General features: G+C 57.6%; 42 protein-coding genes (2 of these 42 only partly in view). 18 read left to right on the top strand and 24 right to left on the bottom strand.

Going from position 1 to position 57,671, the window contains the following annotated elements; all coding sequences use genetic code 11:
* On the bottom strand, window positions 1–1,177 hold the 5' end (the start) of the coding sequence (locus NLU14_RS03165) for an HzsA-related protein (protein WP_338040778.1). 1,418 nt of this gene lie to the left of the window's left edge; the window shows 1,177 of its 2,595 coding nt (coding positions 1–1,177); the start codon lies at window positions 1,175–1,177; its stop codon lies beyond the left edge, outside the window.
* 340 nt (window positions 1,178–1,517) lie between these two features.
* Here NLU14_RS03165 and NLU14_RS03160 point away from each other — a divergent pair, with 340 nt between their 5' ends.
* From NLU14_RS03160 to NLU14_RS03150, 3 genes are read left to right on the top strand one after another with little or no spacing between them, the layout of a single operon-like run.
* A complete protein-coding gene (locus tag NLU14_RS03160; RefSeq protein ID WP_275704702.1) occupies window positions 1,518–2,702 on the top strand; it encodes a hypothetical protein in 1,185 nt (394 codons plus the stop codon).
* Between the two features lie 6 nt (window positions 2,703–2,708).
* A complete protein-coding gene (locus NLU14_RS03155) occupies window positions 2,709–5,243 on the top strand; it encodes a LamG domain-containing protein (protein ID WP_275704701.1) in 2,535 nt (844 codons plus the stop codon).
* A gap of 12 nt (window positions 5,244–5,255) precedes the next feature.
* Window positions 5,256–6,809 carry a general secretion pathway protein GspF gene (locus NLU14_RS03150; RefSeq protein WP_275704700.1) on the top strand — a complete coding sequence of 518 codons (1,554 nt, stop codon included), beginning with the start codon at window positions 5,256–5,258 and terminating at the stop codon, window positions 6,807–6,809.
* Between the two features lie 63 nt (window positions 6,810–6,872).
* On the opposite strand, the gene NLU14_RS03145 is transcribed toward NLU14_RS03150, so the two are convergent.
* Entirely contained in the window at window positions 6,873–7,820 is a 948-nt protein-coding gene (locus tag NLU14_RS03145) for an FAD:protein FMN transferase (RefSeq protein WP_275704699.1), read from the bottom strand.
* Window positions 7,821–8,095: 275 nt separating this feature from the next.
* Between NLU14_RS03145 and NLU14_RS03140 the strand changes: the two genes are divergently transcribed.
* Both NLU14_RS03140 and malK read left to right on the top strand, forming a co-directional pair.
* Window positions 8,096–9,709, top strand: a complete 1,614-nt coding sequence (locus NLU14_RS03140) for an alpha-amylase family glycosyl hydrolase (protein ID WP_275704698.1) — start codon at window positions 8,096–8,098, stop codon at window positions 9,707–9,709.
* Window positions 9,710–9,745: 36 nt separating this feature from the next.
* A complete protein-coding gene (malK, locus tag NLU14_RS03135) occupies window positions 9,746–10,861 on the top strand; it encodes a maltose/maltodextrin ABC transporter ATP-binding protein MalK (RefSeq protein WP_275704697.1) in 1,116 nt (371 codons plus the stop codon).
* 395 nt (window positions 10,862–11,256) lie between these two features.
* Here malK and malG read toward each other — a convergent pair whose 3' ends face one another.
* The 3 genes from malG to malE form a co-directional block, all read right to left on the bottom strand.
* On the bottom strand, window positions 11,257–12,147 hold the full coding sequence (gene malG, locus NLU14_RS03130) for a maltose ABC transporter permease MalG (protein WP_275704696.1): 891 nt from the start codon (window positions 12,145–12,147) through the stop codon (window positions 11,257–11,259).
* Between the two features lie 10 nt (window positions 12,148–12,157).
* Complete coding sequence (gene malF, locus NLU14_RS03125; RefSeq protein WP_275704695.1) at window positions 12,158–13,651, bottom strand: maltose ABC transporter permease MalF; 1,494 nt, start codon at window positions 13,649–13,651, stop codon at window positions 12,158–12,160.
* 110 nt (window positions 13,652–13,761) lie between these two features.
* A complete protein-coding gene (gene malE, locus NLU14_RS03120) occupies window positions 13,762–14,961 on the bottom strand; it encodes a maltose/maltodextrin ABC transporter substrate-binding protein MalE (protein ID WP_275704694.1) in 1,200 nt (399 codons plus the stop codon).
* A 262-nt stretch (window positions 14,962–15,223) separates the two neighbouring features.
* On the opposite strand from malE, the gene NLU14_RS03115 reads away from it, so the two are divergent.
* From NLU14_RS03115 to NLU14_RS03105, 3 genes are all read left to right on the top strand, one after another.
* A complete protein-coding gene (locus tag NLU14_RS03115) occupies window positions 15,224–17,047 on the top strand; it encodes an alpha-amylase (RefSeq protein ID WP_275704693.1) in 1,824 nt (607 codons plus the stop codon).
* 2 nt (window positions 17,048–17,049) lie between these two features.
* Entirely contained in the window at window positions 17,050–17,937 is an 888-nt protein-coding gene (locus NLU14_RS03110) for an aldo/keto reductase (RefSeq protein ID WP_275704692.1), read from the top strand.
* Between the two features lie 166 nt (window positions 17,938–18,103).
* Window positions 18,104–19,354: an ABC transporter substrate-binding protein gene (locus NLU14_RS03105; protein ID WP_275704691.1), complete on the top strand. Its 1,251-nt coding sequence runs from the start codon at window positions 18,104–18,106 to the stop codon at window positions 19,352–19,354.
* A gap of 26 nt (window positions 19,355–19,380) precedes the next feature.
* Here the strand turns inward: NLU14_RS03105 and NLU14_RS03100 are convergent, their stop codons facing one another.
* The 10 genes from NLU14_RS03100 to NLU14_RS03055 form a co-directional block, all read right to left on the bottom strand.
* Complete coding sequence (locus tag NLU14_RS03100; RefSeq protein ID WP_275704690.1) at window positions 19,381–19,518, bottom strand: hypothetical protein; 138 nt, start codon at window positions 19,516–19,518, stop codon at window positions 19,381–19,383.
* A 21-nt stretch (window positions 19,519–19,539) separates the two neighbouring features.
* Window positions 19,540–20,337, bottom strand: a complete 798-nt coding sequence (gene tpiA / locus NLU14_RS03095) for a triose-phosphate isomerase (protein WP_275704689.1) — start codon at window positions 20,335–20,337, stop codon at window positions 19,540–19,542.
* Window positions 20,338–20,370: 33 nt separating this feature from the next.
* Window positions 20,371–21,672: a phosphopyruvate hydratase gene (gene eno / locus NLU14_RS03090; RefSeq protein WP_275704688.1), complete on the bottom strand. Its 1,302-nt coding sequence runs from the start codon at window positions 21,670–21,672 to the stop codon at window positions 20,371–20,373.
* Window positions 21,673–21,845: 173 nt separating this feature from the next.
* Window positions 21,846–23,852, bottom strand: coding sequence for a methyl-accepting chemotaxis protein (locus NLU14_RS03085; RefSeq protein WP_275704687.1), 2,007 nt, complete (start codon window positions 23,850–23,852; stop codon window positions 21,846–21,848).
* A 257-nt stretch (window positions 23,853–24,109) separates the two neighbouring features.
* Window positions 24,110–25,858 carry an ABC transporter substrate-binding protein gene (locus tag NLU14_RS03080; RefSeq protein WP_275704686.1) on the bottom strand — a complete coding sequence of 583 codons (1,749 nt, stop codon included), beginning with the start codon at window positions 25,856–25,858 and terminating at the stop codon, window positions 24,110–24,112.
* A 239-nt stretch (window positions 25,859–26,097) separates the two neighbouring features.
* The gene (locus tag NLU14_RS03075; RefSeq protein WP_275704684.1) at window positions 26,098–26,373 is read right to left on the bottom strand and encodes a DUF2160 domain-containing protein; all 276 of its coding nucleotides are present in this window, start codon (window positions 26,371–26,373) and stop codon (window positions 26,098–26,100) included.
* A gap of 11 nt (window positions 26,374–26,384) precedes the next feature.
* Window positions 26,385–27,191, bottom strand: coding sequence for a carbohydrate ABC transporter permease (locus tag NLU14_RS03070; protein WP_275704683.1), 807 nt, complete (start codon window positions 27,189–27,191; stop codon window positions 26,385–26,387).
* 10 nt (window positions 27,192–27,201) lie between these two features.
* Window positions 27,202–28,068 (bottom strand): carbohydrate ABC transporter permease, encoded by an 867-nt coding sequence (locus NLU14_RS03065; protein ID WP_275704682.1) that lies wholly within the window; start codon window positions 28,066–28,068, stop codon window positions 27,202–27,204.
* On the bottom strand, window positions 28,065–29,168 hold the full coding sequence (locus tag NLU14_RS03060) for an ABC transporter ATP-binding protein (protein WP_275704681.1): 1,104 nt from the start codon (window positions 29,166–29,168) through the stop codon (window positions 28,065–28,067). The genes NLU14_RS03065 and NLU14_RS03060 overlap by 4 nt, the downstream gene beginning before the upstream one ends.
* The gene (locus NLU14_RS03055; protein ID WP_275704680.1) at window positions 29,168–30,262 is read right to left on the bottom strand and encodes an ABC transporter ATP-binding protein; all 1,095 of its coding nucleotides are present in this window, start codon (window positions 30,260–30,262) and stop codon (window positions 29,168–29,170) included. Before NLU14_RS03055 ends, NLU14_RS03060 begins: the two co-directional genes overlap by 1 nt.
* A 339-nt stretch (window positions 30,263–30,601) precedes the next feature.
* On the opposite strand from NLU14_RS03055, the gene NLU14_RS03050 reads away from it, so the two are divergent.
* The gene (locus tag NLU14_RS03050) at window positions 30,602–32,500 is read left to right on the top strand and encodes a sigma-54-dependent Fis family transcriptional regulator (RefSeq protein ID WP_275704679.1); all 1,899 of its coding nucleotides are present in this window, start codon (window positions 30,602–30,604) and stop codon (window positions 32,498–32,500) included.
* Here NLU14_RS03050 and glpK read toward each other — a convergent pair whose 3' ends face one another.
* Window positions 32,501–33,973 carry a glycerol kinase GlpK gene (gene glpK / locus NLU14_RS03045; protein WP_275704678.1) on the bottom strand — a complete coding sequence of 491 codons (1,473 nt, stop codon included), beginning with the start codon at window positions 33,971–33,973 and terminating at the stop codon, window positions 32,501–32,503.
* Between the two features lie 205 nt (window positions 33,974–34,178).
* On the opposite strand from glpK, the gene NLU14_RS03040 reads away from it, so the two are divergent.
* On the top strand, window positions 34,179–34,937 hold the full coding sequence (locus tag NLU14_RS03040; protein WP_275704677.1) for a DeoR/GlpR family transcriptional regulator: 759 nt from the start codon (window positions 34,179–34,181) through the stop codon (window positions 34,935–34,937).
* Window positions 34,938–35,139: 202 nt separating this feature from the next.
* The gene (gene glpD, locus NLU14_RS03035; RefSeq protein WP_275704676.1) at window positions 35,140–36,669 is read left to right on the top strand and encodes a glycerol-3-phosphate dehydrogenase; all 1,530 of its coding nucleotides are present in this window, start codon (window positions 35,140–35,142) and stop codon (window positions 36,667–36,669) included.
* Window positions 36,670–36,848: 179 nt separating this feature from the next.
* Here glpD and NLU14_RS03030 read toward each other — a convergent pair whose 3' ends face one another.
* The gene (locus NLU14_RS03030) at window positions 36,849–37,967 is read right to left on the bottom strand and encodes a porin (protein ID WP_275704675.1); all 1,119 of its coding nucleotides are present in this window, start codon (window positions 37,965–37,967) and stop codon (window positions 36,849–36,851) included.
* 387 nt (window positions 37,968–38,354) lie between these two features.
* On the opposite strand from NLU14_RS03030, the gene NLU14_RS03025 reads away from it, so the two are divergent.
* A complete protein-coding gene (locus NLU14_RS03025; RefSeq protein WP_420845018.1) occupies window positions 38,355–40,109 on the top strand; it encodes an ABC transporter substrate-binding protein in 1,755 nt (584 codons plus the stop codon).
* On the opposite strand, the gene NLU14_RS03020 is transcribed toward NLU14_RS03025, so the two are convergent.
* Genes NLU14_RS03020 through edd form a run of 3 tightly spaced genes read right to left on the bottom strand, consistent with a single transcriptional unit; the run spans window position 40,084 to window position 43,487 of the window.
* Complete coding sequence (locus NLU14_RS03020; RefSeq protein WP_275704674.1) at window positions 40,084–40,695, bottom strand: uracil-DNA glycosylase family protein; 612 nt, start codon at window positions 40,693–40,695, stop codon at window positions 40,084–40,086. The two genes, NLU14_RS03025 and NLU14_RS03020, sit on opposite strands and share 26 nt — an antisense overlap.
* A 9-nt stretch (window positions 40,696–40,704) precedes the next feature.
* Entirely contained in the window at window positions 40,705–41,670 is a 966-nt protein-coding gene (locus tag NLU14_RS03015) for a glucokinase (RefSeq protein ID WP_275704673.1), read from the bottom strand.
* The gene (edd, locus tag NLU14_RS03010) at window positions 41,667–43,487 is read right to left on the bottom strand and encodes a phosphogluconate dehydratase (protein ID WP_275704672.1); all 1,821 of its coding nucleotides are present in this window, start codon (window positions 43,485–43,487) and stop codon (window positions 41,667–41,669) included. The genes NLU14_RS03015 and edd overlap by 4 nt, the downstream gene beginning before the upstream one ends.
* Before the next feature lie 170 nt (window positions 43,488–43,657).
* On the opposite strand from edd, the gene gap reads away from it, so the two are divergent.
* A complete protein-coding gene (gap, locus tag NLU14_RS03005) occupies window positions 43,658–44,665 on the top strand; it encodes a type I glyceraldehyde-3-phosphate dehydrogenase (RefSeq protein ID WP_275704671.1) in 1,008 nt (335 codons plus the stop codon).
* A 73-nt stretch (window positions 44,666–44,738) separates the two neighbouring features.
* The gene (gene pyk / locus NLU14_RS03000) at window positions 44,739–46,187 is read left to right on the top strand and encodes a pyruvate kinase (RefSeq protein WP_275704670.1); all 1,449 of its coding nucleotides are present in this window, start codon (window positions 44,739–44,741) and stop codon (window positions 46,185–46,187) included.
* A gap of 562 nt (window positions 46,188–46,749) precedes the next feature.
* On the opposite strand, the gene NLU14_RS02995 is transcribed toward pyk, so the two are convergent.
* From NLU14_RS02995 to zwf, 3 genes are read right to left on the bottom strand one after another with little or no spacing between them, the layout of a single operon-like run.
* Window positions 46,750–47,397 carry a bifunctional 4-hydroxy-2-oxoglutarate aldolase/2-dehydro-3-deoxy-phosphogluconate aldolase gene (locus tag NLU14_RS02995; protein WP_275704669.1) on the bottom strand — a complete coding sequence of 216 codons (648 nt, stop codon included), beginning with the start codon at window positions 47,395–47,397 and terminating at the stop codon, window positions 46,750–46,752.
* Window positions 47,398–47,434: 37 nt separating this feature from the next.
* Window positions 47,435–48,154 (bottom strand): 6-phosphogluconolactonase, encoded by a 720-nt coding sequence (gene pgl, locus NLU14_RS02990; protein ID WP_338040777.1) that lies wholly within the window; start codon window positions 48,152–48,154, stop codon window positions 47,435–47,437.
* Complete coding sequence (gene zwf, locus NLU14_RS02985; RefSeq protein WP_275704668.1) at window positions 48,141–49,616, bottom strand: glucose-6-phosphate dehydrogenase; 1,476 nt, start codon at window positions 49,614–49,616, stop codon at window positions 48,141–48,143. The genes pgl and zwf overlap by 14 nt, the downstream gene beginning before the upstream one ends.
* Before the next feature lie 215 nt (window positions 49,617–49,831).
* Here zwf and NLU14_RS02980 point away from each other — a divergent pair, with 215 nt between their 5' ends.
* The 4 genes from NLU14_RS02980 (at window position 49,832) to NLU14_RS02965 (ending at window position 56,244) form a co-directional block, all read left to right on the top strand.
* A complete protein-coding gene (locus tag NLU14_RS02980; protein ID WP_275704667.1) occupies window positions 49,832–50,701 on the top strand; it encodes a MurR/RpiR family transcriptional regulator in 870 nt (289 codons plus the stop codon).
* Between the two features lie 302 nt (window positions 50,702–51,003).
* On the top strand, window positions 51,004–52,332 hold the full coding sequence (locus NLU14_RS02975) for a carbohydrate porin (protein WP_275704666.1): 1,329 nt from the start codon (window positions 51,004–51,006) through the stop codon (window positions 52,330–52,332).
* A gap of 250 nt (window positions 52,333–52,582) precedes the next feature.
* The gene (gene pulA / locus NLU14_RS02970) at window positions 52,583–55,738 is read left to right on the top strand and encodes a pullulanase-type alpha-1,6-glucosidase (RefSeq protein WP_275704665.1); all 3,156 of its coding nucleotides are present in this window, start codon (window positions 52,583–52,585) and stop codon (window positions 55,736–55,738) included.
* 77 nt (window positions 55,739–55,815) lie between these two features.
* Window positions 55,816–56,244, top strand: coding sequence for an early set domain-containing protein (locus NLU14_RS02965; protein WP_275704664.1), 429 nt, complete (start codon window positions 55,816–55,818; stop codon window positions 56,242–56,244).
* Window positions 56,245–56,313: 69 nt separating this feature from the next.
* Here the strand turns inward: NLU14_RS02965 and NLU14_RS02960 are convergent, their stop codons facing one another.
* Window positions 56,314–57,671 carry the 3' portion of a SurA N-terminal domain-containing protein gene (locus NLU14_RS02960; RefSeq protein ID WP_275704663.1) on the bottom strand. Its footprint extends 496 nt past the window's final position, so the window shows 1,358 of its 1,854 coding nt (coding positions 497–1,854); its start codon lies beyond the right edge, outside the window; the stop codon is at window positions 56,314–56,316.

Below are 57,671 nucleotides of genomic sequence, written 5' to 3'. Positions count from 1 at the left end.
CGGCCCGGTAGGCACCCGACGCAACCCTCTCTTCGGTGCAGTTGAGGATGTCGCCACCGCCGCTCTCCAACCGCAAACGGCAGGGACTCCAGCTGACCAGATAGCGTCGGGTGCCATCCAGGAACGGCGACACCGAACTGTAGTTCCCTCGCAGGGAAATCTCGTTGTCCAGGGACAACCCATTGACCAGGGGCGTCTGTGCCGATCCGGGACTGCCATCAACGCGAATGTCTGCCTCCACATAGCCCTCAACATCGATCTCAACCGGAATCGAACCGAAATTGTCGGTCTCGGCGGGCCGCAGCTGCGCTAGTAGCCGACCGGAATCCGTGGCTTGCGGGCGCAGATACTCAATATTCACGTCATCGCTGACAGAGCCATGGGAGTGGCGGCCATAGAGGTAGCCAAGCCCTGTCCCGTCCGGATTGACCTTATACAGGTTGAAGCCGTTGCCCTGAGTCTGGCCGGCGTTGTCCCAGCGGCTGAATACGATGGTGCCTTCATCCGTTACCAGTGGGTCCAGGTCGTGGCTCTGGTTGAACGTGATCTGCTCAATATTGTCGCCCTCGGCACTCATCACATGCAGGACGAAAGCAGGCACCTCACGCTCTTCATCAAGCGCGGGATACTGGGGCTTACCCTCATCCAGCAGGATGGCCCGGGAGATCCGTTGCCGGGTTGAGGAAAACACAATGCGCCCGTCCGGAAGGTAGGCAGGCGCAATATCCTGACCGGCCTCAGCGGTGACTTCCGACTCAATAATACGCCTCAGACCACCGCCTGCGGTGTCGTACTCCCAGATGTTCCAGGTGGGCTGCTCATCCTCATCGGCATCCTCAATCTCTGGCGCCCTCATGGCAAAAAGCAGCCGGGTGCCATCGAAGGACACGGTGAGATCCTTGACGTCGTAGCCAAGCGATCCAGCGAAAGCCGAGGAAGTAATGTCGCGGGATGGCGCATCAGGAGAGGCGCGATCCTTGAGGAAAAGGCGGGCACCAGGACGGAATTCCGCCGGTTCCGCCAGGTTGTCCCCAACCAGAGCGCCATTGTCTTCATCAAAAAGCAGTGGGCGTTTTACAAAAACAACGGGATTCTCTACGACAACAGGATCACGGGACTGGCTATCGCCCCCCTGAAGGCAACCGGCGACAAGAAAAACAGAAAGGAGTGCAGACACCCGCGCAAAAACGGCCAAACTAAACCGTAACACACTGACGTGCATACACATTTTATTTTCGTAATGTTTGATCACCACCAACAAACCCTGTTTGGCCTGAAAATCCATTTACATAAGCTAAGCCGCGGAGCCGCCTGCGCTCCAAGCCTTTTACGTAACGCAATGTAATAACGTGGAGCAGCCCTCAAAACCGCCGTTAATAGCTCGCCTAGACTTTTATCAATTGTAAAATGGAACTAATGTGCGAATGCTAACGAAATCGAGGGAGTCGATCATGACAGTCTTTTGTACGGCCCGGCAACTTATAATAAGGACATTTTTCGTAACGGTCCTGCTGGCTTTGGTCGGAACGCACGCCATTACTGCAACTGCCGGACCCCGGGATCAGGCGAAGCGCATCCATGAGCGCATTGCAGGTGTTCCGCCCTCGCCGGAGGTGCTGGATACCATGGCCGAGGCTATTACTCTCAACGAACAGGCTGGCGCCGTTGACGCGGCGTACACAGCCATGCAGGACCCGGCGTTTTACGATGTCACCCTCAAGAATTTCGTAGCACCATGGACAAACGAGGCAATGTCGCCGTTCGTGCCGCTGAATGATTACACGGCAACCGTGATTGGCATGGTTCGGGACAACCACGATTTCAGACGCATCCTCTATGGCGACATTCTTTACGTTGGCAATGACAACCTGAACGGTATCTCCGCGTACTCACCATCGAACAACGACAACTACGAGGATCTTGAGCGTTCCGGTTATACCCTGAGCGACGAGAACGTTCTGGTAGAGTCCACGCAGTCCACTCTTAACCCTGAACTGCCCACCGGCGCCACAGCCGGCGTTATCACAACCCGGGCGGCTGCACGGGCGTTCTTCAGCGCAGGCACCAACCGCGCCATGTTTCGCTTCACCCTGCTCAACCACATGTGCAACGACCTGGAACAGGTAGCGGATGTATCCCTACCCCCGGACCGCATCCGCCAGGACGTGTCACGAAGCCCGGGTGGCGACAGCCGGGTATTCCTCAGCAACTGCGTTGGCTGTCATACCGGCATGGACCCCATGACCCAGGCCTTTGCCTACTACGACTACCAGTACAACGCGGACACGGACCCTGACGGCGAACTGGGCAGGCTGATCTACAACTCTGTTAGCGACGTGGACCCGGAAACGGGTACCCGCGTTGTCGCCAAATACCACATCAACTCCACCACCTTCGAACAGGGCTACGTGACGCCGGACGATGGCTGGGACAACTACTGGCGCTCCGGCGCCAATCGTCGCCTGGGCTGGGGCGATGGGCCCGGCTCCGGTAACGGCGCCAAAAGCCTGGGAATGGAGTTTGCCAATTCCAACGCCTTTGCCCAATGCCAGGTGAAAAAGGTATTCCGCAATGTCTGCTTGCGTGAGCCGTCGAACGATAACGATCGCTCAAAAATCGCCGACATCGTCACGAAGTTCCGCAGCGGGTACAACCTAAAAACCGCCTTTGCGGAATCCGCCGCGTATTGCCGGGGGGAGTAGAACATTATGACAACTATAATCAGGCAAGGAATCCGAACCCCCGTTGCACTGCTCTCCGTTTTTGCGGCCCTGCTCTTCCTTGCAGGCTGTAACAGTGGCGAATCCACCGAAGCCCTTCCGAACACTGGCGGCGGCTCCAATACCGTGAACTACAGTGGCCCGCCACCCGCCACCGACGATGTACTGAATTTCAAGCGCAGCGTCTGGGATGAACTTTCGGGCCAGAACAAGTGTGGCGCCTGCCACAACGCCGGCGGCCAGGCACCCCAGTTTGTGCACGAGGGTGACATCAATATTGCCTATGCCCAGGCCAACACCATCGTTGACCTGTCCGACCCTTCCCAGTCGGAGATGGTGACCAAGGTGGCCGGTGGCCACAACTGCTGGACGACGTCCATCACCGCGTGTACCGACCTGCTTACCGTGTATATTTCCAACTGGGCCGGTGGCTCCGGCGGATCGGTAAAGACCGTGGAATTGCGGGCTCCCGAGATCAACGAGGTCAACAACACGCTGAAGTTCCCTGACGACCCCGATCATTTTTCCAACACTGTCTATCCTGTACTGGCCCAGTTTTGCAGCGAGTGTCATACCAGCAATGGTCAGACACCTTACATTGCAAGCAGTGACGTTGACGTTGCTTACGATCAGGCGAAAAGCCGGATCGACCTGAATGACGGCATTGATCCGCAAACGGGTGAATGGGTGCTTCCTGATGAGGCCTCCTCACGCCTGGTTGAGCGACTGAGGGACGACAGTCATAACTGCTGGACCGACGATTGCCTGGATTCCGCCATCAACATGCTGGCCGCAATACAGAACTTTATTGGAGGCCTCGATGCACCCCAACCCCTCCCCGACAACGTTGTAACCAGTAAAGCACTGAACCTTGTCGAGGACGGCTTACTGGCCAACGCCGGTGGTCGTTACGAGGACAACGTCATCGCGCTTTACGAATTCAAGGCAGGCGATGGCCCAACGGCCTTTGACACCAGCGGCGTATCCCCGCCCCTGAACCTGACTCTCAGCGGCAACGTCGGCTGGGTTGGTGGCTGGGGCGTTGAGTTTGGCCCCGCCTTCCAGACCGAAGAAGGCGACATGATCCGTGCCGGCAAGGCCCAGGGCTCCACCGCCGACAGTCGCAAACTGCACACTCTGCTGACAGCCTCTGGCGAATACTCCATTGAGGCCTGGGTTGTGCCCGGCAATATCACTCAGGAAGACTCCCGCATCGTGACCTATTCCGGTTCGTCCACAGCGCGGAACTTCACGCTGGGCCAGGACATGCAGAGCTACGAGTTCCTGCACCGGAGCACCACCACTGACCAGAACGCCCCCATGTTAACCGAAGCCAACCCCATGCTGCTGCAGGCGACCCTGCAACACGTGGTGGTGAACTTCACACCGGACGGTGGCCGTGAGATTTTCGTGAACGGCGAACCCTCCGGCGATGTCGACCCGGACTCCGCCGGCCTGCTGACGGACTGGGACAACAGCTTCGCGCTGGTACTGGGCAATGAGACCGACGGTGAATCCCCCTGGGAAGGCGCCGTGAGGATGCTTGCCATCCATAACCGCGCTCTCACCGCAGAGCAGGTCGCCGCCAACTACGAAGTGGGCGTCGGCCAGAAATTCTTCCTGCTGTTCAGCGTGTCCCACCTGGTGGATATGCCGGAAAGCTTCATCGTGTTTGAGGTCAGCCAGTTCGACAACTACGGCTACCTGTTCTCGAACCCGTTCTTCATTAGCCTCGACGAATCCCAGTCACCTTCGGGCATACCGCTGAAGGGCATGAGAATAGGCATCAATGGCCGTGAAGTGGTGGTGGGCCAATCGTTCGCCAACCTGGATGCCACGCTGAATTCCAGTGACTACGTGGCTGGCTCCGGCCAGCCGCTGTCACGCCTCGGAACGGTTCTCGCGCTGGAGGAAGGCCCGGAAATTGATCAGTTCTTCCTGACCTTTGAACAACTCGGTAACAACACAGACGTTCGCGTGGAAGGCCCTCCGCCCACACAGCCACCCGAAACGGGTAGCACGGAGTTCTCCGCTATCGGTCTGAAGACGTTTGATGAGGTCAATGCGTCCATGTCGAAGGTAACGGGTATTCCGACCACCCAGCCAGCCGTCGCCGAGACATTTACCACGGTCAAGCAACAGCTGCCGACGGTGGAGGACATTGAGGGATTCCTGTCGTCCCATCAAATGGCGGTTACCCAGATGGCGATCCAGTATTGTGATGCCCTGGTATCTGATACCACGCGACGCACCGCCTTCTTCCCGGGCTTTGACTTCGGAGAGAATGCCAGCACGGCGTTTGATGACACTGGGCGAAATCTCATCAAAACGCCGTTGATGGAAAGCTTCGTCGGCACAAGTCTGACCACCCAGCCAAGTGATGCAGACATTGAAACCGAGCTGGATGCCCTGATGGGACGCCTCACCACCTGCGGTGGTAGTTGCGAGGCCGGCCGTACCGAAACCGTTGTCAAAGCAAGCTGCGCCGCCGTACTGGGCAGCGCCGTGACACTGATCCAGTAGAGGACGTTGACCATGCATAACAAACCTTCTTGCAAACGTGCGCTGGCGACGGATCAACCTCTCCTGCACAGCGACCATGCACGGCCGAAAACCCGGCGTGAGTTCATCGCCCAGGGTTTTATGACGGGCGCGGCCACCCTCTGCGGTGCATCGGTGTTCAGTCTGTTCGCCAACCCACGGCAGGCGGCTGCGGCGTTGTCCCCAGATCTTGAAGACTGGAAACAGTCCTGCGGCATCGCCTCCGCCGGCGCGGGCAAGATTCCCTTTATCTGCTTCGACCTGGCCGGCGGCGCCAACATTGCCGGTTCGAACGTTCTGCTGGGCAAATCCGGTGGCCAGTTCGACTTCCTGAGCACCGCTGGCTACAACAAGCTGGGCTTGCCGGGCACCATGCTGCCCAATGACCCTGCCTTCGTGAACCAGGAGTTCGGCCTGGCATTCCATTCCGACAGCGGTTTCCTGCGAGGGATGCAGGACAGCACGTCGGTTGCCGCCCGTGGCTTCATCAATGGAGCCATTATCGCAGCCCGCTCCGAGAACGACACGGGCAACAACCCCCACAACCCGATGTACGGCATCAGCAAGGCGGGCGCTGACGGCGAACTGCTGACCCTGGTCGGCTCCCAGAGTTCGGAGAGCGGTGGTAACTCGATGGCACCGATGAGCCTGATCAATCCCCAGGTTCGCCCCACCAAGATTGACCGCCCCAGCGACGTCTCCGGCCTGGTGGATGTTGGTGACCTGACCGCCATCCTGGACCAGTCCGACGCCGTCGCGGTCATGGAGTCCATACAACGCATCAGCCGGAAAAAGCTGGACAATGTCGACACCAAAATGACTATCACCAGAGACGATGTTGTAAAAGACCTCGTTAACTGCGGCTACGTCAAAAGCGCCGACCTCACCGACCGTTTTGCCGATCCGTCGTCTATTGACCCATCCCAGGATCCGGATATCGTGGGCGGCATCTTCACCGAGGCGCAATTCAATGAAAACTCACGTCTGGGCCGGGAAATCCGCAAGACCGCTGCGGTTATGAAACTGGTGCAGAACGGCTATGCCGGCGCGGGCACCGTCACCCTGGGTGGCTACGACTACCACACTGGCGAGCGTGGCACCGGAGAGAATCGGGATTACCTGGCGGGCCGCTGCATGGGCGCCTGCCTTGAGTACGCGCACCGCACACAAACCCCGCTGATGCTCTACGTGTTCAGTGACGGCTCTGTGTCGAGCAATGGCCGGCTGGACGAGTCCATGGCCGGACGAGGTAAAGGCGAGTGGACTGGCGACAACCAGCAAACCGCCGCTTCTTTCTTCCTGGTTTACAGCCCGGCCGGCCAACCCACAGCCATCACCAACCAGATTGGTTTCATGCGTGCTGACGGCTCGGTTGAAACGGCCTCCAGCCCCGCTGCCAATAACGTCAATCAGTTGGTGCAAACGGTACTGCTTAACTATATGGCGCTGCACGGGGAACAGGGAATGTTTGAGAATTCGGACAGGTTTCCCAACCATGGCCTCGGCGCCAATCGCGACAGACTCATCGCGATCGAGCCTATCGTCTGATCACCTCTCACAACACTGAGGATCCACGACAACCGGGCCATTGGGCCCGGTTGTCGTTTGGTATCACGACTCTTCCGGCGCCATAAGCCCTTCCGAATAATGCACCTGTCTCTGCTCATCAATGATGATCGCGTCAATACCTTCCAAACGATTGACCATTTCCAACCCCTTGGCCGCCCCAAGCACGAAGACGGCCGTCGATAACCCATCGGTTGTCATGGCATCGTCGCCAAGGATGGTAACGCTTTGCACGCCCTTCGCGGGCCTGCCAGTCGCCGGTGAAAGAATATGGTGGATGCGCTCGTTGTTATCGTCGAAGAAAAAGCGCTCATAGTCACCTGAGGTGGATACCGCCACATCGGTCAGTGGCAATACCATCGCATTACGCGTTTCAGATCGGGGGTCCCGGATACCGACTATCCATGGTTTGCCCCGCTTGTCTCCCAATAGCCGCAGATCCCCGCCCGCACTTAACCGCGCATGACGAATGCCGAACGACTTCAGGATGTCGATGCCACGGTCAACGGCGTACCCCTTGGCAATTCCCCCGAGATCCAGCCGTACCCCGTCATCAAGGAATCTGACGGTGTTGGCGTCAGGGTCCAACACCACGGATTTGTAGTTCACTCTGGCCAGGCCGGCCGCAAGCTCATCGTCGGAAGGCTGACGTTTTGCACGATAATCATAAAGGTAACCCACGGACCCGAAACTGATGTCAAAAGCTCCGCTGCTCAGCTCGGAAATACGAAGCGACTGCTGGAGAACGGTAAACAGACTGTCGCTCACTTCGACCGGCCCGCTGGCAGCCTCGCGATTCACCCGGGAAAGTTCGGAATCCTCCCGGTAACGGCTCATCTGGCGATCGATTCTATCGAACAACGCCAGAACCGCATCTCCGGCCTCGCTCGCCGCCACGGGGTCCTTTGCCCAGAACTCCATCTCAATGGCGGTGGTCATCGCCGTGCCGCTCACGCGCACCCACTCGGCCTGCGCAGAGGGCGTTGCGAGCATCAATGTTAAAGCCAACCATACCAAAGCTGGCCCTAGACCATTTCTCAACACTTCCTTTGTCAAAGCGTATCCCCATCTGTGTTGCTGTACATTGGTAACTACCCGACTCATCCCCTCTACGCCCCCCTCATCCCCCCGACTACGCCAACAAAAAGTCCGACAGGAGGATGAACGGCACTGTCCATAGCCGCACTATGCATGAAAGCTATTACTGCGGATATCGTCCGTTCCCGACAATAACAATCTTTCACCGCCAGGGTGTTAAGCGAGGCAAGATGATGAAAAACCCGGACTGGTGGCGTGGAGCCGTCATTTACCAAGTTTATCCACGCAGCTTCTACGATTCCAATGGTGACGGCATCGGCGATCTGCCCGGGGTGACCGCCAAGCTCGATTACATTGCCAGCCTGAACGTGGATGCCATCTGGCTGTCGCCTTTCTTTACCTCACCGATGAAGGATTTCGGCTACGACGTCTCTGACTATCGCGGAGTGGACCCGATTTTCGGCACCATTGAGGATTTTGATGAACTGATCGCCGAAGCCCACAAACGCGACCTGAAGATCATGATCGATCAGGTGCTGAGCCATTCTTCCGACCAGCATCGCTGGTTTATCGAGAGCCGTGCCAGCCGTGACAATCCAAAAGCCGACTGGTACGTCTGGGCAGACGCAAAAGCCGACGGTACACCACCCAACAACTGGCTGTCGGTGTTTGGCGGCTCGGCGTGGGCCTGGGACAGCCGCCGCAAGCAGTACTACCTGCACAACTTCCTCACCAGCCAGCCGGATCTGAATTTCCACTGCCCGGAGGTGGTTGAACAGGTACTGTCAGACGTAAAATTCTGGCTGGACCGGGGTGTTGACGGCTTCCGCCTGGACGCCATCAACTTCTGTTTCCACGATCCCGAACTGCGGGACAACCCGCCCAGCAACGCCGTTGCCGAGGGCTCCATCGGTGTGCGTAAGGAAAACCCCTACGCCTACCAGTTCCACAAATACGACAAGACCCGCCCGGAAAACCTGGCCTTCCTGCAGCGCCTGCGCGCCCTGCTCGACCAGTACCCGGGAACCACCACCGTTGGCGAGATCGGGGATGACAACTCCCTACAGACCATGGCGGAATACACCGGCGGTGGCGACAAGCTGCACATGGCCTATTCCTTTGACCTGTTGACGGAACAGCACGGCGCCGACTTCTTCCACAAGACGGTCGACTCCATCGAGAAGAAACTGACCGACGGCTGGCCCTGCTGGGCCATTGGTAACCACGATGTATCCCGTGTTGCGACCCGTTGGCAGGCTCGCTCTCCCCAGCAGTTAAAAGCCTTCATGGCGATGTTGCTGACACTCCGTGGCAGCGTCTGTATCTACCAGGGCGAAGAACTCGGCCTGACTGAAGCGGAACTGGAGTACAAGGACCTGGTTGACCCCTACGGCATCAACTTCTGGCCTGAATACAAGGGCCGGGACGGCTGCCGCACGCCCATGGTGTGGCATAACCGGGAAGCTAACGGCGGGTTCTCCGATGCGCGCCCCTGGCTGCCAGTTTATGATGAACACTACAGCGCAGCCGTTGCCGTCCAGCAGGAACAGGAAAATTCCATCTTGCAGGCATACCGTACATTCCTCGGGTGGCGCGCACAGCAGCCTGTTCTGCTCAAGGGTGATATCGAGTTCCTCGACAGCCCTGAGAACACACTGGTTTACACCCGCAGCTACGGGGGCAAAACCCTGCTGGTGACCCTGAACCTCTCAGACGAGCCGGTCCAGATCTCAGCGCCGGTTGCCGGTGAGCCGGCTGAAGGAGCCCCTGATTTCGTTGGGGGTGCCTGGAGCGGAAGGGAACTTGAATTGCAGCCTTGGGGTGTGGAGATAGCATCACTCTGACCCCGCTTTCTCAGATCAAACAAGAAGACATACGTTATGGCCAGCGTCACATTACGAAACATCTGCAAGAGCTTTGACGAAACCCAGGTCACCCGCAACGTGAACCTGGATATCGACGACGGCGAGTTTGTGGTGTTTGTCGGCCCGTCGGGGTGCGGCAAGTCCACCCTGCTGCGAATGATCGCGGGTCTGGAGGACATCACCTCCGGCGAGCTTTACATTGGCAACGACAAGGTCAACAACCTGCCCCCGAAGGAACGCGAAGTGGGCATGGTGTTCCAGTCTTATGCACTCTATCCCCACATGAATGTGGCAGAGAACATGGCCTTCGGGCTCAAACTCGCAAAAACCGACAAGGCCGAGATCGACCGGCGCGTTAACGACGCCGCCACACTATTGCAACTGGACAAACTGCTGGAACGCAAACCCAAGGACCTCTCCGGTGGCCAGCGCCAGCGCGTGGCCATTGGCCGTACCATCGTTCGCGAACCCACGGTGTTCCTGTTCGACGAGCCCCTGTCCAACCTTGACGCCTCCCTGCGGGTACAGATGCGCATCGAGATCTCCCGGCTGCACAAGCGCCTGGACGCCACCATGGTGTACGTCACCCACGACCAGGTGGAAGCCATGACCATGGCCGACAAGATCGTCGCCCTGGACAACGGCACCATCGCCCAGGTGGGCAAACCCATGGAACTCTACCACTACCCTGCTACGCGTTTTGTCGCGGGGTTCATCGGCTCCCCAAAGATGAACTTCATCGACTGCACCGTGGAGTCCGCCAGCAGCCAGTCCGTGACTGTTACGCTGCCCGGAAAACACTCTATGGAACTGCCCATCAACGGCCACGAACTGTCGGCCGGTGACACCGTAAGCCTGGGTGTTCGCCCCGAGCATCTGACCACCGGCGACGAAGCCGATACTTATATGGACGGTGAAGTCACCGTGGTTGAGCGGCTGGGCTACCAGACCCTGGTGCATATGGACGTGAACGGCGTGGACGGCGTCATCACCATGCGCACCGACGGCAGCGACCCGATCCAGGAAGGTGCCAGGGTCACACTGGGCTTCAACGCCATCAAATGCCACCTGTTCCGCCAGGACGGCAATGCCTGTCCCCGGCTTTACCGGGAACCCTGCATTGATTTCTGATCTGCTCTGAAAGTTTTCAGGGGCCGGTTCCGTCACGTACCGGCCCTTTTTTTGCCTTATTGATTCGTCCGCAATCCCTCCGAAATCGGACCGCTAAACAGGCTGGCAGGTGTCTCCCGAAACACGCTGTGAATACGTCCCTGTACGCTCGGCTCCGCCATCCATGGCTCCGCACGGTTTCGGGAGACACCTGCCAGCCTGTTCAGCTACCAAGGTGGTGCCTTGAACGCGGAGGGTATTCACAGCGTGTTTCGGGAGGGCCTCCGCCACTGTTCAGCGGTCGGGTAGCGGTGTGGGGAACATAAAAAAGCCCGGTCAGCAGGGGGGGTATTAGCCTGACCGGGTCGCGAAGTGCAAAAAAGGAAGACGCAATGCTCGCGAAAGGGATGGTGGCGTCAGCCCTTGACGCCACCAGCGGTTAGCCCGCCAACAATCCATTTCTGGCAGTACAGGAAGATCAGCGTGATGGGCAGCCCCGAGAGCACGGCGGCAGCGGCAAAATCACCCCATAGATAGTTCTGCTCATACAGGTACTGCTGCGCCCCCACTGCCAGGGTCAGCTTGTCGGTGTCCACCAGCAGCACCGATGCCATCGGGTATTCCATGATGGTCATGATGAAGGCCAGGATGAACACCACCACCAGGATCGGAACCGACAGCGGCAGCAGGATGTAGCGGAACGCCTGCCAGGTGGTGGCGCCATCCACGATGGCGGCCTCTTCCAGGGAGCGATCGATGGAATCGAAATAGCCCTTGATGGTCCAGATATGCAGGGCCATACCACCGAGGGAGGCCACAATCACCGCGCCGTGGGTGTTCAGCCCCAGCCAGCTCACGTGGTTGCCAATCTGATCAAACAAGGCGTAGAGCGCCACGAGTGAGAGCACAGGAGGGAACATCTGGAAGATCAGCATCGACTTGAGCACGAAGCCCTTGCCCGCAAAGCGCATGCGGGCGAACGCGTAGGCGCTGGTGGTCGAGAGTGCCAGGATCATCACCGAGGAAATCACCGCAATCTTGATGGAGTTCCAAAGCCACAGCAGCACCGGGAACGGCGGCTGGGTCACGGTGCCGTCTTCACCGGTATAGGGAATGCCGAGCGCCAGATACCAGTGCTCCAGCGAGGGATTCTCCGGCAGCAGGCTGCCGGAGGCGAAATTACCGCTGCGGAAGGAGATGGAAATCACCATCAGTAGCGGGAACAGAATGATCACGATAAAGCCGAGCATCCCCAGGTGGGAAGCCAGAACGCGATACTTTGTGGAGCGGGGTTCAACCATCGCCATGGGTAGCTCCTTATACTTTGACTTTGGACAGTTTCAGGTTGATCAGCGACAGGGCGCCAACCACCAGGAAGATGGCTGTGGCAATCGCAGCCGCCAGGCCAAAGTTCTGTCCGGAGTCCTGGAACGCAATGCGGTAGGTGTAGCTCACCAGCAGGTCTGTGGTGCCTGCGGGCGTGCTCGCACCGATAATATCGGGCGCACCGCCGGTCAACAGCGCAATCAGGACGAAGTTATTGAAGTTGAATGCAAAGCTTGCGATCAGCAGCGGCATCAACGGCTTGATGATCAGCGGCAGGGTCACGTTGAACAGGTTGTTCACCGGCCCTGCCCCGTCCATGGCGGACGCCTCGTAGAGATCCCGCGGAATAGCCTGTAGCAGGCCCATGCACAGCAGCATCATGTAGGGGTAGCCCAGCCAGGTGTTCACGATCAGGATCATGGTGCGCGCCAGCGCCGGGTCGCTGAACCAGTCCGGTCGGATACCGAACAAACCTTCCAGAACCAGGTTGATTTCACCGAAGTTCTGGTTGAACAGGCCCTTGAACACCAGGATCGAAATAAACGCCGGCACCGCATAAGGCAAGATCAGCATGGTTCGGTAGAAGCCCTTGCCACGGATCTGGTCCCACTGCAGCAGGTTTGCCAGCAACAGGCCGAGCGCCAGGGTAAACACCACCGTTGCTACCGCAAAGGACAGCGTCCACACAAAAATCTCGAAGAATGGCCCGCGAATGCTCGGGTCAGACACCACCTTCAGGTAGTTGTCCCAACCGATATTAACGGTCCATCCCGGGGACAGGGTCTGGCCATCCGCGCTGCGGTAAAAACCGGTGTCGTGGTCCGGGAAGTAGGTCACGTCCGTCTGGTTGTCGGTGATGCTGCCATTGTCGTGCAGTGTGAACTGGGCATTGATGGCCGCAAAGGCACGCAGGCTGGCCATGCTAAGTTCGCGGCCATCCTCGGTGAGCAGCTCCACTTCCGATAGTTCCGATCTCAGTTGGATAATATCCCGGATCGACAACGGGTCTCCCGCCGGTTTTTCCGAAGCAGGCAATGCCGGCGCGCTGGCATCTGAGCCATCCAGGGCAAGAGGCGCCGACACCAGGTCCTGGTGCTTGCCTTCCAGATAAATCACGTAGCCGGCGTCGGTGTTGTAAAGCTCGTAGTTATAGCGGACGGAATCGGACTGGTAGGTCCGGTCCAGCAGGTTGTCCTTGACCTGTTCAAAACTCAACAGGTTGCTGGCGCTGTAGTTGGTAAAGCCGATACCGACGGTGTACATCAGCGGGAAAATAACAAACACCCCCATACCGGCTACCGCAGGAAAGATATAGCGGTGGGCGTACAGTTTCTTGTTTACGAACACAAAGACCGCTGATGCCGTCAGCACCAGGAAAAGCATTGCAAACACGAACTCCTGCTGGGCATACAATGCCAGTATCAGATAGAGCGCCATTCCCACCAACGCGGCCAGGGCACCCCACTTCAAAATCATTCGGATCATTGGAATTCTGCTTTCGGTTCCGGGGGAGGACAGGGTTTCCGTTATCATTGTAGTCAGCCCGTTTAAAGCCGTCGCCGCAGCCGGCGACGGCAGAGTTACAACAACAGGTATTACCGGGTAATGCGCTGCGCCGCGGAGTTCAGGGCATCCTCAACGGATTGTCTTCCAGACGTAATGTTCTGCAGAGCCGGCGCCATGGATGACCAGAACGCGCCCATGGCAGGCACGCTAGGCATGGGTTCACCAAGCTCGGCGTTTTCGAAGGTTGCCGCGATGTTCGGATTCGACGACAGCTCATCCATGAATGCCTTGTTGGCGACCGCGCCCAGGGGAACATCGTCGTTCACCATTTTCAGGCCCTTGATGGAAAGCGCGTAGCTCTCAAGGAATTCAACAGCCAGGTCTTTGTTGGGGCTGGCCGTATTGAGGGTGGCCGCCATTACGCCGACCATCGGCTTGCTGGGCTGGCCGTCAACGGTAGGCAGCTTGGCAACGCCAAAGTTGATGCCGCTCTTTTCCAGGTTACCCCAGGCCCAGGGGCCATTGATCATCATGGCGACCTCGCCCTTGTTGAAGCCGGACTCCATCGCGCTGTAGTCCGCACCACGGGGCATTACCCCCTCTTCGATCAGGGTCGCCAGCATATTGGCACCCTTCATGGCACCCTCATTGTTAACGCCGGTGTCCTTGACGTCATAGGTGCCGTCTTCGTTCTGGGCGAAAATGTAACCCCCTGCCGCGGCAATCATCGGCCAGGTGAAATAGGTGTTGTTGTAGTCCCAGAGAATGGCGCGTTTGCCGTCTTCGGCCAAATGCTTGTGGAGGGCCGGAATGTCTTCAAAGGCCTTTGGCGGCTCGGGCACCAGGTCCTTGTTGTAGATCAGACCAATAGACTCAACCGCCATGGGGTAGCCGTACATTTTGCCGTCAACGGTTACTGCATCCCAGGTAAAGTCAAAATTCTCGTCAATAACCCGTTGTGAGGGCTTGATCTCGGAAATGATGCCGCTCTGTGCCCACTCGCCAAAACGGTCGTGGGCCCAGATGAAGATGTCGGGGCCATTGCCGGTGGCGGCGGACTGCTGGAACTTGTCGGTGGCGCTGTCGGGGTGGGCCACTTCAACGGGAATACCGGTCTCCTCGGTAAACCAGTCGCCTACTTCCTGCAGGCCGTCATAGCCCTTGTCGCCGTTGATCCAGACCAGAAGTTTACCTTCCTCGATCTCGGCGTGGGCCGGCGCGGACATGCCAAAGGTTGCTGCCACAATGGAAGCAGCCAGTGTACTGCGGATAAAAGTTCGACGATTCATCAGGTGTTTCCTCTACTTGTTCTTGCCTTATTCTTGTTGTCCGCCCTGGCACGAGGTTGGCCGGGCGGGCTGAACGCAAATCTTTTTATTGCGAGTAACCGAACTGTGTTGCAATTTGCCGTTGCTGGCATCAGCCCTGATTTCATTCCCTGAGGCGTAGAACGGGGGAGTAGTGAGGCGTAGTGAATTCCGTCTACCACCCTTCCTCCAGGTCTGGTTTGATTGCGGTACGACAACAATAAATGGAACCGGAGCCCATTGCATGAACCAGACCCCGAAAAAACTCAGGTTAACTGCCAGCCTTGTGACGTGCCTCTTCCTTGCCGGGTGTGCCGGTGGCCAGTTCGAGACGGCCGCTCCACCCTCCGACAACCCGAGCGCCTCGACCGGCGAGCTGTGCACGGCCACACAGTCCCCGATGACCGTTTCCGTGGGCGACACCTTCGCAGATGGCGAATGGGTGCGGGACTTCTACAGCGGCGGGAAAGCCCAGGTGAAAAACGGCGAGGTCACCCTTGCCCCCGCGCCAGAAGCCGAAGGCCTGCTGCTGATCGAGGCCGTTGACGCGCCTGAACAGAGCTTCACATGGGCGGGCGCAACCGTCTACTTTACCGTGACTGATCGGTTCGCCAATGGCCGCACCGACAATGACCGTAATTTCGGCCGCCAGCCCGACAGCAAGGACGAAATCGGCACCTTTCACGGCGGGGACTTTGCCGGCCTGACGGAAAAGCTGGACTACCTTGAGGAACTCGGTGTCAATGCCGTCTGGGTCACTCCGCCCTTCGAACAGATTCACGGCTGGGTTGGCGGCGGAGACAGGGGCGATTTCCAGCATTACGCCTATCATGGCTATTACGCTCTCGACTTTACCCGGCCGGATCCCAATTTTGGCACCCGCGAGGAATTCCGCACCCTGGTGGAAGAGGCCCATGCCCGTGGCATACGCGTGGTGATGGACGTGGTCATGAATCACCCGGGCTACGCCACACTCCAGGACATGCAAACCTTCAACTTCGGTGGGCTCCGTGAAGGCTTCGAAAAGCACCTGCCGGAGCAATGGGGCGACTGGCAGCCGGAATCCTGGGAGGATTTCCACGCCTACCACGCCCTGATTGATTACGATCATCCCGACTGGACCAACTGGTGGGGCAAGGACTGGGTTCGCGCCGGCATCGGTGACTACGATACACCGCCCAACGCCTCCATTGATCCGGTTCGTGGCTCACTGGCTTTTCTGCCGGATTTCAAGACCGAATCCCCCAAAGCGGTGGATCTGCCGGCGTTCCTCCAGAACAAGGAGAACACCCGCGCCAAGCAGCTTGAAAACGCAACAGTCCAGGATTATCTGGTCACTTGGCTAACCGACTGGGTGCGGGAATTCGGTGTTGACGGTTTCCGCGTGGATACCGCCAAGCACGTAGAGCCGAAAGCCTGGAAAACGTTAAAGGCTGAGGCCCAGAAGGCACTGGATACCTATCGCAATAACAACCCCGGCCAACCACTTCCTGAGGAAGACTTCTGGATGGTTGCGGAAGTTTTCCCCCATACCGTGACCCGCAGCAGCTATTTCGATTCCGGGTTCGACGCGGTGATCAATTTTGACCTGCAGGAAGAAGTTCAGGCAGGCGCAGCCTGTCTGCCGGCCATGGAGTCCATCTACAGCGACTATTCCGACAAAATGAACAGCGACAGGCCATTCAACGTGATGAGTTATATTTCTTCCCACGACACCCAACTGTTCAGCCGCATTGCCGACAACGACCCCGCGATGCAAAAGCGGGTGGCCAGCGCACTGCTGTTTACACCGGGCACCAGCCAGATATTCTATGGAGATGAATCCGGGCGCCGGTTCGGGCCGACCGGTTCAGACGGTCATCAGGGCACCCGTTCGGATATGAACTGGACTGACATCGAGAACGGCAAGGCAGAGCCGGTATTGTCCCACTGGAAAAAGCTGGGGCAGTTCCGGGCACGTCATCCGGCCATTGGCGCCGGTGAACACCAGCGCCTCAACGCCGAGCCCTATGTTTTCTCAAGAACCCACGGCGACGACCGTGTCGTCATCGCCTTCGGCAAGGAGTAACCGTGCAAACCACTCGAACAGCAGAATTCACACCGGAAACACCCCTGATCCTGGGGATGATGCGGCTCCATGACCATCCCCGGCTCACGCAACCGGCGCGGCTCGCCGACTGGATTTCGGCGCGGCTGGACGAGGGGCTGACGGTGTTCGACCACGCCGATATCTATGGCGGCGGCGAGTGTGAACGGCTGTTCGGTGCGGCGCTTCGGGCCAGCCCCGGGCTGGCCGCCAAAATCCGCGTTGTTACCAAGACAGGTATTGTGCCCGCCAGCCAGGACCGTTCCCGCTGGCAGGTAAAACATTACCGGGCCGAAGCGGAATACCTCGAAAGCGCCATCAACAAGGCCCTTGCTTCACTGGCGATGGAGCAGATTGATACCTTCCTGATCCACAGGCCTGACCCGCTTATGCACGCCGGGGATGTGGCGCGGGTACTGGAAGCGGCGGTATCGGCAGGCAAGATCCGCCAGATTGGGGTATCCAACTTTCTGCCCGAGCAATGGCGCTGGCTGGCCCGGAACACAGAGCTGCCGCTGGTGTGCAATCAAAGCCAGTTGTCGCTCGCCCACACGGACGCGCTGTTTGATGGCACTCTTGAAGCCCACCTTACGGACGGAGTGCGCTGGCTGGCATGGTCACCATTGGGCGGTGGCAGACTGGCTGACCGCATTCCCGCGGATGTGCTGGATCAGGCCCGTGAAGAAACCGGCCTTGATGAGACCGGTCTCGCGATCGCCTGGTTACGGCAGATTCCCTGCACACCTGTGCCGGTGCTTGGCTCCATGAACCCCGAACGGATCCACTCTGCCCTGCAGGGAGCGCAGAGCCTGATCCCCCGACCACTCTGGTTCCGCCTCCTGGAATCTGTTCGCAAAAGCGCCGTCGCCTGAGTCACACTAGATTCTCGACAGCCGTCAAAACCTGACAAATCGTTACACGACTTCCACCTAAGTACGATTGTTGCTTTTGCGAACAACCGCGACACTGGTCCTGATTCACAAAAACAATATCAGGGCCCGCATTCCCGGCCCGGCGCGACCACGGAGGCCTGTGCCAATGCTTTGCAAGAAGCTGCTTCTCTCTTTCTTACTGACCCTGCTCGTGGCGACTCCCGTTGCGGCGGAAGCCCTGAAGATCGGGCTCAACTACCCCCAGACCGGCCGTTACAAGGACCAGGGTCTGCAACAACGCCTGGGCGCATTCCTGGCGGTTGATGAAATCAACAAGGCAGGCGGCATCATGGGGCGTGAAGTGGAACTGGTAATACGGAACACATCCGGTGACCCTAAAAAGGGTGCCAAAAACACCGCCGAACTGATCGACCGCGAAGGTGTGCAAATGCTGTTTGGTGGCGTCTCCAGTGCGGTTGCGATCGCCTCCGGCCGCGCGGCAAGGGATCGTAACCGTATCTACTTCGGCACCCTGACCTACTCCAATGCCACCACCGGCGCCGCCGGCCACAGCCATATGTTCCGCGAGCCGTACAATGCCTGGATGACGGCAAAGGTTCTGAGCCAGTATCTCAAAACCCAGCATTCCGGCGACGAATACTTCTACATCACTGCGGACTACACCTGGGGCTGGTCCGTAGAGAAGTCGGTCCGCAAGTTCACCAACACCAATGACACCGAGGCCCACCAGGGCGTAAAAACCCCCTTCCCCCGAGCGCTGATCACGGATTTCCGGCACGCGCTGGAACAGGCGGAGCAAAGTGGCGCCAAAGTCCTGATGATGGTGCTGTTCGGCGACGATATGGTGCGTGCGCTGAACGTGGCCTATGAAATGGGATTGACGAAAAAGATGCAGGTTGTGGTTCCCAACCTGACACTGGGCATGGCCCGCCAGGTGGGCCCCACCATTATGGAAGGCATCGTGGGCGGATCGCCCTGGGTGTGGAGCGTTCCCTACCAATACGACTACGCCCGAGGCAAAGAGTTCGTGGAAGCCTTCTCGAGCCGCTATGAGATGCGCCCCTCCACCGCGGCGGCATCGGCCTACAGTATTGTTTACCAATACAAGAATGCCGTGGAACGCGCCGGCACAACAGATACTCGCCAGATTATCCGCGAGCTCGAGGGCCACCGTTATACCTTCCTGAAAGATGAGCAGTACTGGCGGGCGTTCGACCACCAGAATATCCAGACGGTCTATGTGGTTCGGATAAAACCCCGAAACCAGATCATGGAAGACGAGTACTCAGCCGACTATTTCGAGATCATCGATTCCATGCCCGGCGATGAGGCCGCCCAAACCCGCGAGGAATGGGAGGCCCGCCGCAAAGAGGCAGGCCAGCCACTTACCCTATAGCGGATATCACAGGATGTAGTCGGTGGTCAGGAATCCTGAGTGCCGGCTTCTAACGGTGTCTGGCCAGCCACCAGATAATGGTCAAGCCTCAGCCCGTTTCCCGGCCGGAATTTATCCGGAATATCCCCGACGACCGGGAAAAAGTCACGCATGCGTGTTGCCATATCCAAAAGCGATTCCTCCATTTAATCCAGTGTGTCGCACTCGCTGTCTGCCTCTGTGACCGTGTTTGCCAACGCGGCGCCAATGGCCGAAAACTCATCTGCCTGCAGTGACGCCCCGCCAATCAGCCCACCGTCAACCTCCGGAGACTGGAACAGGTCGGCGGCATTGCCCGCCTTCACGCTTCCCCCATAAACAATGCGTATCGATTCCCCGACACCTGCCTGGCAGCTTTCCAGGAACTGACGAATAGCCCGGTGGGTTTCAGAGACCCGCTCCGGGGTTGCCGTCCTGCCGGTGCCAATGGCCCAGACCGGCTCATAGGCAATGATGCTGCCTACCAGACCGGCCATCCCGGTTTCGCCGATAACGGCCCGTAACTGGCGCTCAATCACCGCCATTGTCTGGCCCTGCTCCCGCTCTTCCAGGGTCTCACCCACGCACAGAACCGGGGCCATATTGGCAGAGCACACCAGCCGGAATCGGGCGGCCACATCCCTGTCGGATTCATGGTAAAGGGCCCGGCGTTCCGAATGCCCCACCAGGACATAACGGCAGCCCATTTCCTGGAGCATGGTTGCGCTCACCTCGCCGGTATGGGCGCCGGATGATGCCCGGCTGGTATTCTGCGCGCCCAGGGCGATACCGGTGTAACCCAGCAGGTCACGCACCTGGAACAGGTAGGGAAAAGGTGGGCAGATGGCCATATCCATGGTTTTACGGAATGGCCGAAGCTTTGACAGCATCCGCACCAGCAGCGCCTGGTTGGAATGCAGGCTGCCGTTCATTTTCCAGTTCGCAATCAGTATCGGCTTTCTCATGATTTGTCTCCTGTAACTCCTCGCGGTGACGTTTCATGTGTCCAGGGCACAACGAATCGCACCAACACCGGGATAAAAGGCATGGGCACCGAGATCCTGTTCAATACGCAACAGCCGGTTGTACTTGGCCACCCGGTCAGAGCGGCAGAGTGACCCGGTCTTGATCTGGCCGGCCCTGGTCGCGACGGCAAGGTCTGCGATGAAGGTATCCTCGGTCTCACCGCTGCGGTGGGATATAACCGCCGTATAGCCGGCGTCCTGCGCTACTCCAATGGCTTCAAAGGTCTCGGAAAGCGTGCCAATCTGGTTGAACTTGATCAGCACGGAATTGGCGATTTCGCGCCGTATACCCTCGGAAATCAGGGAGGTATTGGTCACAAAGAGGTCGTCCCCCACCAGTTGTACCCGTTCGCCCAGCTTTTCGGTCAGCAGCTTCCAGCCATCCCAGTCGTCCTCATCCATGCCGTCCTCGATCGATGCGATGGGATATTGCATGGCCAGTGACAGCAGGTACTCGGCAAAACCTGCCGAGTCAAAACTCTCTCCGGCACCTGACAGTTCATACCGGCCATCGCGATAGAATTCGGAGGCCGCGCAGTCCAGAGCCAGTACGATATCTGTGCCCGGGCGGTAGCCTGCCTTTACCACGGCTTCCAGGATGAGGTCCAGCGCCTCTTCGCTCGATCGCAGATTGGGTGCAAACCCGCCTTCGTCGCCGATGGTTGTTGAGAGGCCCTTCTTCCGCAGCAGGGCTTTCAGCGCGTGGAAGGTTTCCACCCCCATCCGAAGCGCTTCGCTGTAGCTGGGCGCCCCAACCGGCTGGATCATGAACTCCTGCAGATCCACTGTATTGTCGGCATGGGCACCGCCATTGATGATGTTCATCATGGGCACCGGCAATACACAGGGGCCGGAGCATCCATAAAGCTCTGCCAGATAACGATACAACGGCTGCTGACGGAAATTAGCGGCAGCATTGGCAACCGCCAGAGATACCGCGAGAATGCCATTGGCACCAAAGCCGGACTTGTTATCCGTGCCGTCCAGGTGACGCATCAAACGATCAATCACCAACTGGTCAAACACCACCCGGTTTTCAATGGCCGGGGCAATATGACGGTTTACCGCTTCCACCGCACCCAATACACCCTTGCCGTTGTATCGGTCCGGGTCGCCATCCCTCTTCTCCAGAGCTTCCCTGGAACCGGTGGAGGCTCCCGAGGGCGCGCGACCCTGTCCGACCACTCCGTTTCCCAGCTCGACATCCACCTCCACTGTGGGAAAACCACGGGAATCCAGAATTTCCCGGGCGAACACGGATTGAATACGTTCCATAATCATTAACCTGCCTGGTCGTGTTGTTTTTGTTTACGCACCGACTGCGTGCATAATCGAACAGTAAATACGATTGTAATATTCGTTTACGAACATTAACAAGCGAAAAAGAACAAAACCCAATATGATTTTGTTATATGGAAAAGCCGGATATGAGTTCCGGTTAGCGTGAACTACACACGAAACCGCCCGATCAGTGCCTCGATGTCGCCCATTGATCGCTTAAGCTGATCGCTGGTGGTCACCAATTGCTCTATCTGCGCCAGGTTCTCTGAGGAAGAACCGCTGATCTCGGTGACATTGCGCGAAACCGAACGGCTCACGTCTTCCTGTTCGTCCATGCCTGAACGAACATGCTCCGCACTGTTGCGGATCTGGTCCACCGCTTCCCGTATGGTTTCGACGCCTTTGGAGGCGTCGGTGATCAGTGACTTCACCGACTCAAGGCGCTGGAAGCTGTCCTCCATGGAGCTCACGGCGTCCGCCGCTTCACTCTGAAGACGAGTGACAAGCCCCCGAATGGTGTCCGTGCTGTTGGTGGTTTTCTGGGCAAGTTGTCGCACTTCATCGGCCACCACCGCGAAGCCACGGCCGAACTCGCCCGCCCGGGCTGACTCTATGGCGGCGTTGAGGGCCAGAAGGTTGGTCTGGTTGGCAATTTCGTCAATGGATTCGGTGATCCGACCGATGTCGTGGGAGGCACTCTCAAGCTGTTTGAGCTTGCCGGAGGTCTGCTGGATCTGTTCCTCCAGTTCGTTGACGCAGTCCATATTGGCCCGCGCGGTGGCCTTGCTCTCATCCACGTGGCTGTTAACAGACTCCACCAGTTGGTGGGTATCCCGTACCGCCTCGGCCACATGGTGGCAGGAGGCCTCCATTTCCGTCATGGCGGTCGCAATCGAGTCAAGATCCTCCGCCTGCCCGCGAATTCGCTGGCTGAGGTCGTGGGAGAAATCCGCGTTGGACGCGGCCACACTGGTAATTTCACCACCGGCTTTTTGTAGGCTGCCCAACACTTCCCTCATCGCGGCGGCAAGCTGGTTGGCCGAGTCTCTCAACTCGATGAACTCGCCGTTGGCACGGAATGTCAGCTCACGGCTGTAGTCACCACCGGCCATGGCCGAGAGATGGTTCACCGTTGCCCGCAACGGAATACTGATCAGGCGCCCCAGCCATACGGATATCACCACTGCGATGAACAGGATCGACGGCACCAGGTAATACACTAATTGTTCGGAGAAGCGTGCGGTGGAATCCAGGTTGTCCACAGCCTGAACGGCGGCCTCTCCTGCAGCGGTGACCATGTCGTCAATATGACGGTTGAGGTTATCAAGGCCACCTTCAATGTCCGCAACCGCCCGGTTTACCGCCAGCAGGTTGCTGCGGTAGTCGTAATACTGGCTGACAATACCCGTCTCACTATTGACCGACTCGAAGAACGCCTGCGCAATCGGCGCAAGATCCTCCAACGATGCAATCTCTTCAATAATGGCTTCGATGTCCTGCTCTACGGTCACGGTGTTAAAACGAAGATTTTCCACCACCGCTTTTAACTGCTCAGCATCGTCTGTGCTGACCAGTTGCATGATCAGCAATTCGATATTCGACAGGTTCCCCATCAGGGTCATCAGCAGGTCCTTCAGGTAGATATCGGACCCCGCGGGTGCTGACGCCTCACGAAGCAGCAGTTGCTTCATTTCGGATGCCCTGGCGAGAAAGTCAGACAGATCCCGGTTCACCGATTCCGACACCCTGATGACCTCTGCCTGATGATTCTGAAGCGTGGCCGCTTGTTGCCGGAGCGTGCCAAGTGCCTGACGGTATTGTTGTGCAGGCGCTTCAAACCCCGTCAACAGACGAATCTTGCCAGCATCGGATGCCAGTAATCCGACCTGTTCCTCAAGACCGGCCATTCTCTCGTTCAGCCTTCCGTAGCGGGTTTCCAGCTCCTGGTTGTCTCTCACTCTGGCAAGAGAGATTACAGCCATACCACTGCTGCCGGTGGTTGCCTCGACGGCCTGGACCGAGCGCTGGAACGGGAAAATCCTTTCCTTTACCTCTGATGTGCCATCGGAAATGGACGCCATCATGTTGCCGTTGAAAAGGCCCCAGCCCGCGATGATCAGGCAAAGCAGACCGAAGCCCAGGTAAAGACGATGGATGACTGAAATGTTTTTCATGCCCTATAGGCTCCCTACTGCAGGCCCGAGTGTTCAGGGCTTTTCAAGGACAGCGCAGGTACAGAAAGCGGGAAAAAAGGGCCGGCAGGGTTTACCCGCAACGTACGGGGAACACCTGAGATGCTATAAGGGGGGGTATGAAAGCAACCGGCCAAGACCCACCGACCTGACGGTGTTAGGTCTGCCGCTGCCCCGGGAGACTCGGGACAGCAGCAGGGCACTGCAGGTAAATCACTACTGTTAGGTTGCGCCGGAAATTAACTCTCGCGAGCTTCTTCCCAGGTTTTCAGCAACTCTTCGTAGCGGACGGTTTTGCCTTGCGGCTTTTCGTTGTCCAGCTTCGGCTTGGGAGCACCCGGCTGATCAAGCCAGTACTGCGGATCGCGCGGTTCGTTCAGCTTCGGACCACAGGTTTCCTGGACACTGGCGCGCTCAAGACGCTCCATGATGCGATCCTGGGCTTCCGCCAGACCATCCAGTGCTTTCTGTGGTGTTGCTTCGCCACTTGCAGCCTGGGCGATGTACTGCCACCAGAGCTGAGCCAGCTTCGGATAATCCGGTACGTTGGTACCAGTCGGCGACCACTGAACGCGGGCCGGGCTGCGGTAGAACTCAACAAGGCCGCCAAGCTTGGGCGCCATTTCGGTCATGGCATCCGAGTTGATGTCAGACTCGCGGATGGGTGTCAGACCAGCGATGGTTTTTTCCAGGGATACGGTCTTGGAAACCGTAAACTGGGCATACAACCAGGCAGCCAGACGACGCTCTTTCGGGGTGGACTTCATGAAGGTCCAGGAACCCACGTCCTGATAACCCAGTTTCATGCCTTCTTCCCAGTAGGGTCCACGGGGAGAGGGAGCCATGCGCCACTTCGGAGTACCGTCTTCGTTGACGACCGGCAGGCCATCCTCGATCATGCTGGCGGTAAACGCGGTGTACCAGAAGATTTGCTGGGCAATGTTGCCCTGAGCAGGTACCGGACCGGCTTCAGAGAAGGTCATACCCTGCGCTTCGGGCGGAGCGTACTTTTCCAACCAGTCAACGTATTTGGTGGTTGCATAAACAGCCGCGGGCCCGTTAGTGGCACCACCGCGGCTGACGCTGGCACCGACCGGATGACATTCGTCAACACGGATGCCCCACTCGTCTACCGGCAAACCGTTCGGCAAGCCTTTGTCGCCAGCACCTGCCATGGAGAACCAGGCGTCCGTGAAGCGCCAGCCCAGTGAAGGGTCTTTCTTGCCATAATCCATGTGGCCATAGACCCGCTTTCCGTCAATTTCCTTCACGTGTACGGAGAAGAATTCGGCAATGTCCTCGTAAGCGGACCAGTTAACAGGCACACCCAATTCGTAGCCATAGATATCCTTGAACTGCTTTTTCAGGTCTTCACGCTCAAACCAGTCAGCGCGGAACCAGTACAAGTTGGCGAATTGCTGGTCCGGCAACTGGTAAAGCTTGCCATCCGGGCCGGTGGTGAAATCGAGTCCGATAAAATCATCTAGATCAAGCGTCGGCAGGGTCAGATCCTTGCCTTCACCGTTCATGATGTCCTCAACGGGCATGACTTTACCGTAGCGGAAATGGGTACCGATCAGGTCCGAGTCGTTGACCCAGCCGTCGTAGATGTTTCGACCGGACTGCATCTGTGTCTGCAGCTTCTCGATAACATCGCCTTCCTGGATCAGTGTGTGTGTGAGATTGATGCCGGTAATTTCGCTGAATGCTTCAGCCAGCACCTTGGATTCATATTCATGGGTGGCGATGGTTTCTGAGACAACGTTTATGTCCATACCCCGGAACTGCTCGGCGGCCTTGATGAACCACTCCATCTCTTTCATCTGCTCTTCTTTGCTCAGGGTAGAATTCTTGAATGCCTCGTCAATCCACTTCTGGGCGGCATCAGAATACTGATCTGCACTGGCCTGAAAGCTGAGCCCCAAACCCACCGAGCCGATCGCGGCACTCAGCAGGAGGGTTTTCGGATATTTATTGTTGTTGAACATATCCAACCTCGTTCGTCTTGTTTTGGTTTGTTCGAAACGCGACAACTTCTCTGCGTTCCGGTTTTCCCTGTATAGCGTTTTGACCGCTATTCCTGAAACCGGAGCCGAACCGATATGTTCGATTCCGATCATTAAGAAGAAAATAGTTCGTTATAGAAATTTTTACAACCGTTTTAAGCGATAAATCACAAGATTTTTTTCGGCCATCCCTGGCAAACGAAAATCCAGCATCGGCCTCATCACCCCCAGCGCAACAGCACCAAAAGCCAGACCACCGAGACCGCCAGTGCCACCCAGAGGGTGATATCGCTGACCGCCAGGAATGCGAGGTGAATATACGCTGCAGACAACAGTCCAATAAAAAGTCGGTCTCCCCGGGTCGTCGAAATGGGCAGAAATCCCTTTCGTTCCGTGCAGGGCGAAACAACTTCGTAAACGGTCATAAACGCCAGTATGCCGGCAATCACTGCAAAGAAAATAGCAACACTCGGTGTCCAGTTCATCCACGCAATCATGATAATCCTCCTTATACCCGGCCCAGTGCGAAGCCTTTGGCGATGTGGTTACGGACAAACCAGACCACCAACACACCAGGAATAATGGTGAGCACGCCCGCAGCTGCCAGCACGCCCCAGTCGATACCACTGGCCCCGACCGTTCGGGTCATGATAGCCGCGATGGGCTGCGCATCCACGGAGGTCAGTGTCCTTGCCAGCAGCAGCTCCACCCACGAGAACATGAAGGCAAAGAACGCGGCGACACCAATCCCCGAGCGGATCATCGGCAGGAAGATCTTGACGAAGAACTTCGGGAAACTGTAACCATCAATATAGGCCATCTCGTCGTACTCGCGCGGCACACCGGACATGAAACCTTCCAGTATCCAGACCGCCAGTGGCACGTTGAACAAACAGTGCGCCAGCGCTACCGCAATGTGGGTATCGAACAGCCCCACCGAAGAGTAGAGCTGGAAGAACGGCAGCAGGAAGACCGCGGGCGGCGCCATGCGGTTACTCAACAACCAGAAGAACAAGTGTTTGTCACCAACGAACTTGTAGCGGCTGAACGCATAGGCGGCCGGCAACGCCACCAGCAACGTGATGGTCATGTTCATGGACACATAAATCATCGAGTTGATGTAACCCGAGTACCAACTGGAGTCCGAAAATATGACGGCGTAGTTGGCCAGGGTAAATTCCTGCGGCCACAGAGTCAGACCGCCAAGAATTTCCTGGTTGGTCTTGAACGACATGTTCAGAAGCCAGTAGATCGGGGTCAGCAGGAGCACGATAAACAGTGTCATCCCGATGCCCTTGGAACGTGAGTAGTTCATCACTCTCTCCTTATTTTTCTTTGTCGAGGTGAGTTATGGCGGTAAAGAACAACCAGGACACCAGCAGCACGATCAGGAAGTAGATCAGCGAGAATGCTGCCGCACGGCCTATATCAAACTGGCCAATCGCCATGGTTGTGAGTGTCTGGCTCAGAAAGGTTGTTGAGCTGCCAGGCCCACCACCGGTGAGAACAAAGGGCTCCGTGTAGATCATGAAACTGTCCATGAATCGCAGCAGCACGGCAATCACCAGCACGCTTTTCAGGCGCGGCAACTGGATGTACCGGAACACGGCCCACTTGGAGGCACGGTCAATTTCGGCGGCCTGATAGAAGGCTTCGGGAATCGCCCTCAACCCGGAGTAGCACAACAGGGCAACCAGTGGCGTCCAGTGCCACACATCCATCAACAACACGGTCAGCCAGGCATCCACCGTGTTACCGGTGTAGTTATAATCAACGCCGAGTGCATTCAGCCCCCAGCCAAACAGGCCGATATCACCACGACCGAAGATCTGCCAGATGGTGCCCACCACGTTCCAGGGAATCAGCAGGGGAACGGCTAGCAGGATCAGGCAGAGAGAGGCCTTGATGCCGGATTTTGGCATCATCAGCGCGACACCAATGCCCAGCGGAATCTGGATGGCCAGCACCGCGCCGGAAAAAAGGAATTGCCTGAGCAGTGATTCTCTCAGTCGCTCATCAGCGAGCACTTCCCTAAACCACTCGGTGCCCACGTAATAGGCATTCCCCGGACCGAATATGTCCTGGACCGAATAGTTCACAACCGTCATCAGCGGTATCAGCGCCGAGAACGCAACAAGAATGAATACTGGCAGTACGAGCCACCAGGCACGATTATTGGGAACCTTGTTCATTGGTCCTTCTCCTCTACCAGAAACTCGTCCACGTACAGCTTCAGCCACTTCTCCGGGAAACTGAGCTGAACATGGCTGCCAACCTCAAAATGCTGATCCTCGGTAAGACGGACTTTCAACGTTTCGAAGTCCAGCTTCACCGTCATGATCTTATAGGTACCCAGGTCCTCAACATCCATCACCTCAGCTTCAAACGTGTCATCCGCCGCGATGTCCGACGCCTGGATAAACTCCGGGCGGATACCAATCTTGAGGTTGTTGGATTGCAGGCGCTGCAGGGTCTCAACCTGCCGGGCATCCATCGGTACCACCGTGCTGCCGAAGCAGACGCCCCGGGGGCATCGCTGCACCTCAATCAGGTTCATGCCGGGGCTGCCAATGAAATACCCCACGAACGTATGGTTTGGCTGCTCAAAGAGCTCCGTTGGTGTTCCGAACTGAACGATCTGGCCGCCGTACATTACCGCGATCTTGTCGGCGAAGGTGGACGCTTCCAACTGATCGTGGGTGACATACACCATGGTGATATCGAACTGCTCGTGGATCTGTTTGAGCTTGCGGCGCAGTTTCCACTTGAGCTGAGGGTCGATCACAGTCAGTGGCTCATCGAACAGGATGGCGGACACATCCCCCCGGACCAGGCCACGCCCCATGGAGACTTTCTGCTTCTGGTCCGCAGTAAGATTCTTGGCCTTTTTATGCAGCTCTTCCTCAATTTCCAGAATCCCGGCGATTTCATGCACCTTGGCCTTGATCTGGGACGAAGGCACACCGGTATTCTTGAGGGGGAATGCCAGGTTCTGGAACACCGTCATCGAGTCATAGATAACGGGGAACTGAAAAACCTGGGCAATGTTCCTGTCCCGCGGGGACAACTCATTAACCCGCTTGCCATCGAACAGCACATCGCCCTCGGACGGCTGGAGCAGCCCCGAAATAATGTTCAGCATCGTGCTCTTGCCGCAGCCGGAAGGTCCAAGCAAGGCATAGGCACCGCCCTTCTCCCAGACGTGATCCAGGTGACGGATGGCGTAGTCATCGGGCCCGGCCGGGGTGTCACTGTAACTATGAGCCAGGGACTTCAAGTGAATTTCAGCCATTAGACCGACCCTCCTGTTACCTGTGCCGGGGTGTGCACCAGTTTCTCGTTATTATCGAAGACAAACAGCTTGTTAATAGGCAGGTAGATCTTGATGGGCGACCCCGTGTGATACTGGTGCACCCCCATCAATTGCATCACCATCTCGAAATATCGGTTACGCACGTGCATGAAGGTTTCCGAGCCACTGATTTCGCTGAGCTCGACCTCCATGGACATCTCAAGATCGTCCTCGTTGTTGGGCACAAGCCCGATGTGACTCGGCCGGATCCCAAACCAGTAATCACCGGGCTCGAGTTCCGCCAACTCGTGGGTCAACGCATGGTGTGAGTACTCATCGAAAGTGACTTCGGTGTCGGTCACACGCCCTTTGATCATATTCATCGGTGGTTCGCTGAACAGCTGCGCCGCCAGCGTGTTTACCGGATTACGATAAACCTCCATCACCGGGCCCGACTGAACGATGCGCCCCCGATCAAGCAGTGTCGTGACACCGCCCAACGCCAACGCCTCGTTGGCTTCAGTGGTTGCGTACACAGCGATGCACTGGCGCTCACGGAACAGATCCCGCAGCTCAGCACGCAACTCTTCGCGCAGTTTGTAGTCGAGGTTCACCAGAGGTTCGTCGAACAGGATCAGGGTGGCATCCTTGACCAGTGCCCGGGCCATCGCCGTGCGCTGTTGCTGACCACCGGACAGTTCCAGCGGATAGCGTTTCAGCAGCGGGTCAATCCGCAACATGTTCGCGGTTTCTTTTACCCGCCGATCAATCTCGCTCTCCTTCATCTTTGCCAGACGCAAGGGAGAAGCGATGTTTTCATACACCGTGAGATTGGGGTAATTGATGAACTGCTGATAGATCATCGAGACATTGCGTTGCTGAACGCTTTGCCCGGTCACATCATTGCCATTGTAGATGAGGCGGCCTTCGTCAGGCTTGTCCAGCCCGGCCATCAGCCGCATCATTGAGGTTTTACCGGCTAGTGTGCGCCCGAGCAGTACGTTGAACGAACCCGCCTCAAACGTGATATTCGCATCCCGGATGTAGTCGACTCCATCCACGACACGGGAGAGGTTCTCCAGTGTTAAGGACATAGGCTTTCCTTTGTTGTTCTTGTGACACGTTATTCACCGGCACTCGCAGGTAACCGGCGAAAATTCGATTTCGAATACTGAAAGGCAATGCGCATACCAATATAGGTAAAAACCAGGAGTAATTTTCTAATCATTTGTTTTTATTTATTTTTAAGTTGAACAAAATTTCTTATTTGAAAACCAAAATGTTCGTTATCAAACTTTTTGTTCAGTTTGAACATTGACCTGAACAACCAATGAGCACATTATTGAACACCGACGCGAACAGATTCGCGACATCAAACGGCTCCCAGGGTCGCAAAAAAACAAAACGAAACTGCGGAAACGCGGAGGACTCGCGTGAAACGACAACAGGAACGGGCGGAGTATCGCTCCATCATTGCGGATTCCTGGAACCGCTGCATCGGTTATGGCCTTCATCACGACCATGAACCGGAGCCGGCGAACCTCGATGACCAGGAGCGTGACGCGCTTGAGCAGGACTATGAGGCGTTACTGAGCACAACAGAAACGGAAGTACTGCCCTACTACAACAACATCATGTCCAACAGCCGCTGCCTGATCCTGCTCACGGATTCCGAAGCGCAGGTATTGAAGGGCTGGGGCGACCGGCGCATTACCGAAAGCCATCTGCGCCCCTGGTTCAGTACGGGCGCAAGCTGGCATGAGCGCCATGCCGGCACCAACGCCATCGGTACGTCCATTGCTACCCGATCACCGATTCAGGTGCAGCGAAACGAACATTTTCTCAAGCTGAACCGCAGCATCATCAGCTCCGCTGCCCCCATTTTCGATACCGACAGAACCCTGGTAGGCGTGCTTAGCGCTTTCAGCGATGCTTACCTGCCCCAGGCTCACACCCTGGGGATGGTCCGTTTGCTGTCCCAATCTGTCGAGAACAGGCTGATCGTCAGGCAACTGGGGGGAGATCACTTCATCCTCACCCTCAACACCACGGCGGACAACATCGACAGCCCCTGGTCCGGCCTGATTGCGTTTGACCAGAGCGGACGTGTTATCGCCTCCAACCAGCGAGCCGACCAATTGCTCGGTGAACCACTCTCCGGGCGTAACCTGAGCTCACTGTTTATCGAAAACCGGAACCTGATACTGAACCACTCGCACAATACGCCGATACAACTTACAACCACCCAACGGGTAAGACTGTCCGGCCTGCTCAAGCGCCCAGTATCAGTAAGCCCGGCCGTCACGAAGCCATCAAGGGCGGTACCCCGCTCCAAATCACCGGAACCGACCCGATCCGGCGTCTCGCTCGAAGAGATAGAACATGGAGATCCGCTGGTTCGTCGCTGTGCCGACCAGGCATGCAAGGTTCTGGAACGGGGCGTTCCGATACTGATCTGCGGTGAAACCGGTGTTGGCAAGGAAGTGATGGTCAAGGCACTGCACGGAACCTGCGGGCGGCGTGGCCAACCACTGGTGTCGGTCAACTGTGCCGCCATTCCCCCGGAACTCGTGGAGTCCGAACTTTTCGGCTATGAGGCCGGCGCATTTACAGGCGCCCGCGCACAGGGTTCGCTTGGCCTGATACGGAAAGCCGATAAAGGTATCCTGTTCCTTGACGAGATTGGCGAAATGCCGCTTGCCGCCCAGTCCCGACTGCTACGGGTACTGCAGGAACGGGAAGTCACGCCGGTAGGGTCAACAGAATCCATTCCGGTGGACATTCTGCTGGTCTCGGCCACCAACCGCCCGCTCTCCGACCGGATCGACAGCGGTGAATTCCGCGCTGACCTCTACTACCGCATCAACGGGCTGTGCCTCGAACTACCGCCACTGCGGGCGCGATTGGACAGGGCCGAGCTCATCCGCAGGATCTACCAGGAGCATCGTGATGACGGCCAGCCAGACTCCCTCAATCCAGAGGTAATAGCGGCACTGGAAAACCATCCCTGGCCCGGGAACATTCGCCAGCTGGTAAATATTATCCGCGTGGCTGTGGCCATTGCAGACGGTGAGGATGTGCAGCTATGGCACTTGCCGGAAGATTTCCTGGCGGAGTATGAAGGCCGAAGGGAAGCGGAACAAAAACCGGTATTCGATGCCTCTTCCTTCAGTGAGTCGCCCCAGGCCAACGACAACTCCAGCAAGGACACAATGAGCCAGACCCTCGTGGTCTATCGACAGTGCATGGGGAACGTATCCCGCGCCGCCAGGGAGCTGGCGGTCAGCCGTAACACCCTGTACAAGCGTCTTCGGGATCTTGGAGTGAGGTAATCAGAGCTTTCGGATGGCCGTGCTCCAGCCCTCGTATAGCTTGTCGCGCTGAGCTTTGGTCATGTTAGGTTCGAAGCTTCGGTCGCAACGCCACATGCTGCTCAGGTCAGCAAGGGACTTGTAGACACCGGCCTGAAGGCCCGCCAGATAGGCCGCACCAAGGGCCGTGGTTTCCACCAGTGCCGGCCTGTCGACCCTCGCCCCAAGAATATCCGCCAGGAACTGCAATACCCAGTTGTTGGCAACCATGCCGCCATCCACACGCAGGGTGATGGGCCGCAACCCATCCTTTTCCATGGCTTTCTGAAGGTCCTTGGTCTGATAGCAAACCGACTGCAGGCCCGCCGTCACAATTTCCTTTATACCGGTATCCCGGGTCAGCCCAAAAATAGCGCCACGGGCATTGGGGTCCCAGTAGGGGGCACCGAGCCCGGTGAATGCCGGCACCAGGTAGACCCCATGATCGACCGGCGTACCCTCAGCAAGTGGCTCGGTCTCGCAGGCATCCCGGATCAGCTGCAGCCCGTCCCGCAACCACTGGATGGCCGCACCTGCAATAAAGATGCTGCCTTCCAGCGCGTAGGCCGGTTTTCCGTTGAGGCGGTAGGCCACGGTGGTCAGGAGCCGATGCTCTGACTTCAACGCCTTGTCGCCGGTATTCAGCATCAGGAAGCAACCGGTCCCGTAAGTGCTTTTTGCCATGCCGGTCTCGAAACATGTCTGCCCGAAGAGGGCTGCCTGCTGGTCTCCGGCTATTCCCATGACAGACGTGCCGCTCAGCCGTCCATTACCGGCTATCTGGCCAAAGTCCGCAGCAGAATCCATCACTTCCGGCAACAGGGACTCGGGGATGCCAAACAGGTCCAGCAGTTCCGCATCCCACTCCTGGGTATGAATATTAAACAGCATGGTACGGCTGGCATTGGTGGCATCGGTCCTGTGTACCTTGCCGCCAGTCAGCCGCCATAACAGGAAGCTGTCGATGGTACCAAACGCCAGTTCGCCCTTCTCCGCCCGGTCGCGCGCGCCCGGCACATTGTCCAGCACCCAGCGTATTTTCGTGGCCGAAAAATAGGGATCAATCAGTAGCCCTGTCTTGTTGTTTACCGATGGTTCAAGGCTTTGCTTCTTGAGGGATTCGCACCAGTCGGCTGTCCTGCGATCCTGCCAGACGATGGCCGGGTATACCGCTTGCCCCGTAGCCCGATCCCAAAGCACCGTGGTCTCGCGTTGATTGGTTATGCCGACAGCAACAACCTCGTCGTTTTCGCTACAGCCTTCAGCCATAACGTCATCACAGGTTTCCTGCACTGTACGCCAGATATCTTCGGGATCGTGCTCAACCCAGCCGCTGGCCGGAAAATGCTGGGGGAATTCCTGTTGGCTTGTGGCGTGTATGTTGCCTTCCAGAGTAAAGAGAATGGCGCGGGAGCTGGTCGTCCCCTGGTCGATCGACAGAATGTACTGAGTCATAGTTGTTTTGCCTCGGGTGTTCTTATTTTTTCGTATTTTTACTTTTTTGAAAACAAAAGCCAACCCTTTTTGCGAGCGAAAACTGGCCCGACTACTACAACTCCCTAAAAATGCTGCACAAAGCCGTAAAACACTCTAAACTGGACGCAGGTTTGAAATCGCTATTTCGTTCGTTACAGAAAAACCGGGAACCGGAGGGAGTTGAATGGCACAGCGACGTCGACAGGATCTGATCATGGAGCTCATCCAGCAGAACGGCTTCGTGACCACCGAACAGCTGGTTGACCAGTTCAAGGTTACGCCACAAACCATCCGCCGGGATCTGAACGAGCTGGCTGAGCAGAAGAAGCTTCGTCGCCACCACGGTGGCGCCGGTATCGATTCCAGCACGGTCAACACCGCCTATCAGGCCCGCAAGATCATGGACCTGGAAGCCAAAGAGCGCATAGCCGAGGCGCTGGTGGACATGATCCCCGACAACTCCTCCATGTTCATTAACATCGGCACCACCACCGAAACCATCGCCAAGGCACTGCTGGAAAAAAACAACCTCCAGGTGGTGACCAACAATCTGCACGTTGCTTCCATTCTCTCCGCCAAGGAAGACTTCCATATCATTATCGCCGGCGGAGAAGTCCGGAATCGCGATGGCGGTATCGTGGGCGAGGCCACCCGGGACTTCATCAACCAGTTCAAGATGGACTTCGGCATTATCGGCATCAGCGGCATCCACAGCGACGGCTCCCTGCTGGACTTTGATTACCGCGAAGTTCGTGTTGCCCAGTCCATTATAGAGAACTCCGGCCAGGTGTTGCTGGCCGCCGACCACTCCAAGTTTGGCCGCAACGCCATGGTGCGTCTGGGCAGTATTGCCCAGGCTGATCATGTGTTTACAGACGAACCACCTCCCGTCGAAATTCGCCAGTTGCTGCGTGAAAACAACGTGGAACTGCACCTGGTCTGACACTGCCCCCCCCCTCATTTTCTCTCCGCCCCGGCAAACTGCCCGGGCACCCTCCTAATTATTCGCGCATATTTTTTCGTTTTTTTTCTGTATTTTCCTTTACGAATATATTTTGCTTTCGCATAATAGATATATACGTTTGTGTGAAAACCGGAAAGAGCGCCGGAAGCGTCCTTTCACTGGCGTCAGGAGATGACACAAGATGACCGAGGAGAACAATAAATTTGACGTTGTCGTTGTGGGCGGTGGCGTTAACGGTACAGGGATCGCAATGGATGCCGCAGGCCGCGGCCTTAAGGTGCTGCTTTGCGAAATGAATGACCTCGCCTCAGCTACATCCTCCAGCAGCAGCAAGCTGATCCACGGCGGGCTTCGGTACCTGGAACACTATGAGTTCCGCCTGGTACGGGAAGCCCTGGCAGAGAGGGAGTCGCTGTTGCGGAATTCCCCCCATATCATGTGGCCAATGCGTTTCCGACTGCCGCACCGCCCTCACCTTCGCCCTGCCTGGATGATCAGGACCGGGCTGTTTCTTTACGACCATCTCGCCAAGCGGGAGGTCTTGCCCGGGTCACGTTCCATCAAATTCGATGAAAAGGATCCGCTCAAGTCTGATATCACCAAGGGGTTCGAGTACTCCGACGGCTGGGTCGACGACGCACGCCTTGTTGTTCTGACCGCCAAAAAGGCCCAGGAATGCGGCGCCACAATCCTTACCAGGACCAAATGCATCAACGCCGAACGCGGCGCTGAATCATGGAATGTATCGCTGCAGGACATGAACGACGACAGCATCCATCATGTGTCGGCGAAAGTAATTGTTAATGCCTCCGGCCCCTGGGTAAGCCGCCTGTTCAGTGAAAGCCTCTCCATGAAGGCGCCGAAGACCATCCGTATGGTTAAAGGCAGCCACATTGTGGTTCCCCGACTGAACCGGGAAACAGAGGCTTATATTCTGCAGAACGAAGACGAACGTATTGTGTTCGTTATTCCCTACGAGGACGAGTTCTCCCTGGTGGGCACAACCGATGTGGATTACGAGGGCGACCCGAAGAAGGCGAAGATTTCTCCGGAAGAGACCGAGTACCTGCTCGATATTGTTAACTCGCACTTCAAACGGCAACTGACAGAGAGCGACGTGGTCTGGTCCTATTCTGGCGTTCGTCCACTAATGGACGATGAGCAAGGTGATGCCAAGAAGGCTTCCCGTGATTATTCGTTTGAAGTCAGCAAGGAAAAGGGCAAGGCACCGGTTATTTCCGTATTCGGAGGCAAAATCACCACCTATCGTAAGCTTGCGGAAGCCGCCACGGACAAACTGTGCCAGTTCTTTCCCCACGCCAGTGGCCGCTGGACAAAAACCGGCATCCTGCCAGGCGGTGACTTCGAAAATCACGACACCCTGGAGGCCCTTCTGTCGGAGAAATTTCCTTGGCTGCCCGAGGCAGTGTGCAGCCGATACGTGCGCACCTATGGAACCAACGCCTACGACATCCTGGACCACGCAAAATCCGTCCAGGATCTTGGCTACCGCTTTGCCGGTACCCTCTATGAACGGGAAGTGGAATACCTCATCAAGCACGAGTGGGCGATGACGTCAGAAGACATACTCTGGCGCCGCACCAAACAGGGGCTTTATGCCACTGAACAGGATGTCCTCGAGCTGGACAAGTATCTGTCTGCTCAGGCAACCCCGCAACCTCAGACTGTTGCTCTCCACCACAGCGCCTGAACCACTCTCTCAGGCATTTGCTCCGGCCGGTTTTACCGCCCGGAGCTTTTTTATGGGTGTGACCTGAAATTCCTGTAGCTGGCCAGGCTTCAATACAAAAAAGCCGGGAGTCTTTCGACGCCCGGCTTTTTGGTTGGCTGAATCCCTCCTCCTGCGAAGGAGGAAGGTATCAATCCCCCTTAGAAAGTAAGCTGTGAGCCTACGATGAAGGCATCGTATTCGCCCTGGCCACCCTCTGTGCCCAGAGTGGTGTACTCGGCCATCAGGGTCAGAGCATCCGTTGCAGCGTAACGGGCAAAGATCATCGTCAGATCTGTGTCGTTAGCGCTCGAGTTGATGTCATCCTCACCCTCGCCATAGCTGGCACCCAACGTTGTGCGGTTGATCTTGTAGGTGGTCTCCACGTACCACTGGCTGGCGTCCTCTTCGTTCGGATCCAGGCGTGCGGCAAATACACCGTTCCCCGTACCAGACGTCATGGAGTAGTTGCCCCGAACGTTCAGGTCACCGAGGGAAACCGAACCACCAAAATCAATACCTGACATGGTGTAGTCGTCAAACGTACCTGTTTTCGAATCCACGTCTTGCGTGAAAGCACTGGACCACAGCGAGAACATATCCGCGGTATAGACCACGTTACCTTCAATACGCGGGGTGGTGTACTCAGCATCTGCCACACCATCAACCTTTGATGGGCTGAATACACCGACTTTGAACTGCAGACCGCCCAGGTTGTTGGAGGTGTACATCACGCGCGGCGTGAAGTTCGCGTAGAAGTAACCGTTACCGATACGGCCGGCCGTTGCCGCCACCTGGTCGGGGCCTCCAATCAGGCCAACACCCAGGGCGCTGCCGTTGTCACCGATAGCCGGGACACCGAAGATGCCGAAACCCTTACCGATATTCACTTTGCCAAAGTCACCAGCAACCGCGATTTCAGAAACCCGGCTACGGAAATTTGCATTGGCATCTCCTGGCGCGATGTCGGCATTCATCTGAAAGTGGCCGGACACTTCCAGGCCATTCTGAGTGGGGGCATAGATATTGGTTTGCAGAGTGGCGGGGTTGAAGCCGGTGGTGATGGTGAACGAGTCCTCATCCGTCGGATCGTCGTAGTTGCCCAGCACCGCGAAAATCGGAATGTGGCCATTAAACCCTGCTTTCCAGCCATTGTCGGATTCAAAAGTCGTTTCAGCCGCGGCCGGGGCAGCAAAGGCGCCGACAACGACTGCAACGCCGACCGCCAGCGCAGACAGCTTGAAAGATTTAGCATTCGAGCGGTTGTTGTTTTCGATCATGATAGCTTCCTATTATTGTTTGAGATTTTCTGGTCCATCCGGTCTGTCTCTCGTTGGCAGCCGAATCACACCGTTTTTCAGTCTCTTACGGCGTTTCTTCGGAATGATGGACTATTCCATCTCGAACATTTATTTCGGTCAGAGACCGATTTTGTTTTCGAGACACAACAAATTTAGCGCGAGAGAGAAAAAATGGAAAGTTTTAGAACATATTTTTTTCGGTTTTATTACCGAATTTTTCAGGCCAGCGAGGAGGCAATCACTTACCTTATTGTTTTATATCCTAAAAACAACGTTACAGAACTTGTCATAAATTTTCGTTGACGAACCATCAAGCGAACATTAGTCTCTTTAATGTAGGTAAACAAACAACAAAAAAGGTGTCACATGAAGAATTGGCCGGTTGTCGTTGCAACTTCCACGCTGCTTTTTTTCAACGCTGTCAGTCACGGATCCGACACTTTCAATGCGCTACCGGATGAACGCCAACAGATCATCAAACGATGGATCTCGGAGCACTTTCAGGCCTCTACCCTGTCGCCTGAAGAACAGGCGGAAGAGCTGGCATGGTTTGCCAGTGCGGCAAAACCTTTTGAGGGCCTCGAGATTTCAGTACTCTCGGAGAACCTGGCTACACATCGCTATGAATCCGAGATTCTTGCACAGGCGTTCTCTGACATAACCGGCATTAAGGTGACCCACGACCTCAAACCGGAGGGCGAGGTTATCCGGCAGGTCAACCTGCAGCGCATCATGGCTGCGAAAGGTCGATACGATGCCTTCGTCAACGATTCAGACCTGATTGGCACTCACTCCCGCACCGGCTGGGCGCTGGCACTGAGCGATTACATGAAGGGCGAGGGAAAGGCATTTACCCTCCCTACCCTGGATCTGGGTGACTTTATCGGGCTGAGCTTCGTCACCGGCCCGGACGGAAAGATCTACCAATTGCCGGACCAGCAGTTTGCGAATCTTTACTGGTTCCGACACGACTGGTTCCAGCGCCCTGAATTGCGTGCAAAGTTCCTCGAACGCTACGGCTATGAACTTGGTGTTCCTTTGAACTGGTCAGCCTACGAAGACATCGCGGAGTTTTTCACCGTACATGTAAAACAAATCGATGGAGAGCGCGTCTACGGCCATATGGATTATGGTAAGCGTGATCCGTCGCTGGGCTGGCGCTTCACAGACGCCTGGCTGTCGATGGCGGGCGCCGGTGACCCGGGGCTCCCCAATGGCCTGCCGGTGGATGAATGGGGCATTCGGATGGAGGAGTGCCACCCAGTGGGCTCGTCCGTGGAAAGGGGTGGCGCGACTAACGGCCCTGCGGCTGTCTACGCACTGCAGAAGTACATAGACTGGCTGAAAAACTACGCACCACCTGAAGCGCCTGGCATGAACTTCTCGGAGGCCGGCCCCGTTCCGGCAAAAGGGCAGATAGCCCAGCAGATCTTCTGGTATACCGCATTCACCTCTGACATGACCAAACCGGGGCTGCCTGTGGTCAATGAAGACGGCACGCCGAAGTGGCGAATGGCCCCCTCTCCTTATGGCGCCTACTGGTCTGAAGGCATGAAGCTGGGCTATCAGGACGTGGGAGCCTGGACCATTCCACGGGTAATGGGCGAGCGCCGGCAGAAGGCGGCCTGGCTTTATGCCCAGTTCACGGTTTCCAAATCCGTGTCGCTTCAGAAAACCCTTGTAGGCCTGACCCCCATCCGCGAATCCGACCTGAACTCACCGGAAATGCAGGAGAAAAGCGCGGAACTGGGCGGGCTCGTCGAATTCTATCGCAGCCCTGCACGGCAGGCCTGGACGCCAACCGGCGTGAACATCGCTGACTACCCGAAGCTGGCAAAGCTATGGTGGCCGAACATTGCCGATGCCATGTCCGGGGAGCGCACAGCGCAGCAGGCGATGGACAAACTGGCGGAAAGTCAGGACAGGGCAATGGCTGTTATGGAGCGGAATTTTTCTGTGAACAACTGCGGCCCTCGTATTGCCTCAGACAGTGAAGCCAAAGGCCGCGAGTGGTGGTTGGCTCAGCCCGGAGCGCCGAAGCCAGAACTGCAGAACGAAAAACCGCCCGGCAAAACCATTCGTTATGAAGACCTGCTTACGCGCTGGGAGGAGGCCCGATAAGTTCCTTTACCCGATGCTGCAGCTCGGGAATCACGTCTTCTTCGAACCAGGGGTTGCGCCGTAACCATAGATTGTTCCTTGGGCTGGGGTGTGGCAGTGGCAACATGGCGGGCCACACCTCCCGCCAACGCTTCACCCGCTCGGTAACCGAGGCTTTCGGCCCGGGTAAATGCCAGGCATGGGCATACTGGCCAATGACCAGGGTGAGCTCAACTTGCTCCAGCCGCTCCAGCAACAGGTCGCGCCATGCCGGCGCGCATTCCGGGCGCGGAGGAAGGTCGCCCGATTTACCGGTGCCGGGATAACAGAATCCCATCGGCAGGATCGCCAGCTTCCGCTCATCGTAGAAGGTATCCCGGTCTATCCCCATCCAGTTCCGCAGTCGATCACCGCTGGGGTCGTTGAACGGCAGGCCGGTGTCGTGCACACGTCGACCGGGCGCCTGCCCCACCACCAGTATGCGAGCGGATTGGGAAATCTGAATCACCGGGCGCGGCCCAAGGGGCAGGTGCGCCTCGCAGATCCGGCATTGACGGACCCACGCCACCAACTCATCAAATGGCATCCGGGAATAGCTACTGGTCATTAGCGCCTCCTAGACTTCCGGGTTGGCCAACGCTTCAGCCGCCCCGAGCAGGCCGGTGTAACCTTCCATAACCACATAGACCGGCGTGGATTCCAGCAGTGGCCGCATCCGGCCCTTGTCCTCGAAACCTTTCTGGAACGGGCTTTCCAGGAAGAAATCGATGAATCGCGGGAGGATGCCTCCACAGAGGTAAACCCCGCCGGTGCCCCCCAGGGTCAACACCCCGTTTCCGGCAACACGGCCCAGAATTTCACAGAAATGTCGCAGGGTCTGGCGCGCAAGCGGGTCGGAATGGTCCAACGCAGCAGCGGTTATCTTCTCCGGTGCATCCAGGGGGGCAGCCACACCCTGTATCTCGGCATGAGCCTGGTAAAGGTTCAGCAACCCCTGGCCACACAGGATACGCTCCACGGACACACGGCCGAAGCGGGCCTTGAGTATCCTCAGAACGGCCATTTCCGTGTCGTCGGTGGGGGCAAAATCCACATGACCGCCCTCGGTCATCAGCGGCACCCAGCCATGCTGCAACGGCACCAGGCCGGACACACCCAGGCCCGTACCCGGGCCTATCACCAATCTCGGGCGACGGGCATCCCCCGGCCCACCACACACATGGATCAGCTTGTCGGCACTGACGTGGGGAACCCCCAGGGCCATGGCGGTAAAGTCATTGATAACCTTGAACGCGCCCCAGCCAAACCGCCTGCGAACTTCCTCACTGTCAAATCGCCAGTGGTTGTTGGTCATCCGCACCTGTGTACCGTGCACCGGCGATGCCACCGCAAGGCACACGTCCTGAACCTCTTCAACGCCGGAGCGGTTGAGGTAGTCAACGATGGCCGAATCCAGGTTGTCGTAGTCGCTGCAGGCCAGAACCTCGACAGCTTCAGGTGTTACCTCACCGGAGCGTACGAGCGCGAACCTGGCGTTGGTACCCCCGATGTCCCCTACCAGTGAGTAGTTGCTTGTGGTCATGCGTCGTGATTCCAGAAAAAGCTGGCGCCTTCTTCCGGGGTGCTGGCGGCTTTGCGCATCCAGCCGAACAGTTCCCGGCCCAGACCATGATGATAACTGCTCAGGTCTGCTTTTTCTGCGTCCCGGCCGGCAAACTCTTCGGCTGACACTTCAATTTCCAGCTTCCCTGACACCGCGTCGAGGTTGATCACGTCGCCATTCCTGACACGGCACAGCGGACCACCGTTTGCGGCTTCCGGATACACATGTATGGCAGCCGGCACTTTCCCGGAGGCGCCGGACATGCGGCCATCGGTGACCAGCGCAACCTTGAAGCCACGGTCCTGCAGCACGCCAAGATAGGGAGTCAGCTTGTGCAACTCCGGCATGCCATTGGCTTTCGGGCCCTGGAAGCGGACCACAACCACACAGTCCCGATCCAGGTCACCCCCTTCAAAAGCGGCCTTGAGTTCGTTCTGGTCGTTGAAAACAACGGCCGGCGCCTTAACAACGCGGTGCTCTTCAGCAACCGCCGAAACCTTGATCACGCCACGGCCAAGATTGCCGTCCAGTACCCGCAGGCCACCATCGGGCGCGAAAGGTTCCGTGGCGGTGCTGAGCACATCCGGTTTCGCACTCTGTTCGGGTGCCGGCTTCCAGACAAGCTTGTCGCCATCCATTTCAGGCATCTGGGTGTAGCGCTCAAGACCGTGCCCCATTACCGTTTCGACGTCGTTGTGAATCAGGCCGGCGTTGAGCAGTTCCCGGATCAGGAAAGGTGTGCCGCCGGCTTCATGGAAGGCATTCACGTCTTCCTGGCCGTTGGGATAGATGCGGGTCATGGAGGGCACGACCGACGACAGCTCGGAATAGTCGTTCCAGTCAATAATAATGCCGGCCGCCCGCGCAATGGCGATCCAGTGAATGGTGTGGTTGGTCGAACCGCCGGTCACCAGCAGCGCCACCAGCGCATTGACGATACTCTTCTCGTCCACCATGTCACCCAGGCCCAGCGACCCACCGTGGGGCTTGGACAGGCGTATGACCTGCTCGGTCGCGGCACGGGTCAGTTCCTCCCGCAATGGCGTGCCCGGGTTTACGAACGCCGCGCCCGGCAGGTGCAGCCCCATCACTTCCACCAGAAGCTGGTTGCTGTTGGCAGTGCCGTAGAAAGTACAGGTACCCGGGCTGTGATAGGACTGCGACTCAGCCTCGAGCAACTCGTCCTTGCCGATCTTGCCCTCGGCGTACAACTGCCGGATACGCTGCTTCTCTTTGTTTGGCAGCCCGGAAGGCATCGGCCCCGCCGGTACCAGCACTGTTGGCAGGTAACCAAAACTGAGGGATCCGATCAGCAGGCCGGGCACTATCTTGTCACAGATACCCAGCAATAATGTGGCATCGAACATATTGTGACTGAGCGCCACCGACGTGCTCATGGCGATGGTGTCACGGGAGAACAGGCTCAACTCCATCCCGGGCTGGCCCTGGGTTACACCATCGCACATGGCGGGGGTTCCACCGGCAAACTGCGCCACTGACCCCATGCCGTTGGCGGCCTTGCGGATCACGTCCGGGAAGTCCTGGTAGGGCTGATGGGCCGACAGCATGTCGTTGTAGGCGGAAACAATGGCCACGTTGGCCTTGTTCATGAATTTTAGGGTGTCTTTGTCCGACTGGTTACAGGCAGCAAACCCGTGAGCCAGGTTACCGCAGGAAAGGCTGCTACGGTGCGGCGATTGCGCCTTCAGCGCCTCCATCCGCTCCAGGTAATCCTGACGGGTGTCGCGACTGCGCTCGATAATCCGCCGGGTAACCGCGTCTACGGTCGGGTGCATAGTGGGTCTCCTGAAAATTCGTTATTTAGTTGCTTTTTTAATTCCCGTAAGTTTACTTACTTTTTTTACCTCTTTCACCCGCCAATCATTCATTTTTCCAATTTTTGTTGTTATATTTACTACATCAACAACCGAAACGAACAATAAACAACCAAATATGGAGCCAGAACATGACTATTCGCATCGCAATAAACGGCTTCGGACGCATTGGCCGCAATGTTCTCCGCGCACTTTACGAAAATGACTACCGCAACCAGCTTCAGGTTGTCGCCATCAACGACCTGGGAGATGCCGAGACCAACGCCCATCTGCTCAAGTACGACAGTGTGCATGGCCGCTTCAGTGGCATTGTAAACCACGATGCCGAGTCCCTCTCGGTCAACGGCGACCGCATTGCCATCACCGCTATCCGTAATCCGGAAGAACTACCCTGGAAAGACTATCACGTGGATGTGGTGTTCGAGTGCACGGGCCTGTTCACCTCCCGCGACAAGGCCGAGGGCCACCTGAAGGCGGGCGCACGCAAGGTCATCATCTCGGCACCCTCGCCGGATGCGGACGCCATGGTGGTATACGGTGTCAACGACAACATATTGACCTCGGAGCACGACATCATCTCCAACGCCTCCTGCACCACCAACTGCCTGGCCCCGGTGGTTGAAGCACTGCACAAGACCATTGGCATTGAGAGCGGGCTGATGACCACCATCCACTCCTACACCAATGACCAGAAACTGAGCGACGTCTATCACTCCGATCTGTATCGCGCACGCTCGGCCACCCAGTCCATGATTCCCACCAAGACCGGCGCTGCCGCCGCCATTGGCAAGGTCATCCCGGAACTGTCCGGAAAACTTGACGGACTGGCCGTGCGGGTTCCTACTATTAACGTGTCCCTGGTGGATTTCGGCTTTATTGCCAGCCGCGACACCACGGTAGAGGAAATCAACGAAGCCGTCAGGGCCGCTGCGAAGAACAGCCCGGTGCTGGGCTACAACGAGGAAAAGCTGGTCAGTGTGGATTTCAACCACAACGCCCTGTCCAGCATTTTCGACGCCAACCACACACGGGCCATGGGCCGTCATGCAAAAGTCATGGCCTGGTACGACAATGAATGGGGCTTCTCCAACCGGATGCTCGACAACGCCGTGGCACTGATGAAAAAGGCGAGCCAGTAACCCTGGCCGCCTGCGGCTCTGTCACGGTATACACCCGGAAAGCTTCACTGGAAAACAAAAGGAAACAGGAACCATGCTAAGGCGCACCAAGATCGTCGCCACACTCGGCCCCGCCACCGACTCACCGGAATCACTGTCGGCCATCATCGCCGCCGGCGTGGATGTGACCCGGCTGAACTTTTCACATGGCAGTGCTGAAGATCATATGGAACGCGCCCGCCGGGTGCGGGAATGCGCCGCCGCAAACGGTCGCTTTGTCGCACTCCTGGCAGACCTCCAGGGCCCGAAACTGCGAATCGCCCGCTTCTCCGAAAACAAGGTCACCCTCAAGGCCGGCCAGCAGTTCATCCTGGACGCCAGCATGGACAAGGAAGGTGGCAATGAGGAACGTGTCGGCATTGATTACGAGCAACTGATCGAAGACGTCAAACCGGGCGACATCCTGGTATTGGACGACGGTCGAATCGAGATGGAAGTGGAGTCCGTTGACGGCACCAGCATCTCCTCCCGTGTTCTTATCGGCGGCCCCCTGTCCAACAACAAGGGCCTGAACAAGCGCGGCGGCGGCCTGTCTGCCGAAGCGCTGACCGAGAAAGACAAACAGGACATCAAAACCGCCGCCCGCCTGGGTGCCGACTATGTCGCGGTATCGTTCGTACGCACCGCCGAAGACATGCACGTGGCCCGCCGCCTGCTGAAAGAAGCCGGCTCCGAAGCCCGCCTGGTCGCCAAGATCGAGCGCGCCGAACTGGCCCACGACAACACCGCCCTGGACGCGGTTATTGACGCCTCCGACGCCGTTATGGTGGCTCGGGGCGACCTGGCGGTTGAGATTGGTGACGCAGAGTTGGTGGGTGTACAGAAGCACATCATCAACCGCGCGCGCGCCCTCAACACGGTGGTCATTACCGCCACCCAGATGATGGAATCGATGATCGAAAATCCGATGCCTACACGGGCGGAAGTTTCCGATGTGGCCAACGCCGTCATGGATTACACCGACGCGGTGATGCTGTCCGCGGAAACGGCCGTTGGTGATTATCCGAAGGAAGCGGTTGAAGCGATGGTGCGTATCTGCATTGGTGCAGAGAAGCAGCCGTCGATGCACCAGTCAAAACACCGAATCCACGAGAGCATGGAGCATGTGGACGAGGCGATTGCGCTGTCGGCGATGTATGCAGCCAATCACCTGGACGGTATAACGTCGATCATCTGTATGACAGAAACCGGCGCCACTCCCCTGCTGATGTCCCGCATCAAATCGAGCCTGCCGATTTTTGCGTTTTCCCGCCACCATTCCACTCAGCATCGCGTAACGATGTTCCGTGGTGTGCAGACGGTGCCCTTTGATTCGGCAACGATTCCGAATGAGCAGACGAATGCCCGGGCGGTGTCTGAGCTGGTTCGGATGGGTGTCGTCAAGGAGGGGGATCTGGTTGTTATCACCAAGGGCGATTATGTGAATGCCCAGGGTGGTACGAACACCATGAAGATTGTTCGTGTTGGGGCGGATATTCGCTGATTTCCTCTTAATTGGGAGGTGCCTTCCCTTGTAGCCTTCTGGTTTGGTGCTGAGAGGCTGCGGGGCGGGGCTTCCCAAAACCGCTACAAGCACCCCTGCGGGGTCCAGCCAGCAATCACAGATTGCTGTCGTTCGGCTGTCGCATGAAGCTTCGCTTCATAAGCGCTCGGCCTCACCCATGTGCGCTTGGAATTGGCCATCCTTGGCCAATTACATTTTGGGAAGCCCCGCCCCGCAGCCTCTGTCTGAACCTACTGGATATCGCCAGATAGCACCGTTTTTGTAGGTCGGATTAGCGAAGCGTAATCCGACGTTGTGCTTCGTGTCGCTGCCATTTTGTCGGATTACGCTTCGCTAATCCGACCTACGTTTTGGGGGTGAAGCACCCAAGCGTTATCTTCGGAGCCAGAACAAGCGGTTGGTGATAGGGCCGTTCGGGAATGTAATTGGCCAAGGATGGCCAATTCCAAGCGCACAGGGATGTGCTCGTAGCGTTTCCCGAACGGCCCTATCACCAACCGCGAATGCCCCAATATCTCAGGCTACAGACCGAGAACAGAACTCACAGGTCAGCAAGACTCCCCCGAGCAATCTCCGAAATCTGCCCCCAGTCTCCGGACTCAACCGAATCACCCGGCGTCAACCAGGTACCACCAACGGCCGAGACGTTATCAAGGGCCAGGTAGTCCTTGGCGGTGTTGCGACGGATCCCGCCGGTCGGGCAGAAGGTGACGTCCGGAAAGGGGCCGGAGAAGGCCTTCAGGGCCGGGATGCCGCCAGCGACTTCCGCCGGGAAGAACTTGAATTCCCGGTAGCCCAGGTTGTAGCCCACCATCAGCTCTGAAATCGTCGAAACCCCCGGAAGCAGTGGGGCCTCGGAGGTGACGCCGAATTCCAGGATGGCCTCGGTGACGCCCGGGGTAATCACAAATTGGGCGCCTGCGGCTTCCACCTGGCGGTACTGGGCAATGCTGGTCACCGTACCCGCCCCTACCCAGGCATCCGGGATCGCTTTTCTTACTTGCTCAATGGCCTTCAGGCCGTGGGGAGTGCGCAAGGTGATTTCCAGAACGCGAATACCACCGTCGACCAGCGCCTGGCACAATGGCAGCGCCTGGTCCGGGTGGTTGATGGTGATCACTGGAATAAGCGGCGAGGCGCTCAGCACCGACCGGACGCGCTCGCGGTGAAAGTCAGACAGTTGGCTCATAATCTTCTCCGGTAAAACAAATCTTTGGCGATCGGCCTCAGGCGCTCCAATAAACCTGCAGGCCCGGTTTCAGGAAAGCGCGAACGGGCATGTCCCATACCTTCCCGATGTCGCTGCAGGCAGTCTGCAGGGTTTTCAGCTTGTCATCGCCTTTCAGGTGCAGCGCCGTGAAACCGGCCTGGTTCAGGGCACGCAGCGTCAGCGTAATGCGTTTCTGGGGCTGGGAAGCCGGTGTCATCGGCACCACGATGGCCGCCGAATCCGTATCCAGGGCCTCGTCCAGTTCGGGCGCATCCGGAAACAGTGACGCAGTGTGGCCATCGTTGCCCATGCCCAGGATCAGCACGTCCAGCGGCAAGTGGAGATCGTTAAGGGCCGATTCCACCGCTGCCAAGCCTTCAGCCGGGGTGTCGCCGGGCTGCTTGAGGGACAGGTACCTCGCTTCCGAGGCGGGGCCCTGCAGCAGGTTTTCCCGGACCAGACGGGTATTGCTGTCCTTGTCGTCTTCCGGCACCCAGCGTTCATCCGCCAGCAATACATCGATCCGCGCCCAGTCCAGGGGCTTTTCCCGCAAAGCCTCGAAAAACGGCAGCGGTGTGGAGCCACCGGAAACCACCAGGCTGGCGCGGGGCGCGATCAGTAGCCGCTCGGAGAGATGTCTGGCCACGGCATCCGCAAGCGCCACCGCAGCATCGTCAGGGGTGTCGAAAAAGTGAGTGTCCACTGCCTCTGGCAGGCCGAGATCATGCATCTTCATACCAGCTCCTTCCGTCCCGGGTGATCATGGCGATGGAGGCAACCGGGCCCCAGGTGCCTGCGGCGTATCGCTTTGGCGGCACGCCACTGTCGTCCCAGTTGCGCATGATCTGGTCGACCCATTGCCAGGCGTGCTCCACTTCATCGCGGCGCACGAACAGGTACTGGTTGCCCTTCATTACCTCCCAGAGCAGACGCTCATAAGCGTCGGGGATGCGGTCGGTTTCGAAGGTTTCGGAAAAGGTCAGCTCCAGCGGGCCCTGGCGCAGGCGCATGCCCTTGTCCAGGCCCTGATCCTTGGTCAGGATCTGCAGGGACATGCCCTCGTCCGGCTGCAAACGGATAATCAGCTTGTTGTTGGCCAGGTGCTTCTGGTCCGGATCGAAGATGTAGTGCGGTGCCGGCTTGAAATGAATGATGATCTGGGAGAGCTTCTCCGGCAGGCGCTTGCCGGTACGGATGTAGAACGGCACACCGGACCAGCGCCAGTTGTCGATCTCGGCTTTCAGGGCTACAAAGGTTTCGGTCTTGCTGCCCCGGGCGGCGCCCTCTTCTTCCAGATATCCGGGAACGGGCTTGCCCGCACTGGTGCCTGCGGTGTACTGCCCACGGACGACGTGAGTGTCCATCATGTCCGGCGTGATCCTGCGCAATGCCTTGAGCACCTTGACCTTTTCATTCCGGATGCTGTCTGCCGACAGGTCCGAAGGTGGGTCCATGGCGATCAGGCACAACAATTGGAGCAGGTGGTTCTGCACCATGTCACGCACCTGGCCGGCCTTGTCGAAATAGCCCCAGCGGCCTTCGATTCCCACGCTTTCAGCCACGGAAATCTCGACGTGGGAAATGTGGTTCTGGTCCCACTGGGAGGCAAACAGGTTATTGGCAAACCGCAGGGCAATCAGGTTCTGGACCGTTTCCTTACCCAGGTAGTGGTCGATACGGAACAACTGGTCCTCGTTGTAGACTTCGCCCAGTTCATCATTAATGACCTTGGAGGATTCCAGGTCGTGGCCGATCGGCTTTTCAGCCACCACCCGTGTATTCTGGTCGCAACAATTGTTGCTCCTGAGGTTGCGTGAAATTTCACCGTACATGGCCGGTGGTGTGGCCATGTAAACGATCAGGTTGCTGGGTTCGGTGCTGCGCCAGTCATTGAGGGCGCCGTAGCCGTCCGGGTTGGTGAAGTCCAGGAACTGGTAATCGACGCGCTGCAGGAACCGATCAGCCACGCCAGCGTCAAACTCGTCCTTCTTCACGTGTTCTTTCAGTTTGTCGAGAAGAATCCTGCGAACCTCGCCGGTTTCGGCTTTGTTTCTCGCTATCGCCAGAATACGACTACGCTTATGGAGCAGCCCGGCGCGCTCCAGTTGATACAGTGCGGGAAACAGTTTGCGTTGCGCCAGGTCGCCAAGCGCTCCAAACATCATCAGGTCACAGCGGGTATTTATCGGATCGGCCATCGGTTCCTTCTCTCTTTGTTTTCGTGCAGTGTTGCACTGCCTGCACGACTCGAGGCGTCAATGTAGTAATTTTATGCAAATAATGACATCTGAAATGAAATTTTCCAAGGATATTTTCCAAATAATGACACTTTTACTACCACAAAACCCCTGAAAACACGCTATAATCAGCGCGAATTTTCATAAGAACGCCAATGATTCAGGGAGTATCTTCAATGGCTGCCAACCAGTCACACCGCGACGACAATCTGCTCGAAGACATCCAGTCACGCCTGGACACCCTCAATAAGTCCGAGCGCAAGGTTGCCGAGGCGATTCTTCGTGACCCCACTGCCGCCACCCGATACAGCATCGCAGCCCTGGCACGTGCCGCCGATGTCAGCGAGCCCACCGTCAACCGCTTCTGCCGCGGGTTCTCCGCCACCGGTTTCCCGGACTTCAAGATTCGCCTGGCCCAGAGCATTGCCACCGGCACGCCCTATATCGGCCAGAACGTGGAGCCTGACGACACCGTCGCAGAATTCGCCGATAAAATCATGCTCAGCACCATTGCCAGCCTGGACAAGGCGCGCCAGGCCCTGGACCCGAAGGCACTGGCAGCAGCCATCGATTACCTGATCCAGGCCAAACAGATCAACTTCTTTGGCATGGGCGGCTCAGCCCCCGTTGCCATGGATGCCCAGCACAAGTTCTTCCGCTTCAACATCCCGGTGATGTCCTACGACGACGCGTTAATGCAACGCATGGTCGCTGCCGGCAGCACTACCGGCGATGTGATTGTGCTGATCTCCTACACCGGGCGCACCCGCGAGACCGTGGATATTGCCCAGCAGGCGAGGAACAACGGAGCAACCGTGATCGGCATCACCATGCCAGGGTCACCGCTTGCCGAAGCCTGCACCGTGGTGATCGAAGTCACCGCGCCGGAAGACACCGAGGTCTACATGCCCATGTCATCACGCATAATTCACCTGACCGTGATCGACATCCTGGCCACCGGCGTCACCCTGAAGCGCGGCGCTGATTTTCTCGGCCACCTGAAAAAGATCAAGGAAAGCCTGAAACCAACGCGCTTTCCGATCTAGGCGCCCTACCCAGGCACACTATCAGTGTCTCCCTGCTGTTAAATGTAGCAAAGCCACTGATTTCCTGACTCATCCTTCTACGCCCCTCCTCCCCCTGAAAACTCACCCCCCTTTTTCTTCAGGGCGGAGGATGTACTCATCTGCCCGTTACAGGACTATGAAATCCGGTTTCCCAATGTCTGATTGGCAGAAGCTGCAATCAAGGGAACCGGAAGCCTGATCCGGCCCTGACTGTCCCATGACAGGATGTCGGAACTTCCGCTTCCCTGACATTCAAAAAAGACAAAAAGCACAGGACACAGATGATGCAAAATAATAAGCGCCTTTTCCCGAACAAACTCCCGCTAGCGGCTGCGGTCACAGCCGTCATCATGGCCACCCCGGCCATTGCCGTTGATTTCCATGGCTACGCCCGTTCAGGCCTGTCCACCAATACCAGCAGTGGGGGTGAGCAAACCTGTTTCGGCAGCGGTGCCAATGGCCACTTTGTCGGCCGCCTCGCAGACGAGTGCGACACCTACGCGGAACTGGCGTTTGGCGACCAGCTCTTCAGCCAGGACGGTAAAACCTTCCGTTTCGACTCCATGGTTTCCTACGAAGCCATCAACCAGGGCAACGACTACCAGGCATTTGATGGCGCCGACGACGTCAATGGCGTTGATTTTGGTGGCCAGCAAACCACCCGTAACAACGGCAACCCTTACAGTGGCGGTGAAGTCGCGGTGCGGCAGTTGTATGTTTCCGGCACCAACGTCATCGAGTCACTGCCAGGCGCCACCCTGTGGGCCGGCAAGCGTTTCTACAAGCGCCATGACGTACACCAACTGGACCTGTTCTACATCAACAACTCCGGCTACGGCGCCGGTGTAGAGAACATCCAGGCAGGCGCCGGCCAGTTCTCCGCGGCATGGATCAACTTCGACAAGCAGGAAAGTGACACCATCGTCCAGAACAACAAGCTGGACCTGCGCTACGCCTTCCCGGTTGGTGAAAGCACGCTGACACTGGCCGGTATCTACGGCATGGCGGACCTGACGGACGAGCAGGACGCTGCAGGCATCATGGACGAGGACGGTTTCTTCGGTACCGTAGAGCTGTCGACCGGCTTTATGGGCGGCTTCAACAAATTCGTCCTGCAATACGCCACCGACTCGCTGGGCGAAGCGGCATTCGCCAACCAGGGTGGCAATGCAAGCCTGAACGCCCCCTACTACGACGGTACGCTTGAGAAGAGCTGGCGCGTACTGAACCACGGTGTGATCAAACTGGGCGGCCCGTGGGAGCTCGGCTACTCCGCACTGTATTCCGAGGGCGAGACCTACGGCCCGATCAACGAAGAAGAACCCACACGCCTGAGCGTTGTTGCACGCCCGATCTACAACTGGAACTCAGTGACCAGCACGGCACTGGAAGTAGGCTACGAGGACGTGCACCAACCCTACAACGACGAGGCAACCGACCTGCAAAAGGTTGCCATTTCACAGCAATGGAGCGCAGGCCCCGGCTACTGGGCACGCCCGGTCATTCGCGCCTACGCCGCAGCCTTCTTCGGCGACCAGGCCGAAGCCGCGCGCAGTGAGGGCATCGATGGCGACATCCAGATCGGCGCCCAGATCGAAGCCTGGTGGTAAGGCTCTAAAAACCACACTCTCTCGTTGGACCTCCTTGGGCCGGCTCTTCAGCCGGCCCTTTTTTGTGCGCTCGCACCCCTCTTTTTTCTACTCCCCATACGCCCCGCGGACTACGCCTGCAAAAGTCCATTGCCGAAGGATGTGTGCCAGGCCTCTTCGCGCAACCATGATCCTGGTACGTTTGCGTACAGGCCCTGCCGGTTCGCAAGCGACACCCCCAACAAAAACAATGGAAAAAAGGATATCCGTTATGCCTGACCATAGACTGGTTGCAGGCGGCTGGGCCCTGGTACTCTCCCTGGCCCTTGTCGGTTGCAACTCCGGTAGCAACAGCTCACCTTCCGATTCCGGCGACGGTGGAGGCGGAGACTCAACCGCTCTGCTGGAACCCGGCGACAACGAAGCCATCCTCTATTACAAACGCCCGGCCGATGACTACGATGGCTGGGGACTTCACCTGTGGAACGACGCAGCGGCCGGTTGCGACGGACTGGCTGAAGGCGTGCCCACGGAATGGAGCGCGCCGAGGACCCATAGTGGCGTGAATGACACCTACGGCGCCTATTACATCATCCCCATGCGCGAAGGCGGTGACTGCATGAACTTCATCATGCACAAGGGCGACGAGAAAGACCTGGGTGGCGACGACAAACGCTGGCACTTCGGTGCCCTCGGCAATCGCATTTTTACCCTCAGCGGCAGCCAGTTGCTCTCTCCTGACCCGATCGAAGCAGAGGAGCTGGCCATCGATGGCGCCAAGGCCCACTGGCTCGATAGCGATACCCTGGTATTTGCGGACACCGCAACCGCAGCCAGTGTGGAACTGCGCTACGATGCCAGCGCCGGCATTACCGTCGATGATCCCAACAAAACGCTTACGGGCGGCACAGCCATCGAACTGAGTGCCACTACCCTTTCACCTGAACTCGAGGAAGCGTTCCCGCACCTGGCTGGATGGCCCGCCTACTCTGTCGATACCAACGCCCAGACCAAAGCCGAGGCCCTTCGCAGCCAATTGGTGGCCGGTGCCTACAACGGCAGCGGGGATTTGATATCCGCCACCCGCCTGCAGATCCCCGGCGTGCTGGATGACCTATATGCCTACAATGGCGACCTGGGCGCAACAGTAAACGGCGCCGATACAGACTTCGCGGTCTGGGCACCAACAGCGCAGAGCATGCGCCTGCACGTATTCAATGCCGACGGCAGCATGGTCAGCGGCTACCCGGTCGATATGGCAGAGAGTAACGGCGTGTGGACGCACACCGGAAACACCGCTGATGTTGACCGCAAGTTCTACCAGTACGAGATCACTGTCTACCACCCGCGCACCGACGCCATCGAAACCACGATGACCTCGGACCCCTACGCTCTGAGCCTGTCTGAAAACGGGGTGTATGCCCAAGTGGTCAACCTGGATGACAGCGACCTGAAACCGGTCAACTGGGATAGCCTGACGCCGCCACCGATGCTGGCTCCCGAAGACGTCGTGGTGTACGAAACCCACATCCGCGATTTCAGCGCCACCGACGAAACGGTGACCCCGGCAAACCGGGGCAAATACGCCGCCTTCACGGAAACCAGCAGCGACGGCATTGCGCACCTGGAAGCCATGGCGAATGCCGGCATCACCCACCTCCACCTTCTGCCCGCATTTGATATTGCCACGGTCAACGAAGACCCGGCCCAGGTGGTCAACACAGATGACGATTTCAGCAAGCTATGCGACCTGTCGGGTGAAGCAGCGGCAAGCTACGCCAGCCTCTGCGATAGCGGTAATAGCATTCGCACGATACTGGAATCATTCGACCCGACTACCGGCGATGCCCAGGCCCTGTACGGTACTCTTCGCAGCCTGGACAGCTTTAACTGGGGTTATGACCCCGTACATTACACCGTCCCCGAGGGCAGCTACGCCTCCGATGCCAACGGCGTAGCCCGCATACTGGAATTCCGCCAGATGGTGCAGGCCGCCACCGATCTGGGCCTGAACGTGGTTCTGGACGTGGTCTATAACCACACCAACGCCTCCGGCCTCGCTGACAAGTCGGTCCTCGACAAGCTGGTGCCCGGCTACTACCACCGCCAGAACCCGGAAACGGGCGTGGTTGAACAATCCACCTGCTGTGAGAACACCGCGTCCGAACACCGGATGATGGAAAAGCTGATGGTGGACTCACTGGTGACCTGGGCCTCCGATTACAGCATCTCCGGCTTCCGCTTCGACCTGATGGGACACCACATGCTGTCCAATATGGAGAAGGCGCTGGATGCAGTGAAAGCGGTCGACCCGGACACCTACTTCTACGGCGAAGCGTGGAACTTTGGCGAAGTGGCCAACAATGCTCGTGGCGTCAATGCTATCCAGCCCAACATGGCCGGCACAGGTATCGGCTCCTTCAACGATCGCCTGCGTGACGCCGTTCGTGGTGGAGGCCCCTTCGATGAAGGTGACTTTATTCGCGCCAACCAGGGCTTCTCCAACGGGCTGTTCAGCATCCCCAACGATCGCAACAGCGGCAGTGACTCGGAAAAGGAGCGCCTGCTGCAGATCAGCGACTGGATCCGCATCGGCATTGCCGGCAGCCTGAGTGACTACGCATTGGTCACCGCGGACGGTTCTACCAGGACCGGGGCAGAGATCGACTACAACGGCCAGAACGCCGGTTACACCAGCGATCCGCAGGAAATCATCAACTACGTTTCCAAGCACGACAACCAGACGCTCTGGGACAACAACCAGTACAAAGCGGATTTTGCCACCACACTGCAGGAGCGCGCCCAGATGCAGGTCGTCGGGCTTTCCGTACCCATCCTAAGCCAGGGCATTCCGTTCATCCACATGGGCTCCGAGCTATTGCGTTCCAAATCCATGGAACGGGACAGCTACGACTCCGGCGACTGGTTCAACGAAGTGGACTTCAGCTACCAGGAAACCGCCTGGAACCGCGGCCTGCCCCGCCAGGACAAGGACGGCGCCAACTGGAACCTGATCACCGAAATCATCGGCCAGTTCCAGGCCGGCCCTACGCCAAGCGAGATCGACTACACCCGTGAACAGGTCGAGAAGCTGCTTTCGGTTCGCAGCGAGAGTGAACTTTTCCACCTGCGCACGGCTGACCAGATCAGTGAACGATTGGCATTCCACAACACCGGACCCGATCAGGTACCCGGTGTGATTGCGTTCAGTCTGGACGATGACCCCGACAACGGCCTGGCTGACCTGGACGGTGATGTGGATCAGATTGTGGTGGTCATCAACAGCACAGACACCGGGCAAGCACTGAATACCAACCTCAGTGAGACTTTCTCGGTGATGGCGGATACCTCCCCCGAGCAAACAGCGGCGGCAGCAAGCGGCACCTTCACGGTACCCGCCCTGTCTGTTGCCGTGTTCAACCGATAAGCCCGCTGATCGCGGGCCCATGGCGGCCCCATGACTGATTGAAGCCCATGGGGTCAACAACAATAAAGGAGAAAACCATGAACAGGAAACTCACAACGCTGGCCCTGGCCTCGGCTCTGGCCGTCACCGCTGGCTGCGCCACCTCAGGTGGTGAACGCGACTATAGCAAGTCACTGTACCTACGGGGGCAATTTGCCTGGTGGGATGCGTTACCGGAATACAAGGTCAAGAAAGTAGACAGCGGGCTCTACCGCACGGAAGTGGAACTGAAGGCAGACGGCCAGCCTTACGAGTTCAAGTTCGGTGATGCCAACTGGACGTCAGGCACCAACTGCGGCTACCTGTCGGAAGAGGACAAGGACGTGGAGCTGAACAAGCCGGTAAAAGCCAACTGTTCCGCCGTGTTCGAAAACTTCCGCTTTACTCCCCCGGAAACCGGCACCTACGGGTTCTACTTCGATGTTCGGGGCGAAACCCCGAAAATATACATCGACGAGGCAAACTGAAAGGCCCGGGGCATTGCCCGGGCCTCTTTCACAATCGCTACAAGGCACCCGCTCCGGGTGCCTTGTACGTTACGGGCGCTCTATTTCAGCATTGTCTCTGAGATACTGCTGGTAGGCACGGTATTCGCGCTGACCTTCCAGAGACGCCAGGAAACTGCGAAGCTGGCGGAACTCACCACCATCACGGTTTACCTCGCCCTCGTTAACCGCATCCAGCGCAACGATGGACACGCTGTCACCAGACACCACCGAACCATAGACGTTATCGCCGTCGCCGGGGCGCTGGAGTGAAAACACCTCGGACATCACAGCGCCGCCGAGCGCGGGATTGCTTCTGGACTGCTCCTCATAGGACCGCCATTCGCCGAGACCAAGCTCTTCAGCGCTCTTGCCAGATTCCAGGCCGGCGATAATGGCGTCTGCGCGCTCATTCAGGGCCTCGCGAGTCTCCTGACGGGTCAGGGCGGCGCGAATTTCATCGGCCACCTCGTCCAGTGGCTGCTGTTGTGCTTCGTGGTACTCACCCACTCTTGCCACAACGGACATATTGTCGCCCACATCAATCAGCTCGGTATTAAAGCCCTCGTTCAATACATCCTCGGAAAACAGCTGACGCACCAGGCCCGCGTGGTCGAAGGGCGCTTCACCGCCATCCCTGGTGATATCGGCCTTTTCCCGCACTTCGAGACCAAGCTCCTCAGCCGGGCCAGCCAGGTCATCAGCCGCATAGGCCAGATCCGCAAGCTTGGAGCGCACCTCGGCGAAGCGTTCAGTGGCCTCACGCTGTGCCAACTCACGGCGAAGTTGATCTTTCAGTTCCGCCAACGGTGGCGCTTCGGTCTTCTGGACGTCTTCCAGCTTGATCAGGTGGATACCAAAGCTGGTAGACACCGGGTCGGACACTTCCCCTTCTTCGAGTGCAAACAGGGCCTCTTCAAAGGCCGGGTCGTAGACGCCGCGCTCGGCATAGCCCAGGTCGCCCCCCTGCTCTGCGGAAACGGTATCCACGGAGAACTCTTTGGCAAGGGCCGCGAAGGACTCACCGGCGGCCAGACGTTCCTGAATGGTCGCAATGGTCTCGTCGGCCTCTTCGCCATCCTCAATCAGGATATGGGAAGCGCGACGCTCCTCCCTTGCCAACTCGGAAGAACGCTGTTCATAGTACTCACGAAGCTGCTCGTCACTGATTTCAACCGTTTCAGCAAGCGCTTCCAGCGACAGCGCGATGTACCTGGCATCCACACTTTCAGGCTGCTGGAAAGCCTCCTGATTGTCCTCGTAGTAGGCTTCTACATCAGCGTCGGTCACCTCCACGTCATCGCTGACGGCGTCGGCCGAGAGCGTGATTACACGGAAGTCACGGGTCTGGTTCTGGATGCGCAGCAACTGCGCCACGTTCTCCTCCGTAACAATGCCACTCTGTGCAA

Source organism: Marinobacter iranensis, assembly GCF_029207565.1.
In the GTDB taxonomy this organism is placed as follows: Bacteria; Pseudomonadota; Gammaproteobacteria; order Pseudomonadales; family Oleiphilaceae; genus Marinobacter; species Marinobacter iranensis.
Note: the sequence above shows the minus strand (reverse complement) of the source record. Positions and strands in the feature narration are given on the sequence as shown.

Bases quoted from the DNA above. Each gene is read 5' to 3' on its own strand.
- NLU14_RS03155 (WP_275704701.1), top strand. From the start codon at position 2,709: ATGACAACTATAATCAGGCAAGGAATCCGAACCCCCGTTGCACTGCTC.
- NLU14_RS03150 (WP_275704700.1), top strand. From the start codon at position 5,256: ATGCATAACAAACCTTCTTGCAAACGTGCGCTGGCGACGGATCAACCT.
- NLU14_RS03145 (WP_275704699.1), bottom strand. From the start codon at position 7,820: ATGCTCGCAACGCCCTCTGCGCAGGCCGAGTGGGTGCGCGTGAGCGGC.
- NLU14_RS03140 (WP_275704698.1), top strand. From the start codon at position 8,096: ATGATGAAAAACCCGGACTGGTGGCGTGGAGCCGTCATTTACCAAGTT.
- malK (WP_275704697.1), top strand. From the start codon at position 9,746: ATGGCCAGCGTCACATTACGAAACATCTGCAAGAGCTTTGACGAAACC.
- malG (WP_275704696.1), bottom strand. From the start codon at position 12,147: ATGGCGATGGTTGAACCCCGCTCCACAAAGTATCGCGTTCTGGCTTCC.
- malF (WP_275704695.1), bottom strand. From the start codon at position 13,651: ATGATCCGAATGATTTTGAAGTGGGGTGCCCTGGCCGCGTTGGTGGGA.
- malE (WP_275704694.1), bottom strand. From the start codon at position 14,961: ATGAATCGTCGAACTTTTATCCGCAGTACACTGGCTGCTTCCATTGTG.
- NLU14_RS03115 (WP_275704693.1), top strand. From the start codon at position 15,224: ATGAACCAGACCCCGAAAAAACTCAGGTTAACTGCCAGCCTTGTGACG.
- NLU14_RS03105 (WP_275704691.1), top strand. From the start codon at position 18,104: ATGCTTTGCAAGAAGCTGCTTCTCTCTTTCTTACTGACCCTGCTCGTG.
- NLU14_RS03100 (WP_275704690.1), bottom strand. From the start codon at position 19,518: ATGGCAACACGCATGCGTGACTTTTTCCCGGTCGTCGGGGATATTCCG.
- tpiA (WP_275704689.1), bottom strand. From the start codon at position 20,337: ATGAGAAAGCCGATACTGATTGCGAACTGGAAAATGAACGGCAGCCTG.
- eno (WP_275704688.1), bottom strand. From the start codon at position 21,672: ATGGAACGTATTCAATCCGTGTTCGCCCGGGAAATTCTGGATTCCCGT.
- NLU14_RS03085 (WP_275704687.1), bottom strand. From the start codon at position 23,852: ATGAAAAACATTTCAGTCATCCATCGTCTTTACCTGGGCTTCGGTCTG.
- NLU14_RS03080 (WP_275704686.1), bottom strand. From the start codon at position 25,858: ATGTTCAACAACAATAAATATCCGAAAACCCTCCTGCTGAGTGCCGCG.
- NLU14_RS03075 (WP_275704684.1), bottom strand. From the start codon at position 26,373: ATGATTGCGTGGATGAACTGGACACCGAGTGTTGCTATTTTCTTTGCA.
- NLU14_RS03070 (WP_275704683.1), bottom strand. From the start codon at position 27,191: ATGAACTACTCACGTTCCAAGGGCATCGGGATGACACTGTTTATCGTG.
- NLU14_RS03065 (WP_275704682.1), bottom strand. From the start codon at position 28,068: ATGAACAAGGTTCCCAATAATCGTGCCTGGTGGCTCGTACTGCCAGTA.
- NLU14_RS03060 (WP_275704681.1), bottom strand. From the start codon at position 29,168: ATGGCTGAAATTCACTTGAAGTCCCTGGCTCATAGTTACAGTGACACC.
- NLU14_RS03055 (WP_275704680.1), bottom strand. From the start codon at position 30,262: ATGTCCTTAACACTGGAGAACCTCTCCCGTGTCGTGGATGGAGTCGAC.
- glpK (WP_275704678.1), bottom strand. From the start codon at position 33,973: ATGACTCAGTACATTCTGTCGATCGACCAGGGGACGACCAGCTCCCGC.
- NLU14_RS03040 (WP_275704677.1), top strand. From the start codon at position 34,179: ATGGCACAGCGACGTCGACAGGATCTGATCATGGAGCTCATCCAGCAG.
- glpD (WP_275704676.1), top strand. From the start codon at position 35,140: ATGACCGAGGAGAACAATAAATTTGACGTTGTCGTTGTGGGCGGTGGC.
- NLU14_RS03030 (WP_275704675.1), bottom strand. From the start codon at position 37,967: ATGATCGAAAACAACAACCGCTCGAATGCTAAATCTTTCAAGCTGTCT.
- NLU14_RS03025 (WP_420845018.1), top strand. From the start codon at position 38,355: ATGAAGAATTGGCCGGTTGTCGTTGCAACTTCCACGCTGCTTTTTTTC.
- NLU14_RS03020 (WP_275704674.1), bottom strand. From the start codon at position 40,695: ATGACCAGTAGCTATTCCCGGATGCCATTTGATGAGTTGGTGGCGTGG.
- NLU14_RS03015 (WP_275704673.1), bottom strand. From the start codon at position 41,670: ATGACCACAAGCAACTACTCACTGGTAGGGGACATCGGGGGTACCAAC.
- edd (WP_275704672.1), bottom strand. From the start codon at position 43,487: ATGCACCCGACCGTAGACGCGGTTACCCGGCGGATTATCGAGCGCAGT.
- gap (WP_275704671.1), top strand. From the start codon at position 43,658: ATGACTATTCGCATCGCAATAAACGGCTTCGGACGCATTGGCCGCAAT.
- pyk (WP_275704670.1), top strand. From the start codon at position 44,739: ATGCTAAGGCGCACCAAGATCGTCGCCACACTCGGCCCCGCCACCGAC.
- NLU14_RS02995 (WP_275704669.1), bottom strand. From the start codon at position 47,397: ATGAGCCAACTGTCTGACTTTCACCGCGAGCGCGTCCGGTCGGTGCTG.
- pgl (WP_338040777.1), bottom strand. From the start codon at position 48,154: ATGAAGATGCATGATCTCGGCCTGCCAGAGGCAGTGGACACTCACTTT.
- zwf (WP_275704668.1), bottom strand. From the start codon at position 49,616: ATGGCCGATCCGATAAATACCCGCTGTGACCTGATGATGTTTGGAGCG.
- NLU14_RS02980 (WP_275704667.1), top strand. From the start codon at position 49,832: ATGGCTGCCAACCAGTCACACCGCGACGACAATCTGCTCGAAGACATC.
- NLU14_RS02975 (WP_275704666.1), top strand. From the start codon at position 51,004: ATGATGCAAAATAATAAGCGCCTTTTCCCGAACAAACTCCCGCTAGCG.
- pulA (WP_275704665.1), top strand. From the start codon at position 52,583: ATGCCTGACCATAGACTGGTTGCAGGCGGCTGGGCCCTGGTACTCTCC.
- NLU14_RS02965 (WP_275704664.1), top strand. From the start codon at position 55,816: ATGAACAGGAAACTCACAACGCTGGCCCTGGCCTCGGCTCTGGCCGTC.